The sequence below is a fragment of the uncultured Brachyspira sp. genome (assembly GCF_944390845.1).
Lineage (GTDB): Bacteria > Spirochaetota > Brachyspiria > Brachyspirales > Brachyspiraceae > Brachyspira > Brachyspira pulli.
Genome location: NZ_CALXRM010000010.1, coordinates 1 through 57,671, shown reverse-complemented (window position 1 = coordinate 57,671; position 57,671 = coordinate 1). Strand labels below are relative to the sequence as shown.

The 57,671-nt window shown below is 28.1% G+C and carries 44 protein-coding genes (1 of these 44 running past the window's edge); 21 read left to right on the top strand and 23 right to left on the bottom strand.

The features are described from left to right. The 4 genes from Q0K52_RS03530 to Q0K52_RS03515 all read right to left on the bottom strand — a co-directional run. On the bottom strand, positions 1–636 hold the 5' end (the start) of the coding sequence (locus Q0K52_RS03530; RefSeq protein ID WP_297296519.1) for an FtsX-like permease family protein. The gene continues 1,686 nt to the left of window position 1, outside the view; only the first 636 of its 2,322 coding nucleotides appear in the window; it begins with the start codon at positions 634–636; its stop codon lies off the left edge, out of view. 31 nt (positions 637–667) lie between these two features. Then, positions 668–1,375, bottom strand: coding sequence for an ABC transporter ATP-binding protein (locus Q0K52_RS03525; RefSeq protein WP_297296517.1), 708 nt, complete (start codon positions 1,373–1,375; stop codon positions 668–670). A gap of 34 nt (positions 1,376–1,409) precedes the next feature. Beyond that, a complete protein-coding gene (gene coaBC, locus Q0K52_RS03520) occupies positions 1,410–2,603 on the bottom strand; it encodes a bifunctional phosphopantothenoylcysteine decarboxylase/phosphopantothenate--cysteine ligase CoaBC (protein WP_297296515.1) in 1,194 nt (397 codons plus the stop codon). 340 nt (positions 2,604–2,943) lie between these two features. Beyond that, complete coding sequence (locus Q0K52_RS03515) at positions 2,944–4,548, bottom strand: peptide ABC transporter substrate-binding protein (RefSeq protein ID WP_297296513.1); 1,605 nt, start codon at positions 4,546–4,548, stop codon at positions 2,944–2,946. A 460-nt stretch (positions 4,549–5,008) separates the two neighbouring features. Between Q0K52_RS03515 and Q0K52_RS03510 the strand changes: the two genes are divergently transcribed. From Q0K52_RS03510 to tlyC, 4 genes are read left to right on the top strand one after another with little or no spacing between them, the layout of a single operon-like run. Continuing rightward, positions 5,009–5,776, top strand: a complete 768-nt coding sequence (locus Q0K52_RS03510) for a PhoH family protein (RefSeq protein ID WP_297296511.1) — start codon at positions 5,009–5,011, stop codon at positions 5,774–5,776. A 9-nt stretch (positions 5,777–5,785) separates the two neighbouring features. After that, positions 5,786–8,437, top strand: a complete 2,652-nt coding sequence (locus Q0K52_RS03505) for an HDIG domain-containing metalloprotein (RefSeq protein WP_297296509.1) — start codon at positions 5,786–5,788, stop codon at positions 8,435–8,437. A gap of 9 nt (positions 8,438–8,446) precedes the next feature. Continuing rightward, complete coding sequence (gene ybeY, locus Q0K52_RS03500) at positions 8,447–8,887, top strand: rRNA maturation RNase YbeY (RefSeq protein ID WP_297296507.1); 441 nt, start codon at positions 8,447–8,449, stop codon at positions 8,885–8,887. Further along, entirely contained in the window at positions 8,878–9,693 is an 816-nt protein-coding gene (tlyC, locus tag Q0K52_RS03495) for a hemolysin C (RefSeq protein ID WP_297296505.1), read from the top strand. The genes ybeY and tlyC overlap by 10 nt, the downstream gene beginning before the upstream one ends. 722 nt (positions 9,694–10,415) lie before the next feature. On the opposite strand, the gene Q0K52_RS03490 is transcribed toward tlyC, so the two are convergent. Beyond that, positions 10,416–12,017: a peptide ABC transporter substrate-binding protein gene (locus Q0K52_RS03490; RefSeq protein WP_297296503.1), complete on the bottom strand. Its 1,602-nt coding sequence runs from the start codon at positions 12,015–12,017 to the stop codon at positions 10,416–10,418. A gap of 151 nt (positions 12,018–12,168) precedes the next feature. Here Q0K52_RS03490 and Q0K52_RS03485 point away from each other — a divergent pair, with 151 nt between their 5' ends. Beyond that, positions 12,169–12,858: an ankyrin repeat domain-containing protein gene (locus Q0K52_RS03485; RefSeq protein ID WP_297296501.1), complete on the top strand. Its 690-nt coding sequence runs from the start codon at positions 12,169–12,171 to the stop codon at positions 12,856–12,858. Between the two features lie 83 nt (positions 12,859–12,941). Here Q0K52_RS03485 and Q0K52_RS03480 read toward each other — a convergent pair whose 3' ends face one another. From Q0K52_RS03480 to Q0K52_RS03460, 5 genes are all read right to left on the bottom strand, one after another. After that, complete coding sequence (locus tag Q0K52_RS03480) at positions 12,942–14,903, bottom strand: methyl-accepting chemotaxis protein (protein WP_297296499.1); 1,962 nt, start codon at positions 14,901–14,903, stop codon at positions 12,942–12,944. A 370-nt stretch (positions 14,904–15,273) separates the two neighbouring features. Continuing rightward, a complete protein-coding gene (gene lpxD / locus Q0K52_RS03475; protein ID WP_297296497.1) occupies positions 15,274–16,314 on the bottom strand; it encodes a UDP-3-O-(3-hydroxymyristoyl)glucosamine N-acyltransferase in 1,041 nt (346 codons plus the stop codon). 93 nt (positions 16,315–16,407) lie between these two features. Then, positions 16,408–16,836, bottom strand: coding sequence for an OmpH family outer membrane protein (locus Q0K52_RS03470; protein WP_297296495.1), 429 nt, complete (start codon positions 16,834–16,836; stop codon positions 16,408–16,410). Between the two features lie 54 nt (positions 16,837–16,890). Then, the gene (bamA, locus tag Q0K52_RS03465; RefSeq protein ID WP_297296493.1) at positions 16,891–19,524 is read right to left on the bottom strand and encodes an outer membrane protein assembly factor BamA; all 2,634 of its coding nucleotides are present in this window, start codon (positions 19,522–19,524) and stop codon (positions 16,891–16,893) included. After that, positions 19,524–23,909, bottom strand: a complete 4,386-nt coding sequence (locus tag Q0K52_RS03460) for a hypothetical protein (protein WP_297296537.1) — start codon at positions 23,907–23,909, stop codon at positions 19,524–19,526. Before Q0K52_RS03460 ends, bamA begins: the two co-directional genes overlap by 1 nt. A gap of 304 nt (positions 23,910–24,213) precedes the next feature. On the opposite strand from Q0K52_RS03460, the gene Q0K52_RS03455 reads away from it, so the two are divergent. From Q0K52_RS03455 to Q0K52_RS03445, 3 genes are all read left to right on the top strand, one after another. Beyond that, positions 24,214–24,642, top strand: coding sequence for a PTS sugar transporter subunit IIA (locus Q0K52_RS03455; protein ID WP_297296491.1), 429 nt, complete (start codon positions 24,214–24,216; stop codon positions 24,640–24,642). Positions 24,643–24,737: 95 nt separating this feature from the next. Next, the gene (locus tag Q0K52_RS03450; protein ID WP_297296489.1) at positions 24,738–25,541 is read left to right on the top strand and encodes a Cof-type HAD-IIB family hydrolase; all 804 of its coding nucleotides are present in this window, start codon (positions 24,738–24,740) and stop codon (positions 25,539–25,541) included. 16 nt (positions 25,542–25,557) lie between these two features. Then, the gene (locus tag Q0K52_RS03445; RefSeq protein ID WP_297296487.1) at positions 25,558–27,144 is read left to right on the top strand and encodes an FGGY-family carbohydrate kinase; all 1,587 of its coding nucleotides are present in this window, start codon (positions 25,558–25,560) and stop codon (positions 27,142–27,144) included. A 1-nt stretch (position 27,145) separates the two neighbouring features. Here the strand turns inward: Q0K52_RS03445 and Q0K52_RS03440 are convergent, their stop codons facing one another. The 9 genes from Q0K52_RS03440 to Q0K52_RS03400 form a co-directional block, all read right to left on the bottom strand. Continuing rightward, positions 27,146–28,054, bottom strand: a complete 909-nt coding sequence (locus Q0K52_RS03440) for a DUF1848 domain-containing protein (protein ID WP_297296485.1) — start codon at positions 28,052–28,054, stop codon at positions 27,146–27,148. A 13-nt stretch (positions 28,055–28,067) separates the two neighbouring features. Next, the gene (locus Q0K52_RS03435) at positions 28,068–28,694 is read right to left on the bottom strand and encodes an MBL fold metallo-hydrolase (protein ID WP_297296483.1); all 627 of its coding nucleotides are present in this window, start codon (positions 28,692–28,694) and stop codon (positions 28,068–28,070) included. 24 nt (positions 28,695–28,718) lie between these two features. Next, positions 28,719–29,477, bottom strand: coding sequence for a hypothetical protein (locus tag Q0K52_RS03430; RefSeq protein WP_297296481.1), 759 nt, complete (start codon positions 29,475–29,477; stop codon positions 28,719–28,721). 53 nt (positions 29,478–29,530) lie between these two features. Next, positions 29,531–29,914 carry a PepSY-like domain-containing protein gene (locus tag Q0K52_RS03425; protein WP_297296479.1) on the bottom strand — a complete coding sequence of 128 codons (384 nt, stop codon included), beginning with the start codon at positions 29,912–29,914 and terminating at the stop codon, positions 29,531–29,533. A 32-nt stretch (positions 29,915–29,946) separates the two neighbouring features. Next, positions 29,947–30,090, bottom strand: a complete 144-nt coding sequence (locus Q0K52_RS03420; protein WP_167336130.1) for a hypothetical protein — start codon at positions 30,088–30,090, stop codon at positions 29,947–29,949. A 245-nt stretch (positions 30,091–30,335) separates the two neighbouring features. Next, positions 30,336–30,791: a PepSY-like domain-containing protein gene (locus tag Q0K52_RS03415; protein ID WP_297296476.1), complete on the bottom strand. Its 456-nt coding sequence runs from the start codon at positions 30,789–30,791 to the stop codon at positions 30,336–30,338. 574 nt (positions 30,792–31,365) lie between these two features. Next, a complete protein-coding gene (locus Q0K52_RS03410) occupies positions 31,366–31,959 on the bottom strand; it encodes a hypothetical protein (RefSeq protein WP_297296474.1) in 594 nt (197 codons plus the stop codon). A 354-nt stretch (positions 31,960–32,313) separates the two neighbouring features. Beyond that, positions 32,314–32,625, bottom strand: coding sequence for a DDE-type integrase/transposase/recombinase (locus Q0K52_RS03405; RefSeq protein WP_297296535.1), 312 nt, complete (start codon positions 32,623–32,625; stop codon positions 32,314–32,316). 315 nt (positions 32,626–32,940) lie between these two features. Continuing rightward, complete coding sequence (locus Q0K52_RS03400) at positions 32,941–33,072, bottom strand: hypothetical protein (RefSeq protein ID WP_275041619.1); 132 nt, start codon at positions 33,070–33,072, stop codon at positions 32,941–32,943. Between the two features lie 190 nt (positions 33,073–33,262). On the opposite strand from Q0K52_RS03400, the gene Q0K52_RS03395 reads away from it, so the two are divergent. Further along, positions 33,263–34,618 carry an MATE family efflux transporter gene (locus Q0K52_RS03395; RefSeq protein WP_297296470.1) on the top strand — a complete coding sequence of 452 codons (1,356 nt, stop codon included), beginning with the start codon at positions 33,263–33,265 and terminating at the stop codon, positions 34,616–34,618. A gap of 98 nt (positions 34,619–34,716) precedes the next feature. On the opposite strand, the gene Q0K52_RS03390 is transcribed toward Q0K52_RS03395, so the two are convergent. Continuing rightward, positions 34,717–35,694, bottom strand: coding sequence for a cobalamin biosynthesis protein (locus Q0K52_RS03390; protein ID WP_297296467.1), 978 nt, complete (start codon positions 35,692–35,694; stop codon positions 34,717–34,719). Positions 35,695–35,736: 42 nt separating this feature from the next. Continuing rightward, positions 35,737–36,327: a histidine phosphatase family protein gene (locus Q0K52_RS03385; RefSeq protein WP_297296465.1), complete on the bottom strand. Its 591-nt coding sequence runs from the start codon at positions 36,325–36,327 to the stop codon at positions 35,737–35,739. A gap of 255 nt (positions 36,328–36,582) precedes the next feature. Here Q0K52_RS03385 and Q0K52_RS03380 point away from each other — a divergent pair, with 255 nt between their 5' ends. The 6 genes from Q0K52_RS03380 (at position 36,583) to Q0K52_RS03355 (ending at position 45,233) form a co-directional block, all read left to right on the top strand. After that, the gene (locus Q0K52_RS03380) at positions 36,583–38,979 is read left to right on the top strand and encodes a sodium-translocating pyrophosphatase (RefSeq protein WP_297296463.1); all 2,397 of its coding nucleotides are present in this window, start codon (positions 36,583–36,585) and stop codon (positions 38,977–38,979) included. Positions 38,980–39,139: 160 nt separating this feature from the next. Beyond that, the gene (locus tag Q0K52_RS03375) at positions 39,140–39,901 is read left to right on the top strand and encodes a hypothetical protein (RefSeq protein WP_297296461.1); all 762 of its coding nucleotides are present in this window, start codon (positions 39,140–39,142) and stop codon (positions 39,899–39,901) included. Between the two features lie 115 nt (positions 39,902–40,016). Beyond that, positions 40,017–41,846: a methyl-accepting chemotaxis protein gene (locus Q0K52_RS03370; protein ID WP_297296459.1), complete on the top strand. Its 1,830-nt coding sequence runs from the start codon at positions 40,017–40,019 to the stop codon at positions 41,844–41,846. Between the two features lie 672 nt (positions 41,847–42,518). Next, on the top strand, positions 42,519–43,211 hold the full coding sequence (gene thiE / locus Q0K52_RS03365) for a thiamine phosphate synthase (RefSeq protein ID WP_297296457.1): 693 nt from the start codon (positions 42,519–42,521) through the stop codon (positions 43,209–43,211). Next, on the top strand, positions 43,175–44,110 hold the full coding sequence (locus tag Q0K52_RS03360; protein WP_297296455.1) for a thermonuclease family protein: 936 nt from the start codon (positions 43,175–43,177) through the stop codon (positions 44,108–44,110). Before thiE ends, Q0K52_RS03360 begins: the two co-directional genes overlap by 37 nt. 106 nt (positions 44,111–44,216) lie before the next feature. Further along, positions 44,217–45,233, top strand: coding sequence for a PIN domain-containing protein (locus Q0K52_RS03355; RefSeq protein ID WP_297296452.1), 1,017 nt, complete (start codon positions 44,217–44,219; stop codon positions 45,231–45,233). An 82-nt stretch (positions 45,234–45,315) separates the two neighbouring features. Here the strand turns inward: Q0K52_RS03355 and trxB are convergent, their stop codons facing one another. Together trxB and Q0K52_RS03345 are read right to left on the bottom strand one after the other, a co-directional pair. Next, positions 45,316–46,248, bottom strand: coding sequence for a thioredoxin-disulfide reductase (gene trxB, locus Q0K52_RS03350; protein ID WP_297296450.1), 933 nt, complete (start codon positions 46,246–46,248; stop codon positions 45,316–45,318). A gap of 84 nt (positions 46,249–46,332) precedes the next feature. After that, the gene (locus Q0K52_RS03345) at positions 46,333–47,802 is read right to left on the bottom strand and encodes a helix-turn-helix domain-containing protein (RefSeq protein WP_297296448.1); all 1,470 of its coding nucleotides are present in this window, start codon (positions 47,800–47,802) and stop codon (positions 46,333–46,335) included. Between the two features lie 290 nt (positions 47,803–48,092). Between Q0K52_RS03345 and aroC the strand changes: the two genes are divergently transcribed. The 6 genes from aroC to Q0K52_RS03315 all read left to right on the top strand — a co-directional run bounded on the left by aroC (position 48,093) and on the right by Q0K52_RS03315 (position 57,244). Continuing rightward, the gene (aroC, locus tag Q0K52_RS03340) at positions 48,093–49,202 is read left to right on the top strand and encodes a chorismate synthase (protein ID WP_297296446.1); all 1,110 of its coding nucleotides are present in this window, start codon (positions 48,093–48,095) and stop codon (positions 49,200–49,202) included. A 55-nt stretch (positions 49,203–49,257) separates the two neighbouring features. Continuing rightward, positions 49,258–50,277: a zinc-dependent alcohol dehydrogenase family protein gene (locus Q0K52_RS03335; RefSeq protein ID WP_297296444.1), complete on the top strand. Its 1,020-nt coding sequence runs from the start codon at positions 49,258–49,260 to the stop codon at positions 50,275–50,277. 559 nt (positions 50,278–50,836) lie between these two features. Beyond that, entirely contained in the window at positions 50,837–51,769 is a 933-nt protein-coding gene (locus Q0K52_RS03330; protein WP_297296442.1) for a sugar-binding transcriptional regulator, read from the top strand. A gap of 469 nt (positions 51,770–52,238) precedes the next feature. Then, positions 52,239–53,633 carry an arylsulfatase gene (locus tag Q0K52_RS03325; protein WP_297296440.1) on the top strand — a complete coding sequence of 465 codons (1,395 nt, stop codon included), beginning with the start codon at positions 52,239–52,241 and terminating at the stop codon, positions 53,631–53,633. A gap of 13 nt (positions 53,634–53,646) precedes the next feature. Further along, positions 53,647–54,522 (top strand): hypothetical protein, encoded by an 876-nt coding sequence (locus Q0K52_RS03320; RefSeq protein WP_297296438.1) that lies wholly within the window; start codon positions 53,647–53,649, stop codon positions 54,520–54,522. Between the two features lie 340 nt (positions 54,523–54,862). After that, on the top strand, positions 54,863–57,244 hold the full coding sequence (locus tag Q0K52_RS03315) for an arylsulfatase (protein ID WP_297296436.1): 2,382 nt from the start codon (positions 54,863–54,865) through the stop codon (positions 57,242–57,244). The last annotated feature ends 427 nt before the right edge of the window (positions 57,245–57,671 follow it).

The following is a 57,671-nucleotide window of genomic DNA, read 5'->3' as shown; positions in this document are numbered from 1 at the left end:
TTTATTAGCATCTTCTTCATATTTTACATATATAGAATTGTAAGGCACATATTTAAAATGTTCCTCATTTACTTCTATAACAGCAAAATCTTTAGCTTCAGAAGCAGTACTAGCACCATCTTTAAACAAAAATACATAATTAGGATATGAAACTAAAGCTACTATAGTAAATGAATTAGTTTTATCATTAAAGCTTAATTCTACAGTATCGCCTAATTTTAAAGAATTAGCATCTGCAAAATTTTTATTAATAGCTATTTCATTAGTTTCTAAATCGTATTTTCCTTCATATAGATACGGTTTGTTAATTCTATTTTCTGAATTATCAGTTCCGTATATGATAGCATCAATATTATCTATTTTACCTTGAAATCTATGTCTGGCTTCAACTTTATTAATACCGTTCATATCTTCTAATACTTTAATATCATTTGTATCAAACATTCCAAATAATACTAAATCATCTAATACATTTTCTTCAAAATAGTTTTCAGCAGCTAATTTGAAATCTCTATACACTGTTTTTACAGCAACAAAGAAAAGTACAGCCAAAGTTACTATAAATACCGCTGACATAAATATTGCAAGTTGTTTATTTATTTTTCTAAATAAAAGTTTAGTTTTTATGTTTATCATGATAGATTATTTATCCATTTTAATTAATATTTTACCACTCTATATCTTCAGGATTTAGAGGGTTCTCTACGTCATATCTGTCTAATACTTCACCGCTAAGTATTTTTACTACAGTATCAGCCATTTTAGCTATTTCTTTACTATGAGTTATTAATACTATGCTTGTACCAAAATTTCTATTTAAATCTCTTAATATTTTCAAAGCCATAACACCAGTTTTATTATCCAATGCTCCAGTAGGCTCATCGCATAATACAACTTTAGGTTTTTTAGCTATAGCACGTGCAATACTTACACGCTGCTGCTCTCCTCCTGATAATTCAGTAGGATAGTGTTTAATTCTATTTTCAAGTCCTAATAATTTTAGAGCTTCCTCTGCATTGCTGCGTGAAAGTCCTGTTATCTCTGTTGAAAACTCTACATTTTCAATAGCAGTCAAATTTGGAAGTAGGTTATAGCTTTGGAAAACGAAACCTATATTTTCTCTTCTGAATTTCGCTAATTTTTTGTTGCTGTAATGAGAAATATCTTCTCCTAAAAATAATACCTGTCCGCTTGTAGGTTTATCCAAAGCACCCAAAATATTGAGCAATGTACTTTTACCGGAACCGCTAGGTCCTAATATTGCAGTAAGTTTTCCTTCTTCTATTGTAAGATTAACTGATTTTAATGCCTGAGTGGCACCGCCCCCATGTCCATATACTTTGCTTATTTCTTTTATTTCATAAAGATAACTCATTATATAAAATCCCGTAAAATATTATTTATTAACCTTATAACTGTTGTTTGTTTTTCCATTCTTCAACAGCTATGCTTACAATCTCTTTTGCACATTCTTTTTTACTTAAGATAGGATATGATTTATATCTGCCGTCTCTAAAGAAAATAGTTATTTTATTGGTATCTTTTCCAATAGCATCTTTTATTTTATTTGCTACTATCATATCCGCATTTTTCCTATTCATCTTATCAACAGCATAATTTTTTAATTCATCATCAGTTTCTGCAGTTTCCGCTGCAAATGATACTATTAATGTACCTTTTTTCTTTTTATCTTTTGTTGATGCTAGTATATCATCATTTTCAATTAATTCTATAGTATTTAAGTTCTGTTTTTTTATCTTTTTATCATAAGATACTGCCGGTCTGAAATCCAAAGGAGCTGCTGCCATTATAAGTATATCTGTGTTGTCTAATTCATTTAATACAGCTTTCTGTAATTGTTTTGTAGTATCTACTTTTATTTTCTTATCATTTGAATGTATATTTAAGTTAGTATTTACTTCGCCTTCTATATATGTAGATATTCCGCCGTTTGAAGCTATTTCTTCATATATAGAAGCCCCCATTTTTCCGCTGGAATTATTAGTGATATATCTTATAGGGTCTATCCATTCTTTAGTAGCCCCTGAGGTTATTGTAAATTTGATATTTTGATATTTATTATCATTATTTGTAATTTTTTTGATTATTGTTTCAAGTTCTGCTAATCTGCCCACACCTTTATCATTGCATGCCATATTTCCGCTTTCTGGTTCTATTAATTCATACTCAAGTTCTTCTATCATATATTTTACATTTTTTTGAGTAGCTTTATTGAGCCACATATGAGTATTCATAGCTGGAGCGAAATACTTCTTTTTAGTATAAGCACAAGCTATTGTACTTATGGCATCGTCACATATACCATTAGCTATTTTACCTATAATATTAGCATCAGCGGGAGCTATTAATAATATATCAGTTTCTTTATTTATGTTTATATGTCTTAGAACATCATCTTCCTGCCATATATCAGTTATAACATGATTGCTGCTCATTGTTTCCAATGCTTTTACGCCAACCATATTTTGTGCATTTTTGGTGACAGCACAAATAATTTCATGTCCTTGTTTTTTTAACATACTCACTAACATTGGGGTTTTGTATGCTGATATTGAGCTTGTAACAGCAAGCAAAATTCTCATAGTCTGTTATAACTTTAATTGTTCCCTTTACAAAATTTAATATTCTATAATTATATACTACTATAAATAAAAAAATAGTCTATATATTTTTGTATTTTTTATATATCTTTTTACACAAAAAAATTAAAAAAAGTATTTTTTATAAAAAGTAAAGGCTTATATGTGTATTTTACTGAAAATTTACTTAATTTTTTCAATTTGTATTTTGTGAAAAATGTATATAATTATGATATTTTGTAATTTATAGAAATTAAATAAATTTTATTGAATTGTATAAAAAGTATAAAAAAACGGACTCAAAAATAAATGAATCCGTTTTATATTTGGAGTATGCTATTATTTATTCTTTATAAGCATAAGTGAATTTATGCATAGATAATGCATCATAATAAACATCTTTTAATTTTGGAGAAACTAATAAAGGCTCTGTATAAAAATACATAGGTATTATAGCGAAACTATTAACTAATAATTCCTCAGCTTTATGCATAGCTTCCATTCTTACTTTTTGATCTCCTGTAGTAAGTGCTGTTTGTATGTACTGATCATATTGAGCATTACTGTATGAACTATAGTTATTAGGAGAATAGCTTGTATATAAAGATAAGAAGTTTATAGGGTCATTAAAATCTCCGAACCAACCGCCGCGGCACATAGTTAAGTTCTTATCATATCTAGTTTGTAAGAATACTGCCCATTCTTCCTGCACTATTTTTGTATCTATTCCTAAATGTTCTTTCCACATTTGCTGAACTGCTTCAAATATTGCTATATGGAAACCAGGATCAGCTTTGAATTCAAATACTGGGAATCCTTTTCCATCTGGATATCCTGCTTCAGCCATTAATTTTTTAGCTTCTTCTATATTTTTTTGATAATTTTCGCTGCTTATATCAAAGAATCCGCCTCCGTTTTCTCTGAAGCTTCCTTCAGCATCATTTATACCATAAGGAACAAAAGCATTAGCAGGTGTTTCTCCGCCTTTAGTAACTTGTTCTACTATGTAATTTCTGTCTATAGCAAGAGCTAATGCCTTACGAACTCTAACATCTTTTAATACATCGTTTGTTATATTCAAACAATAAAAATATGATGCAAGCATTGGTTTAATTTGAAGAAGACCTTCATCTCTTAATGTTTGTATATCTTGTGTAGGAAGTATTCTTGAAAAGTCTATAGAACCTTCTTTTATACCGGCAACAGAAGCTGTTTCATTTTGCATAAGTATAAATTTTAATTGTTCTGGTTTAACTTCTTGTACATTCCAGTAATTAGTATTTTTTACCATTATGATACTTTCATCTTGATTTATTTCAGTAGTTACAAAAGGACCATTTCCTATGTAAGTTGCAGCATTCAAACTCCAAGTATCTCCATATTGTTCTATTATATCTTTTCTTACTGGGTAGAAAGTTGTGAATGCTACCAAATCCAAGAAATATGCTGTAGGTGCTTCTAATGTAACTTCCAAAGTATAATCATCTATAGCTTTTACGCCCAAACTATCAACAGGCATTTGTCCTGCTGTTATTGCTTTTGCATTTTTTACAGGTTCATGCTGGAAACTGTATTGACTTCCTACTGCCGGATCTACTACTCTTTGCCAGCTGTATACGAAGTCAGATGCTACAACAGGTTTTCCGTCAGACCATTTAGCATTAGTTCTTAAATGGAATATATATTTAGTTCCGTCATCAAGTATTTCCCAATTTTCAGCAACTCCTCCTACTATCTTTCCGTCTTTGGATTTTGTAGTTAAGCCTTCAAATGCATGTATTACATAATAGCATGCATCTAATGCTGTATTTAGAGTTGGGTCTATTGTTTTTGGCTGAGGGCCTGCATTTATAGTAATAACATTCTTGCTTTCCTTATTTCCGCCGGAACAGGATATAACAATAAATGACATTATTATAAATAATGCTGAAAGTATTTTCTTATTCATTATGAACTCCTATTGTATATAGTAATTTTGTTTGTAGTATTATATAATAGAAATAAATACTGTCAACAGTATTAGGTTTTGACTTGTATTTTTATAGAAATGATATTTTAATATATGTGTATATTAAAAAAGAATATAATAAAAAATGTTCATAATTTTGTTTTGCATTATTGACAATAGATATAATTTTATATACTATTATACTATAATTTTTATTATATTTTTAAAATATAGGAATTTAGTTTAAAAGGATTTTAATATAGTTAAAACATTAAGTAATAAAATAACATTTAAAAATAATGAATCTTTTATTTCAATATGCGGAATTGATGATAAGAATCTAAAAATACTTGAAGACAAATTTAATGTTTCCATATATCCAAAGGGAAATGAACTGACTGTAAAAGGTGATTTAAATAAAGTAGAAGATACTATTAAAGTTTTATATACATTAAAGGATTTGTATAATTCATCTGCGGAAATAACATATCAAAAAGTTATAAGCATAGCTGATAATGTTTCTAATGATAAAGAAAATAAACTTATATCTATGCGTATAAAATTACCTTATCTAGGCAGAAGCATACAGATGAAAACGATATCACAAGGAGAATATCTCTATAAAATGCAAAACAGTGATATTATATTTTCTACAGGGGCAGCTGGTACAGGAAAAACTTTTCTTTCGGTAGCTTATGCAATTAATTTACTTTCTGAAGGCAGAGTGGAGCGTATAATTATAACAAGACCGGTTGTTGAGGCAGGGGAGAGTTTAGGTTATTTGCCTGGAGATTTTAAGGAAAAAATTTCTCCTTATATGCGTCCTGTTTATGATGCTTTATATAGTCTTTTATCAAGTGATATGATATTGAGATATACAGAGGAAGGAAAAATAGAAGTAGCTCCTTTAGCATATATGAGAGGAAGAACTTTAAGCAGATCTTTTATAATACTTGATGAGGCTCAGAATACAACAGTTTCTCAAATGAAAATGTTTTTAAGCAGAATAGGTGAAAAATCTAAAGCGGTTATTACTGGTGATGTTTCTCAAAGCGATTTGCCAAAAAATACAAAATCCGGACTAGAGCATGCTTTGAAAATTTTAAAAGGCATAAATGGAATTAGCTTCCATCATTTTGAAAAGAAAGATGTTATAAGACACCATTTAGTTTCAGAAATTTTAGAGGCTTATGAAAATGCTGATAAAGAAAATACTTTTGAAGGGTAATTATTAATTATGAATACAAATAAAAAAATAATGAAATCGGTTATCAATAAAACCCCGAATATAGAAAGAATATTCCAATTGATAATAGCTATCTTATTATATATTTTTACTTTATTTTTGGTATTTCCTACCTATATGCAAAAAGCAGATATACCTTCTGTAGGCGATATTGTAAAAGAACCTTTAATAGTTAAACGTAATGTAAGATATGAAAATAAAGAAGAAACTGAAAAGCTTGTATATTATGCCCAGTCAGCTATAGCACCTATATTTGATATGCCTAAAGATATAGAGTATGAAACTATATCTAAAATAAGCAATATGTTTTCTTTTATGAGAATATCTTATGATAATAAAGTGCCTATAGAAGAAATGTATAGTCAGTTTTTACTTTTATATAATGAACCTATAAACAAATCAGTATTTTCTAATGCCGTAGTTAATGAGCTTAATATTGGATATGAAGCAAAGATAATAGATATTATTAGAGATTTATTTAATATAGGCGTTATATCCAGAAGTAATTTAAGTTCTGAAACTTTAAACCTAATACTTGATAATGGAATATTTATATATATATTCGATGATTATGTGGTTGAAGAAAAAGTACTTCCTAGAAACAGAGTATTCTTTTTGGAAGATTTAAGAATGGAGCTTCCTTCTATTGTAGGTGCTAAATACAGAAATCTTAATATAAATCATATTAATACTATAGCATCTATAATTAATTCTTTCTTAAGAGATAATTTAATATATAATTCTGTAAAGACTAGGGAGAAAATAAATGATGTTACTTATTCTATACCTCCTGTTTATAATATGATTAAAAAGGGGTTTCCTATATTGAATGTAGGGGAGAGAGTAACAGAAGAAAAAGCTGAATTAATAAGAAATTTATTTGGAAATAATTTTGCCACTTATAATATTTCTATTTTTATAGGTCAGTCTTTATTTATATTGCTGTTATTTTTCTTTATTGGTTTTGTTATTTTAAGATATAAAATTCCTTTTTATTTGAATTTTAAAAACTATCTCTTATTTACAATTGAATATTTTGTTATAGTTACTTTGACATATATATTTTATAATCATATATCATATAAAATATCAGATACATATATACCTTTTTATATATACACATTCATTCCGATGTTTAGTATGATGAATTCTTTATTAGGAGCAAAAAGAGGAATATCAGCTATTGTAACATTATGTATTACTTTATTAGCTGCAAATATAGCACAGGCAAATATATTTGAGATATCAGCATTATTTGTCATATCCATATTTTCATCTATACTTTCAAGAAAAATCAACAGCAGATATGCCGTTTTATGGATAGGTCTTTTAATAGGAGCATATTTAAGTTTGATGTCATTAGTCGGCATGCTTCTTAATAATACTATGAATGTAACATATTTAACTTTTATATTGTCATTTGTAAGCGGATTTACTCAGGCAATATTAGTTATGATATTTTTACCTATTTGTGAGTATATGCTTGAAACAGCTACTATATTCAGACTTCAGGAATTATCAGACTTGAATAATCCTTTGCTTAGAAAATTGCAGATGAATGCTCCTGGTACTTATCACCATTCTATAAGTATGGCTAATTTAGTAGAAACTATAGCAGAAGAAATAGGAGAAGATGCAAGACTTGCCTGCGTATCAGCATATTATCATGATATAGGTAAAATGGAAAATCCTCTATATTATATTGAGAATTCCAATAGAGATGAAAACAGACATAATAAATTAAAACCTACTCTTTCGGCATCTATAGTTAAAGCTCATGTACGTTTGGGTGTTGAGATAGCAAAAAAATACAGACTTCCTAAAGAGGTTATTGCAGCAATAAAAGAGCATCATGGAACAAGCTTAATAAAATATTTCTATGTAGAGGCAGCAAAAGAAAATCCTGATGTTGATATTAATTTATTTACTTATCCGGGTCCTCGTCCTCAATCAAAAATTACAGCAATTATAATGATATTGGATTCTATAGAGGCGGCAAGCAGAACTTTAGATTCTCCTAGAAGGGAAGATTTGGAAATGTTTATAGAGAATATGGTAGATGAAAAAATGGCTCAAGGAGAATTGAATGACAGCGGTCTTACTTTAAAAGATATAGAAATAATAAAAAGAATAACATTCCAGAAAATTATAGTTTCTTTGCATGAAAGAATTAAATATCCAGAGCTTCCAGAAGATAAAGCTGAAAATAATAATGCAGATGCAGAAAAAGCAGCTAAAGAGAAAGCTCATAAGGAGAAGGCAGAAAAAGATAAGGCACATAAAGAGAAAATAGCTAAGGAGAAATCAGAGAAAGAGAAAGCACATAAAGAAAAAATAGCTAAGGAGAAATCAGAGAAAGAGAAAGCACATAAAGAAAAAATAGCTAAAGAAAAAGCAGCCAAAGAGAAAGCAGAGAAGGAAAAGGCAGAAAAAGAAAAAGCACACAAAGAGAAAATAGCTAAAGAGAAGGCTGAGAAAGAGAAAGTACAAAAGGAAAAAGCAGCTAAAATGATAAAAGAGAAAGAAAAAATAAAAGAGAAGATAGCTAAAAAAATTCCTATTAAACATAAAAATGAAAAAGATGAAATAAAATATAATAATACAGAAAAAAAAGAGAGTAAAGAAAATACTGTAAAAAAATAATGAGGTATTATGAAAGTTAATGTTTTTAATGAAACAGATTATGATATAAATTTAAAATATTATAAATATTTCTTGTATTGTACTGTAAAGGTTACCGGTATAAAAGGAGATGTTAATTTATTATTTTGTAATGATGAATATATAAAAAAGCTCAATCATGATTTTAGGAATAAAGATAAAGCAACAGATGTATTAACATTTCCAATGGGAGATGCCAAAGAGGGCGGAGATATAGTCATTTCTTATGAATGGGTAACAACAAGATATAGTGAAGAAAAGATAAAAAAAACAGTATTAAAATTAATAATTCATTCAGTACTTCATTTAATGGGTATACATCATAATTACAGTAAAAAATCCTTAATAGAAAACAATGAAAGAATGAAAGAGCTTTACTATAAAGTAATGGAATATATAAAAAATAATAAGGATAAAAATAAATGCCAATAAAAAAATTAATATCAAAAATAACAAAGAAAAAGGATAATGAATCAGAAAAGAATAACTATGTAAATTTATCTACATTAACAGAGGCAGAAAGGGAAATTATAATAAATACTATAGAGTTAAAATCAAAGAGTGTAAGAGAAATTATGGTGCCGCGTGTAGATGTTGTTATGATACCTATTGACTTTTCTTATGATAAGGTGATAAAGGCTTTCAATAAAGAGAGAAATTCAAGGATTCCAGTATATAAAGATGGTATAGATGATATAGTAGGTGTTTTGTATGTGAAAGATTTGATAGATGCAGATGAGAAAAATTTTTCATTAAAGAAAATGCTTCATAAACCTTTATTTGTTCCAATATCAATATCTTTAATGGAGCTTTTGAAAAACTTTAGAGAGAAGCAAATACATATTGCTATGGTAGTTGATGAATACGGCGGTTTTTCAGGAATTGTTTCTATGGAAGATGTACTTGAGCAGATTATTGGTGATATACGCGATGAATACGATGAAGAAGATGAAGAAGTAAAAAGTAATGATGACGGTACATATTTAGTGGATGCAAGAGCCAGAATAGAAGATTTTAATAAATATGGAATACTTCCTCCTATACCAGATGATGAGGCAGATACAGTAGGCGGATTTTTATTTTCTTATTTGGGCAGACTTCCTAAAAGAAATGAGGCTATAGAATATAAAAATTATTCTTTCACAGTTGTAGGAAAAAGCGGAAATATTGTTACAAAAATTAGAATAGAGAAACTTAAAAAAGAAAAAGAAACAGTCCAAAAAGAAAGCGATGATTAATATTTTGATTTGATAAAAACTTATTATATACTAAAAATTTTTAAGTTTGTCATTTTTTTATTCAACTTTTTCCCGCCGCAAAAAGTTGCAAAAAGTGCAATTACATAATTAGTACTAAATCATACTAAAATTGTTTTACATGTAAGATAGGTTATTAATTTAAGCTAAATTATAGTCCTTTTGCTTCTTTGGGTCACCAAAAGAAGTGGGGTGCGGGGCAAAGCCCTGCAGATATTTAAAATTTAAAAAAATTATTTTTGACAAAATATAGTTGTTTAGGTATATACTGAAACGATTTCATTTTGCCGACTACTGCACATTATGTAATATTATCAACTTTTTTGCCGCACACACTCTGCGGACTTCATCAAAGTTTTTATCCTTCGGATACGCTATGCGAAAAACTCAATTGCTAGAACTTTATATTAAAAACTTTCCTATTAAATATAGGATATACCCTAAAAATGCAGTCTTTCGCGAAGCGTATCCGAGCCTGTCGAGGATATAGGTTCTCGCCGAAGGCAGGCTATGCCTTATCCCAATACCGAAAGGTACCTTGCCTACGGCACGCAGAGCGGTGGGCAAAGCCACCACAAACAATAAAATTGAAAAAACTAAAATTGACAAAATATAGTTGTTTAGGTAGATATAAAAATACCCCTTCTAAAAAATTTAGCAGGGGCATTTTTTTGATAGGTATAAACAAAAATGTATAAAAATCGTTATTCTAAATATGCATAATGAAATTGATACTCTTGAAGCGGAGTTAATACATAATCTTTTAATCTCTTACTTACTAGAGTAGGATTTGAAGGATTATATATAGGTATTAAGATATTATCTTCAGCTATCATTATTTTTTCAGCTTCATGCATAGCTTCCATTCTAGTTTTTTGATCAGCAGTATTTCTTGCTATTTCAATATATTTGTCAAATTGAGCATTACTGTAGCCTGCTGTATTCTGACTTCTATAGCTTAAATAATTTTCTAAGAAAGTCATTGGATCGCTGTAGTCTCCTATCCATAATGTTCTTATTAACTCATAATTCTTTTCGCTTCTCATTTGCTGATAAGCAGCCCATTCCATAGATGATATCATCAAATCAATTCCTAAATTTTCTTTCCACATTTGCTGTACAGCTTCAGCAACTTGTAAATAAATTAAATCAGAAGTAGTTTTATATTCTAATACAGGGAAACCTTCTCCATTAGGATATCCAGCTTCAGCCATTAATTTTTTTGCTGTTTCTACATTGTTGGAATAAGCTTCTTTTGATAAATCTATATATTCACCGCCGTTTTTTCTGAAATCGCCTTCTACATCATAAGCTCCAACAGGTACCCAAGCACTTGTAGGAGATTTAGCTGTAGGAACAACATTTTCAACTATATAATTTCTATCTATAGCCAAAGCTAATGCTTTTCTTATTCTAGTGTCTTTTAATACTTCATTTGTAGCATTGATTCCAAATGCAACTGTTGAGAAGTATGGAGCGATATCTATTATTCCTTCTGCTCTTAATTTGTCTAAATCCTGCTCTACTATATTAACAGAAAAATCTAAATTTCCATCTTTTACTCCAGCTAGTGCTAAAGTAGCATCTTTCATCATTACAAATGTTATTTTTTCTGGCTTTATACTGCTTCTATTCCAATAGTTAGGATTTTTTACCATAACTATTTTTTCATCTGGATTTCTTTCTGTCATAACAAAAGCACCATTTCCAATATAGCTTTCTGGATTTAATGACCATTCATCGCCGTATTGTTCTATTATGTCTTTTCTTATAGGCGAAAATATAGGATAAGTTAAAATATCTAAAAAATAACCAGTAGGCGATTCTAATGTAATTTCTAAAGTATAATCATCAATAGCTTTTACACCAAGCTCAGTTACTTCAAGTTCGCTTGATAATATTTTTACAGCATTTTTTATATATTCTATAAAAGAAGTGTATTCAGCACCGCTTACTGGATTTGCAGCTCTTTGTAAAGCGTATACGAAATCATTAGCAGTTACATTCTTTCCATCTGACCATTTAGCATTTGTTCTTAAATGGAATGTATAAGTTAATCCGTCTTTTGATATATCCCAACTCTCGCAAGCTCCAGCCTGAAGGTTTCCAGATTTATCTTTTGTAATTAATGTTTCAAATGCATGTCTTGGATATACAAAATCATTTCCAGAAAGGGTAGGGTCTATTGTTTTAGGTTCTTCTCCGGCATTAATAAAAAGTTCTCTGCTGCTGCGTTCTTTAGCTGCAGGGGTACATGAAAATATAAATATTATACTTGACAGTACCAATAAAATTTTTCTAAACATTTAAGATATCCTTAATATAATATTATTAGTTATCATAATACAATAATAATAAATATAATGCAATTGTTTTTACCTTTGTAATATAAATTTTACTTAAAATATATTATTAAAGTTTTAAAACGAAAATACTAATTTAAAAAAGGGGAAATATATGAAAAAAATAATACCTGTATTTTTTATTTTAATGCTGTCAGCTTCTCTTTATTCTCAAACTTCAAGATTTACAAGATTAAGTCCTCAGGAATTAACAAATCTTGCAAATCCAAGAAGACTTTCTCACAGAATATTTTATACTAAGCCATCACAAGGCCCTAATGCTAAATGGTTTGATGCTGTAAAAGAGGGAAATCTTGCTGAAATAAAAAGAATGGTTGAAGCAGGTCAGGATATAGAAGTTCAAGATACATACAGTTTGAAACAAACTGCTTTAGGCTGGGCTGCTTTTATAGGATACTTAGATGTAGTAGAGTATTTAGTATCAAAAGGTGCTAATTTATATGCAGGAGATACTGCTGATGTTACAAGTGCTTTTAAATCAGCAATACTTGGCGGAAATATTAAAGTTATAGAATATTTATATCCTTTGTATGGCGGAAAATTAAATCTTAATGAACAAGATAAAAGAGACGGCGAAACAATGCTTATGGTTGCTGCTGGAAATAACAGAGAAGATGCAGTTAAATTCTTATTAGACAAAAAAGTTGATGTAAATATTGTAAGCAAACAGTTAAATAAATCTGCTTATACTTATGCATGCGAATCTAAAAATCAAAATATTATAAAGATGATAAAAGATGCAGGCGGTATAAATGTACGCACTGGAAAAGCTTCTTGTCAATAATATAATTAAAAAATAATAAAAAAGGGCTTTTATTAATTTTAATAAAGGCCCTAATTTTTTGTATTAAATTATTGATAAAAATATTATTTGAAGCTAAAGAATTTCATCAAATCCGCGAGTTTTTGAGTTTCTTTTTCCATATCAACAACTATATCTGCATTTGTTCTTACTAAATCAGTATTCTGTTCGGCACTTATATCCACACTGTTTACAGCACTTTGAACTTCTCTTGCTGAAGCGTCCTGTTCTGTAGAAGATTCTACCATCTGACTTACTATATAACTGCTTTCTTTAGCTTTATTAGTAATATCTTCCAAAGCGTCCATAGTTTCTTTTATTTTATTGTTTCCTTCGTTTATCTTTTCTAAACTGTTATTTACTATAGTTGTAATGCTTTTTACTGATGCTTGAGAAGTTTGAGCTAGATTTCTAACTTCAGCAGCTACTACAGCAAATCCTTTTCCTTGATCTCCGGCACGTGCGGCCTCTACTGAAGCATTAAGAGCAAGTATATTTGTCTGCATTGCTATATCATCTATTATTTTTGTTATGCTGGCTATTTCTGAAGCAGCCTTTGTTATATCTTCCATAAGAACCATAGATTCTTTTGATAAATTATAACAATGTTCGCTTGAATCTGTAAGTATTTGTATTTTATCATTTGTAACTGCTATATCATTTGTTGTTTTATCTATTACTTCTAAAGTGTTTGCCATAGTTTCAGTTATCATTTTTAGATCATCTCTCTGTTTTTCTGTTCTATTAGATAAATCCGCACTTCCGGCACTTACATTTTTACTGGCATTTTCCATAGCATTTGTAGAGTTTAATATTTGCTTTATTATATTTGATAATATATTTTGAGTATTTAATATAGAATTAAATATCATTCCTATTTCATCTTTTCTTGTACTCAATGATTTATTTTCATAGGAACTTAAATCCCCATTGCTCAATTTTTCTGATACATGCAAAACTTTAAGTATTGGGTCTATTAAGCTTTTCTTGATTAATATATTTATAAGTACTAAAAATACTATAAGAACAATAATAGCCAATATAGAAGTTACAACAGCATTTTTTATATTTTCTCTTACTATAACAATTTCTGGTATATTTACTAATAAGCCTATAGCATTATTATCATCTTTCAATGAAGTTAATGGCACTACAATATTGAAAACTTTATGATTATTTATTTTGTTTCTAAATGATAATTTAGTATTATTTTTTATACTGCTTATTATATCATTTGCATTGTTATATATAGTTGAAATTTCTTCTCCTATAATTTGAGTATTTGTAGCAGCCAATATTACACCGTATTGATTAATTAAATAACCGCTCATACCATTATTAGTTGAGATTGCTGATACTATTTTTACCAAATTATCAGCAGAAAAATCCACTCCAACCATACCTAAAAACTTTCCGGAATCATCTAGTATAGGCTCAACAATGCTTACAGTAAGTACAGTATCAGCTCCTGTATAAGTATCATCTTTTTCAACATCGCTTATATATAATTGTTTTGAATTTTTAGGTATAGTATAGTAATTAGGATTGGCGTCAAATTCTTCTTGATAAACTTTATCATAAGTAACTTCATTTTCATCATAAAAGAAAGAAGGACCGTATCTTCCATCAACTTCAGAACCATAATCAGTATCTATAAATTCATCATCTCTGCCGTCAAATGCATTTTTTTCCCACATCTCATATATACTAAATAAATTATCATTATTGTTAAGCATTTCCCCTAGAATACGAGTATGTGATTCTCTTGTGATAGTTCCGCTTACTATATCGTTTTTTAATGATAATGCTATAGTATCAAGCATAGATATATATGAAAGCATTTCTTTTTCTATATCTTTAGCATAAGTTGTGACCATATATTCTGTTGAAGCAAAACCTTCTTTTTTAGAGTTTTCGATATTATGTGTAACCATATAAGAAATAACAGTTACAAACATTATTATTACTGATACTGCTAACAATACGAAGATTTTAAATTGAAGACCTAAAGATTTTCTGTTTTCCATAACCCCGCCCACTTTTTATTATAATAGGTATAATACACTTATTATAAAAAAATAACAATAAATTGTGATAAAATTAATTTTATATATAAATAATAACCAAAATAATAATAGATTTGTATTATAAAAAATTATTTTTATGTGCAATTATATTAGATATAAGTAATTATAATGATGTATTTGTTTTATAATTATTGATTTTTTTATATTGTTGTAAAATAAATAGGGTAGGTATTTTTATTATTTTGTTAGTAGCTATATTATTTTATATAAAGATAATTGTTTATTAGATTTTCTAATATATTTCAGTATAATATAAAACTTTATTAAACTAAAAAGATTAGTTTAATAAAGTTTAAAAAATTAAATTATATTATTTTACTCTTTTTATTTTTACACCGAAACGTTCCTCAACTAAACTAATAAGTTCAGGCAATTTTTGTTCAGCAATCATTTTTAATTTTTCTCTTTCTATATTTTGAGCAGGAGCACCTAACATAATTGAATTAGATTCAACTTTTACATTTGACATAACAGCAGCTCTTCCTCCGAATATAACTCTGTCGCCTAGAGTAACATGGTCAGCTAATGCAGCTTGTCCTCCTAATATACAATGATGACCTATTTTAGAACTTCCGGCAATACCTACTTGAGATACTATTATAGAATGTTCTCCTATTTGGCAGTTATGTGCTATTTGAACTAGATTGTCTATTTTTACTCCTTCTTTTATAAGAGTAGAACCTAAAGTAGCTCTGTCAACACAAACATTAGCCCCAATTTCAACATCATTTTCTATAACAACATTTCCTCTTTGAGGTATTTTCATTTGTCTGCCATTAACTTCAAAGAATCCAAATCCGTCATTTCCTATAACGGTTGATGAACCTATTATAACTCTGTCTTTTACAATACATCTGTCATGAATTGAAACATTGGCATATATTGTGCAGTTCTCTCCTATAACAACATCATCTCCCAAAAATACATTAGCTTCTATAACTGTTCCATTTCCTATAACTGTATTTTTACCTATATGAACATTATCTCCTATATAAGCATTTGAAGATACTTTGGCATTTTCCTTTATAATAGCTGATGGTTCAATAGTACCTAAAGGATATTTTTTATCTTCAAATAGGAAATATAATAATTTTATGAATGCTTCTTTAGGATTATTATATATAATTGCTGTTTTGTCTTTAAAATCGTTTATTTTATTTGCTGTATCTTCTCTTAAAATTAAGGCATTGGCATTACTATTTAATGCAGCTTCTAAATATTTGTCATTATCTATACAAACTATTGAATTATCTATTATTTCATTAATAGGGGAAAGAGTTGTTATTTCTTTTTCTTCATCTCCTATTATTTTTTGTGCCTGAAGGAAATTATAAATATCTTTTATTTTCATAATATTATCTCCTTTTATTTAAAATATATAAAAAACTAAAATGCATTTTGAATACATCTTAGTTTTTTATAGTTAATAATTAATGACTAATAATTATCTCTGTAATGATGCTTTTACATTTGCAATAACTGATTCTGTAATATCAAAATTTCTGTCAGCATATAGTATAGCATGTTCTGTTCTTTCTAATATTAAAGTGTATCCTTCTTTTTTAACTATAGTCATAAGTGAATTAGCAACTTGTCTTTTTACTTCGCCTCTTAAAGAATAATCTCTATTGTTTTGAGCTATTGAAGTATCTTCCATATTTGTTTGCTGAGCTTCCTGAAGTTTATATTCTTCTAATTTTGCTTTTAATTTTTCAACAAACACTTCATCGCTTGTAAGTTCTTTGATAACTCTTTCAAGATCAATATATCCAACTTTTGTAAGTCTATATGATTGTGTAAATACTCTTGGGCTGACAATTGATACTACAAGTGTAGCTATAAATAATAAACTCATAATATAATACTTTTTCATTTTTATCTCCTTTTTATTTATAAATTATAAAATTATTATCAAAATAATATATTCTTAATAGAATGGGTGGTTCATAGTAAATGCAATTCCCCAACCTCTGCCGAACCAAGCTCCAAGCGGAGTAAAACTATCTCCTTCAAAGTCTTGGAATCCTTTACCGAAACCAACATCATTTTTATTGTATACAAATCTTTTTGCAACATAGAATCTTACATTGAATATCGGTATAGTAAGTCTTAAACCAAAACCAACAGAATATATGTATTGAGACGGATCAAATATATCCTTAATATCCATAAATTGAGAAGGATAAGTTTTAGCATCTCCGTCTTCATTCCAGCCAGTACTTCCAGGCATCCATAATTGACCTGCATCAAGGAAAGTAACAAATCCTAATGTTTTTGGTACTATTGGTATACGAAGTTCAGCGAAGAATCTTACTTTTGCTCTACCATAACTCCAAGAATCTGTAGTAGCTGTTCCATCTTCATTAGGAGTTCCAGCCATATCATAAGTTGATAAACCTCTATTTTTCTTAAATATAGTATATTTAGAAGTATCCCAACCGCGTACATCTTCAAATGGGTTAAGATAGTATAAAACATCAGCGTCATTTTGTAAAGGAAGTCCAGGAGTAGCTATTATTTGACCTAATTCTCCATAGAAGGCAAATGAAAGCCAATCTGTTGCAGGTATAGCTAAGAATCCTGTTAAGTTCATTCTTGTTAATTGAGTATGTCCGAAGTATAAATCTACTATACCTCTTAAGAAGCTTCCTCTTGTAGGGTTAAGATAATCGTTTCTGCTGTCACGAAGAAGTGAGTAAGATATAATAAATGTTGTAAACCAATCACTTTGCCATCTTAAGAAAGAACCGTCCTTCTTATTGATTCTATGTACTAAATATTTTTTAATATCATTAAGTACATAATTAGGTCCATCGGCATTGGCACCCTGATCTTTTCCCTGCTGATACTGCTGAACTATTGTATCGAATGTTATGAAAGTAGAATAATAATCAGCAAAATAATAACCGAGTCTTACTATACCTTCAAAACCATGTCTTGTATAATATGAATATTTAGGTATTCCAAATGAGTCTGCTCCTATTTCATAACCAGTATTTATACCCTCATTAAAGTATGATAAATCAACACCTAAATATATTGGAAGATTAAGTAAATAAGGCTCAGCAAAATTTACAGCTATACGTTTCTGTGTTTCTCCTAATTCACCGCTTAATCCTAATTGTAAGCCTCTTCCTAAGAAGTTATTTTCCCTTATAGAAGCAAATACTTTAAATCCTGAACCAGTAGAGAAACCGCCTCCGCCTGATACCATTGCAGTTTTACCTTCTGTTACATTTAAAGTCAATTCCATCAATCCTTCAGCAGAACCAGGTTTAACTCCTATATTAATATTATCAAAGAATTGTGTATTATATAATCTTTCTTGAAGTCTTTGTATTTTAGTTGTATTAAATACTTCACCAGCTTTTATATCAACATATCTTTGTATAACAAAATCTTTAGTTTTTGTATTTCCAGCTATAGTGATATTTTCTATATGTGCTTTATCGTTTTCTACAATATCGTACATTATATTTACTATTTTATTTTCTTCATTAACAGTAATTACCGGTATAACTTGTCTGAATATATAACCTCTTTCAGAATACTTATTTTGTATGCCTTGATAATCTGTCATATGATAAGTATAATTATATAAAGCACCTTTTTTTGATTTAATATCTTTTTGTATATTTTCAGAAGATATAATGAAATTACCTTTAAATCCTATATCGCCGAAATAATATTTATCACCTTCAGTAACATATATATCTATTATTAAGTCCTGTTCATTTTTTATCTGCGGATCTCTCCATTGATATGTGAACTTTACATTATCTACTTTGGCTCTGTAATAACCTCGGTCTGCATAATACTTTACGATTTTGGTTTTATCCTCTTCAAATTTAAACTCATTAAATTTACCGAGTGCCATAAATCCGTTTTCTTTTGTTGACATTTGTCTTTTTAATTCATTAGCAGAAAAATGGGTATTGCCATGGAATCTTATATTAGCTACTTTTACTTCATTTCCTTCCACTATGTTCATTTGTATAACAACATCAGAAGTATCATTATTTTCTATTACTTTAGGTTCAACATAAGCTTTTAAATAGCCTTTATCCTGATAGTTGGTAATAATAGCATTAACTGCCTCATTAAGTTTTTGAGGTATATATGGATTTCCGGGCTTCATTATTGGTTTTATGGCATCATTAAGTGCAGTTCTGCTTAAACGCTTATTTCCAATATACTCTATATCTTTTATTATGTATCTTTCAGCTACTACAATATTTAATACAACTCCGTCATCTTCTCTATTAGCATCAATAGCAACTCTGTCAAATGATTGAGTATCAAATAGTTTTTTTATAGCTTCATTTATTTCAGCCCTTTTAAATTTACTTCCAGCCTTTATTGGAAAGCTGTTAATTATTTGATCTTTTGTAAGCCTAGATTCTCCTGTAACATCTATACGCTTTATTTCAAGACCTTCATATACAGCTATATTTTTTGCTGTTTGTAAATTTTCAAAGTCACTTTCTGCAGCTATCAAAAAAGCTACAGTTAATGCCAGAAATGAAAATAAGATAATACAATTTTTCTTAATAAAATTCACTAAAATCTCCACCGAGTAACTATGTTAAAATCTTGTCCTTTTCCTTGTATATCGAAAGGATTTATTTTATACTCAAAAACAAAATTTGCAAGTTTATAATTTTTTAGTAAAGATACTTCAAAACCAAATTGATGGTCAAAATAATAAGGATCCACGTTTTTACCATTAACACTAGGTCTTGATGTATCATTAACTCTATAGGTAACATCGTATTTTAAATACAAATATTTAGAAACATATTTTCCAATACCAACACTTGTATTATCCCATATAGAAGTAGGACTTATACTATTATTATTTGTAACAAATAGCAAGTTATTTACTACTGTAGGGCTTAAGTTAATATAGTCTATTCCTAAGAACTGTCTGAACCATCTTTCTACAGGTCTTAATACGGTACTTCTTAAAAGTAAGTCGCTGTAATTCATAGTAAGCTGCTGTAATTGGTCGTTATTCATAGTATTTCTATTAGCAGCACTTTCTGCAAACATTTGATTTTCTCTGTCTCCAAAAGTACCTTGAGGTATTCCGGCTAATTGATTAACTTGATATTGTCCTAATGCAGGTATAGTGTAGAATTTTACAGGTGATATTCCTCCGTCTTGAGATGATACCAACTGAGATAATCTAGAATTCATTTCCATATATAAAGTTACATTTTCACCGGATAATTCACTTTCAAATGATTGAGAAGATAAATTAGCTGTGGTAGGATAATACTTTTTATATGTGTATGCTGTAGCTGTTATTATAGGATCTAAACTGTTATTAGGCGGGAATGTAACAGAACCGCTTTCTAACTGATATATATTTTGTAGATAATAAATACTTCCTCTGTCTACATTTACAGTACCAGCAAGCTCTATACCGTCCATAATAGTATTGTAAACTCTCATTTTAGAGCCTTCTTCCAAGTATACATCACCTACTAAGTTATGAGCAACTCTAACCTGTTTCCAAGCTTCTATAGTGAAATCCCAATAAATTTTACTTAATATTCCATATACACGTTCTTTATATGTATTTTGAGATGATATTGATAATTGAACATCACTTTTCATTAAAGTAAGAACTCCTCCTATTCTAGGAGCAGCCATATTTCCGCCTACTGTTATATCAACATGTACAGGGCCTTTAACTTTAGCAATACCTAAATTTAAATTTCCGTCTAAAAGTCCTAGCTGTTCATCTGATGACAATAAATCGAATGCCATATAGTTTATATTGTTTTTGAATATTTCTGCTTCGCCTGTTATACTCAAGTTTTTCTTTTTCTTAGATGTGAATGTCAAATTATTTACATCAAACATGTGTCCGTTAAAGCCGAAATCTACTATTGTGTCGTCAAATACATCATTAAAATATGCTATTTTTACTCTTTTACCATGACCTAAGAATCTTCCGTCTATAGCGACATTATCAGCATCACCATGTATATGGGCATATAATGTATATGGATTTCCGTCTACCATAAAGTTAGTAGGGGAGGAGTTAATTTCTGTGAATAATACATTAAATATTTCAAATACTTCTACATTTATTATGTCTGAAGTAATTAATAAATCCACTTGATCTCTTTTAGTATTTTTTATAACTCCATCTATATTGAGCATATCATCATTATCATATACATAAACTAAATCTGTTTTGGTATTGCCTAATTCTTTTGTTATGGAACCTGAGATACCATGTTTCTTTGTATTTGTGAATATTATGTCTTCACCATTATAAGTCATTATTGTACCGAATTCCGGTAATTTTCTTTTGTTTATTGTTATAGGTGTTGTTTGTATTCTAAATTCCTGTCTGTCATCTGGCAATCTTCTCATATTATAATCTATAGTACCAGAAAATGAACTTAAGAAAGTCATATTATTAACTTCTACTTTCATATTCTGCAAATCTCTTGAGAAGTATGCATAAGGTATTTTTATTTGCTGTTTTTTGGCAAATGGTTTTGCTGAAACTGTACCAAAATCTCCTGTTTTTGTTACTAATATATCTTTTAATTCTAATTCATCAGTTTTATAATAACCGGATAATGAAATATCAAATCTCATACCAGGTATTTGAAAATCTTTAACATCAAATTTTTCAAGATAAACAACAGGGCTGCTCATTAAACCTATTAATGTAGCATTAGCTGTTAATACTCCATAAGCCTGACCGCTGATATCAAATGGTAATTGGCTGATAGTAACTTTTCCATATACATTATTTTTATTGATTGAAGCATCTAATGCTAATATTCCGTCATTTTCTATATCTTTTAATAATACTGTAAATTTATTTATTCCGTCAGAAGATGCCAATATTCCGTTTCCGGATACTCTGTTTTCACCATAATCTAATATGATGTTTGTAAACATTATACTTTGATTTGACAATTCAAATTGAGTATTTAGAGCAAATATAGGTGCTAAATTTTTATTAGCCTTTATATTTCCATATAAATATATAGGCTGCTGAGTATAGTTATTAACATTCACATCTACATTTAAATCGATATCTTTTATACTTAAAGTTTTTGGAGTTTTTATATTTAAATCCAATAATCCGTTTGTTGATATTATACCGCTTGCAATTATTTCTGATTTATCTGTAGAGGCATATATTACCTTGCTTCCGTTAGTAGATGTTGTTGAAAATCCGCTTAAACCATAATTTCCAGCAGGGGTATTTAGATTACCTTCTATTTTTACATTTAAATTCTTATCATATTCTATTTTAGCATTTGCATTTATTCCGCCGTTTTCTGAAAGTCTATAGTAAATATCATTAATTTCTATTACATTTTTATATGCTGAAGCTCCTATTCTTATTAAATATTCTTCTGTGTATATCTTTTTAGATGATGCCTTTAATACATGTACATTTCCTTTATCTTGAGTATATAATGCATTACTCATAGTATATTCAACATTTAGTGATGAAAGGTTATCTATTACATTTTGGCCTAATGCCACCATGAAAATTTCTTGAGGTATTACACCTTTTGCACTGATTAGAACAGGTTTTGTTTTATCCAAAGAAAATTTAGCACTTAAAGGCTGATCATATTTACTTGCTACTAAATCAAGTCCTATTTCTTTTTCATCTCTATTATATAGAAAATCAAATGCTAAAGGTTTGGTTAATGTATTTGCATAAGTAAATTCAGATATTGTAAATCTTGATTTAATTTCCTTATCATCTATTTTTAGAGGTCTTAAATATAATTTTGTAGATAAAGGTTTATCTCCGGCTTTTATATTATTTACATTTAATGATAGTAAGCTTGATACAGGATCTCCTAATGGTACTATTCCGCTTGCTACTATATTACCTTCTAATGCATTTACGTATGCATTAGATAGTATTATACTGTTATTGGTAAGTTCAGCATTAACTGCTACATTAAATAATTTATCTCTTACTCTTAAATCAAAATCTATATATGAATTTGTCATATTAGTTAATGAATAATTACCATAAGCATTAATATCAAGATCTCTGAATGTATCTATAGAGTTGCTTATTGTAGATATTGTTTTTTCATCTAATTTAACGAATCTATAAATGATAGGAGTATCTAAAGCAATATTCATGAATTTATATATAGTATCTTTTGTTACTTTTATATTTGTAGCAGAGAAGCTTATATCTTGTTCATTATAATCATATTGTACATTTAAGAAATTATTATTATTTTTTTTATTTTGTAAACTGCCTTTTACTCCATCACTGCTGTTTGTTAATAACAGATTATATACAAATAAATCCCCATGTTCATCTTTGGCATGTATTAATGAAGTTATTTCTGATAAATTAGTTTTACTTTCTAAAGAAAAATGTACAGTAGTTTTATCAGGCAAATCTATATTATATGAAAGAAAATAACCATAAGATCTAAAATTACCATCTAAAGAGTTTAAAGATGCTTCTGTGACATTATTACTATTATCTACTATTTTTGTAGAGAAGTTCTTTATACTAATATTTTTATCCATAAATATTGGAGTTATACTATTTATAAGTTTTCTGATATCCTCATAAGAGTTTTTACTACCTCCTCCGCTGCCGAATATAGAGGTATCTAATAATACAGGATAAAAATCAGCATTATCTATAGCAATGTCGCTTAAAAGATATAAAGGATCTCTTTTGATAAATATTCTAAATAAATTAAAACGCAAAGAGGCTCTATCCATATCAAAGAAAGCATCAGGGTTATTTTTAGAATATAGCTTAACATTATCAAGTACTAATTCTAATTTATAGGATATACTTATATCGGATACAGAAATATCTATAGGACTTACTTTGTTTATATATTCTATAACATTATCAAGATACTTTTGTTTATTTGATAATACTAATGAAACGCTAAACAAAGCAGGTATCATAAAAGCTAACAAGGTTGTAGCTATATACATTCTAAACCTAGAGTACCTATTTCTTTGACGCACTCAGCAGTCCTTTTTTAAATATTGTTTACAATTATTTTCATTATATAATATAACCTATTTATAGAAAAATTGTTATATCTATAGTTACTTACTATCGGAATTTCTGATTTTATCAGTTAAAAACTATGAATAGTTATTTTTTAATACTTAAATACACATAAATAATATAATTTGACAAATAAATAAAATAAAACTATACTATATTATACATAATAGTAGTTTATTATTTGGGGGTGTGAATATGCTAAAACAGCTAATAAGAAACAAAATAGATATAATTGATAATGTAAGTAATTGGGAAGAAGCTATAAGAAAGGGAGCTGAGCTTTTAGTAGAAAATAAATGCGTAGAACCTAGATATGTTGATTGTATTGTAAATAATATCAAAGAATCAGGACCTTATATTGTACTTGGTGACGGAATGGCTATGTCTCATGCCAGACCGGAAGACGGTGTTATAAAAAATGGAATTACTCTTTTAAAAATTAGAGATGGTGTTGATTTTGATGAAAAAAACAGAGTATTTTTACTATTTACATTAGCTGCTGAAAATAATGAACATCATCAGGAATTATTAGAAGAAATAGCTGATTTATTAAATGAAAGCGAAAAAATAAAAAGAATAATGTATGATGATTTAAGTGATTTAGAAATATATGATTTAATATAATACAAATCATAATTTTTTTCATATTTTTTATTTCCATATAAAATATAAACTAATTATTATTTTGTTCAAATTATTTAAATAATTATGAGGATATTTTGAATAGCATTAAATTAATAGCCTTAGATTTAGACGGAACTCTTTTAAATAATAATCATCAAATAAGTGATTATAATAAAAATGTTTTAAAAAGAGCTTATAATAATGGAATAAAAATAATACTTTCTACTGGAAGACCTACATCATCAGCTTTGAAATTTTTATATGATTTGAATATAGACAGCGAGTTAATATCATTTAATGGTGCTATGATAACGGATAAGGATTCTAATATCATATATGAGAAAAGTTTAGATTCTGATACTGGAAAGAAACTTATAAGCATGGCAAAGAAATATAATGTATATTATCAATCATTTTTAGGCAATAGATGGAATATAGGCTTCTTTGATGAGAAATGGCTTAATTATTATATAGCAATAGCACAGATACATAATTATATTATTGGTTTTGAAGGTATAGAAGATTTTTCTTTTACTAAATTTATGTTTATAGGTGAAAATGCTGTATTAAAAAATATAGAGTTTGAATTACAAAATATATTTGGAAATGATTTGTATTTTACATTTTCAAGAGAAGTATATTTAGAGGTTATGAATAAAGAAGTTTCAAAGGCTAATGCTTTGGAATTTTTACTAAATAAATATAATCTTAATAGAGAAAATGTCATGGCTTTTGGAGACAATAATAATGATTTAGAAATGCTTGAATTTTCCGGCATATCGGTTGCTGTTGATAATGCTGAAAAATCAGTAAAAGAAAAATGCCAATATATAACCAAAAGCAATGAAGAAAATGGAGTAGGTGAGTTTATAAATAATTATCTTAATTTTGACTTTTAATTATAGGAGTTTTTTTATGCAATATGTTATAGGTATAGATGTAGGAAGCGGAAGCGTAAGAGCTGGTATATTTTCTGTGAAAGGTGAAAGTGTAATATTTAAAAGCAAAGATATAAAGATGAGAAAGATGTCTGGAAATTTTGTAGAGCAGTCATCTGAAGATATATGGGATAGTCTTTGTTATGTAGTAAAAGAAAGTATAAAGGAATCAAAGATTAATCCTTCAGACATTATTGCCATAGGTTTTGATGCTACTTGTTCGCTTGTTGTGTTAGATAAAGATGATAAGCCTGTAAGTGTTAATCCTGATAATGATAATTATTGGAATATAATAATGTGGATGGATCATAGGGCTGAAAAAGAAACTGAATTTATAAATTCTAATAATTATAAAGTTTTAAATTATGTAGGCGGAAAGATAAGCATAGAAATGGAAATGCCAAAGATTTTATGGTTAAAAAACAATTTAAATAGCTCCTATAAAAGAATTGCAAAATTTTTTGATTTAGCAGATTTTCTTCAGTATAAGGCATGCGGTTCTGAGATAAGAAGTTCATGTACATTAGCTTGTAAATGGACATATTTAGCACATGAAAATAGTTGGGATAAAAGCTTCTTTCAATCTATAGGACTAGAGGATTTATTGGAAGATAATAAAATAGGAAATACAGTTAAAGAACCAGGAAGTTTTGCTGGAAATCTTACAAAACAAAGTGCTTTAGAATTAGGTTTGAGTGAAAATGTAAAAGTTGCTGTTGGAATGATAGATGCTCATGCTGGCGGATTAGGTTCTTTGAGAGATGAGGCAGATGATGTGCTTGTTATAGTGGCAGGAACATCTGCTTGTCATATGATGAATAGAAAAGAATCTACTTTTATACCGGGAATATGGGGACCTTATTATAATGCTATGGTTTCTAATATGTGGCTTAATGAAGGCGGACAAAGTGCTTATGGAAGTTTGCTTGATTATACATTAAGAAATCATTCTTATTATAATACTTTACTTAAAGAGGTAAATGGAAATCATAATAAGATATATGATATATTAAATGATGAAATAAAAAGATTAAGAGAAAAAGATCCGTATATAATAAAAGATTTGCATGTATTAGATTATCATTACGGCAATAGATCTCCTAGAGCAGATAATAAACCTAGAGGAATGATTATTGGTTTAGATATGGCTGAAAATTTAGAATCTATGGCTAAAATATATTTGGCAGTACTTGACAGTATATGCTTTGGTACAAGACATATTATTGAAGTGGCAAGAAATAATGGATATAAAATCAATTCTATAATAGTATGCGGCGGAGCTGTGAAGAATTCTTTATATATGCAGGAATTGGCTGATATTTGCTGTCAGGATATTTATTTTGCAGGTCATGATGAGGCAGTTGTTTTGGGAAGTGCTATTAATGCTTCTATAGCTTCAGGAATATATCCTACATATAAAGAGGCTTTGAGAAATATGGGAAAACTTGGTGATATTGTAAAGCCTAATAAAGAATTAAGTAATTATTATAATAAAAAATATGAAATATATTTGGATATGTTCAATGATAAATTAAAATATGAAAATATAATGAAGGATTTTTAATTTATTCTAATAGAGAAAGTTTATCTTCTTTATTGTTATAAATGATTTTTCTTTCTTTTATATCAGCTGTACTGTAATCTATTTTTTTATTGGATAGAATATCATTATTTATATCATATTCCTTTAATATGTTTTTTGAATTGGCATAACAGTATATGCAGCCGTTTGTACAGGTATTGTATGTTCCTATATCAATGCTTTCTATACAATTGCATAATTTTCTTTGGGATTTATCTTTATTTTCTTTTATAGTATAGCCTAATATTTTTTGTATTCTGTTTTTATCTATACAAGATGATTTCTCTGTTATATCAAAGTCTTGAGAACAAGATTTTAATTTTATATTATTTTTTTCTGATATTTCTTTTAATTTATTTATTAATATAATTTTGTCTTCATTATTATCATTTATATTGCTTATATTATTTTTTATTTTTGAATATATTTGAATAAAGCTGAATATACATTCATCAGTATATCCATTTAAGCTTCCGGCAAAATTTTCAAAGTTTTCTTTATGATAATTTATATCAAAATTATTATTTAGTATAATAGGATCATATCTCCATACAATACTATCTTTACCGAATAATTTACTTATAGTTTTGAAATTTTCTATTAATATATTTTTATCTGGTATATTCTTTTCTATATCTTTATTATAAGGCGTGATAGTAAAATGCAAGTAGAAATTATATCCTAAATTTTTTACCTCTTTCAAAAAATCTATATTAGGATTCTTTGACCAAAATACTATAATATCTACAATATTTTTATTTAATGGTATTTTATAGAATTTATTTTTACTTATAGGATTTTGAGTAATAACATATCCTTCTTTTAATCTATTTAAAAACCATTTGTAATGAGATGAAGGTATATCGGTTCTTCTGCTTGCACTAATTATCATTTATATAAATGTATTAAAACACACCCATTTTCTTTCTTTGTGATAATTTAAATCCGTAAGCATCATGTCCCGGATATAATAAAGTATCATCATCTAAAGTAAATACTTTTTCTTTTATGCTTTTTTCTAATGTATCATAATCACCAGTAGGTAAGTCAGTTCTTCCTATTCCATAAGCAAATACAGTATCTCCGCAGAATAAATGTCCTTCTGTATAGAAACATACTCCGCCTCCAGTATGACCCGGTGTATGTATTACTTTAAACTCTCTGTCTTTTAATTTGAAAGTATCTCCGTCATCAAATTGTATTTCTGGGCTTTGACATTTTAATATGCTTCCTAAATATGCACTTACATTTAAATTAGGATCTTGAAAGAAATTATAATCCAAGTTATGAACGCAATGAGGAACATCTGGAAATTCTTTTCTTATATCATCAGCTCCGGATATATGATCAAAATGTCCATGTGTATATATTACTCTTACTAATTTTTTACCTTCTAATAATTTTTTATAATCATCATATCCGAATGATAATTTTGCTATATCTATAATCATAGCTTCATCATCAACGGATACTACATAAGAATTCATTCCGTACATGTTTATACTTATACAATCAACTTTTAATTCACTCATTATTATTTTCTCCTAATTAATTTACTATTTTTTTACTGTGTCAGTAAGAAAAATATCTGTAGTATCAAGCATACCAGACATAGTATTGTATTTGATTATTTTTCTTGTTTTATCATCTTTTTCAATATATGCAGCTATTTTTGGAAGGAATATTGAAAATGGAATACCTTCTCCTTTTATTTCCATTTCATAACATTCCTTTTCTTCATCTTTTATTTTTATTTTTTTTATTCCATTATTTACTATTGATACTTTTACCTTATTATCTTTTGAAGCCATAGGCATTATAATATTCATTTCATTTGTTATATCAAGAGGGAAGGTTCTTGCCATTTGATATATTCCGTACATAGAAAATATTGCAAATGAACCAGCATTGTTTGTATAATTTACTTTGCCCCTTATATCAAATGTATGTTCCATTGTTCCAAAATCATAATAGTCTATTGTTTTATTATAAACTGTTCTCATATTTTCCAAGTCTATAATAGAATACATTTCTGACTTTCTAATATTAGTCATCATACTTTCTTCTAATTGGAATGGATCTTTTAATTTTTTATTTGTTACAAAACCTTTAATATAAGTTTCTTTAATATTCCAATATCCATTGTTATCAACAGAAGTTTCTGTATATACTATTACAGCATTATTTTTTTTGCCTGATATTCCTTTATGAACAAAATATTCACTTTTTTGAAAATCTGGAATATTAGTATATGAATAATACTGTGCCAATAAAAAAGAATTTAATATAAAAAAAATTATCAATATGTTTTTCATAATTATATAATAACCTTAAAATTACAAATTTCAACTATGCATTTATTAATATTTTATTCACTTTTTATTTTTAAAATATTACCTTCAATATCTATTATGATAATATTGTTGTTTATAAGTATTTCATACTTGTTTTTTTTCTTTATTATTCTGTATATATTAGGACTTTCGTACTTTTCTTTTATAGTATTCAATACTTCTTTTTCTATAATATTATCTTCTGCAAATTTTTCTACTATATTTAATGGTATTTCATTTCCATTTCCTATTATAGAAGTCCATTCTCCTCTTGATGTGAAGTTTACAGAGCTTCCTCCTTTAAATACTACACTATATGAGGCATTGAATGTTACTTTAAAAATATAATAATCAGAAAAATATGTCTCTATAAAATTTCTTGCTTTTTCAGGCAATTTGTTATATGAAATAATATCCATAATTATCCTTATTGCTTCTAATAGAAATTAATTTATTGATTTTCTTCGTTCTTTTCTTTTTCTATCATATCTTCCAAATACGCCTTTAAGAAAATATAATTATGAACATCTGCAAGATTTTGATTATTGTTGATTTTTTTATTTAGGAATTCCACTAATTCTTCTTTTGTTTTCATATAAAATCCTTTAATAATTTAATTAATAATTTTTTGGGTTAAACAATATAATATTATTTGCAGTATGTCAATCTATAATTAGTAGATAGAATTGCTTAAAATACAGTATTAAAAATGTATTTGAATCTAAATGATTTTAACTTTTTTTATAAATACTTATGATTTATTAATTTTGCAGATATATAAATATACATATTTATTTTTTAAGAATGTAATATTTTTATAAAAAAATTATATTATTATTTTTAGGCTTTTTTTATTTTTAAAATATTTCCGTTATAGTCTATATAAATATAGTATGCATCATCTACTTTAAACTCATAGCCTTTGCTTCTTTTGTATATATTATTTATGCTTGTATATTTGTTTTTTATGATATTCATGATTTTACTGTCAATAAATTTTTCAGCTGTACTTATCTGTATTATTTTTCTGTTTCCTATTATAGAAGTCCATTCGCCTTTTCTGTTAAAGTTTATAGATGAACCGCCTTTAAAAATAACCATATAATGAGTGGATACTGCAGCACTATACACTTCATATTCGTTAAAGTATGTATTTACGAATTCCTGAATATTATTAGGAAGAGAGGTATATGGTACAAACTGAATATTTCTTTCATCATCAAAAAATATAAATGAGGAAGACACTATATATAATATTGATATTAAAAAATAAAATTTTATATTATATTTAGTCATAATTCTTTCCTACTTATATTAATAATTTTAAATATATACTGAAACAAATATATTTTGTCAAAAATTATTTTATTATTTTTATTATTTGTGGGGACTAGCCCCCACACCCCCAGTTCTTTTGCGACTGAAGGAAGTACTGTAAGTATTGCCACAAAGAAGCTATATCCTCGACAAGCTCAGATACGCTTCGCGAAAGGCTATATTTAAACTTAAATGTAATAAATTATTTTACATGTAATACAATTTTAGTATGATTTAGCACTAATTTTATATTTGCACTTTTTGCAACTTTGACGAAGTCCGCAGAGCGTATGCGGCGGGAAAAAGTTGAATAAAAGAATTGACAAACTTAAACATTTTCAGTATATAACAATTTTTGGAACTATAAACGCATACATTCTGATGCAAAATTATGATACAACGTTTTTTTACTTCAAAAAATTAAGGAATACTTAAATTCAATATCTATGCCATCTGTGCATATATTGGTATATGTAAAAAATATATAAAAAAATAGGCTGTATAATTAAAATATAAAGCCTATTTTAAATTACTCAGTTAATAATTAATATAATTAATTTTTTTGAAGTTTATACAATCTATCAGTTTCATAATAATATTTTATATTTTCACTTTTATCAAAGATTATAAACTGAAACTCTGTTATAGAATCATTTTCAACTTTCATAGTTAATGTATATTCACCTCTATAATCACTTGAATAATATGTATGTTTAGAATTATCCAACTTAATATTATTAAAATAAAAAGGAGTTGGTATATTCACTACAGCACTTTTATCTTTTTCATTAATATCAACATACACATTTTCAGGGTCAAATTCTGTAAGTTCTGTTCCATCCAATTTTTTAGCAATTGATTTTGCTTTTCCTCTAAATTCTACATAACCATCATCTTCAAAATTTGGTTCTGAAGTTTTATTTTCACTGCTGCTTATATCATTCTTAGAAGAAGTATTATCTGAATCAGTGCTATTTCCTGTTACATTTTCACTGATGTTACCATCATTCTTAGAAGAAGTATTATCTGAATCAGCATTATTTTTTGTTACATTATCAGTATTTTGAAGAGGATTAGCAGGGTTATTTTTGGTACATGATGCCGCAAATAGAATTATCATTATAATTAAAAATATTTTTATTTTCATTTTTTATTTCCTTTATTTTTTATATGTCTTAAATATAATATTTTTATATTAGAAGTCAAATTTATTTTCATAAAAATGAATTTTTATGAAACGGATAATATTAGTAAATTTAAAAGTTTTATTGAAAATAGTAATATATCTTTACTAAAAAATAAAAATTATTGCACAGGTGCTATAGATATTGCATTTAGGAATTCCTTAATTTCTTAAAGTATATCATAGGCGTATCATAATTTTGCATTAGAATGTATTCTTTTATGATTCCAAAAATTATTATATTTCCTTAGTTTTAGATTAGCTTTCTCTAAAGTTAATTCTTTTGTACAAAAGTCATAAAATTCTTTTTGGTCTCGGTTATGTGTACTTTCTACTACTCCATCGCTCTGCGTGCCTGCGGCAATACCAAGGACTAGCAACTGGGCTATAAACTCTTTTGATGTGTTTATTTTTACAAAAATTATCTAGCGGATGCTCTGTTTCAAAAAAATGCTTACGATAGGTGAATTCTGTGCCATTGTCTGTTTGAATACAATGAACACGAAAAGAAAAATATTTCAGCATACGTTTGGTAAAATCAATAGTACTTTCTGGTGTTTTTTCAGCATATAAATATCTAAAGCTCATTCTTGTTGCTATATCTACAGCAGTAAATTGATAATAACGTATTTCCCCAAAGAAAGCATATTTTACATCTGTTTGTACCTTTTCCCCCGCTTCTTTTATATAAATAGCATGCTTTCCTTTATGTTTTTTTCTTATTTTCTTCTTTCTATTTTGATAGAGATTATAATCTTTGAAGATTGTTTCAATAGCTGTAGTGCCTATTGTAATATTTTCTTTTTCTAAGAGTTTTTTAATTTTTAGCTTACCATATTTGTATTTCTTACGAACTTCTATTACTTTATTAATAATCTTTTTCTTTTTAAGCTTATTAGGACTATTTTTGGGTTTCCTACTCTTATTTTCTACAGTTCCTGTTTCTTATAATTTCTTCTTCCAATAGTAATAAGTTCTTATGCTAATATTAAATTTGAGAGCCTGAACTTTTTTATTTTTAGCTTTATTAATAGTTAATACTATCTTTTTTTTCTGATTTGTATTATATTGTTTCATAGGTATTCCTTTTTATTTTTTTGCTAATTTAATTATAAGGAATACCTGCTTTTTTTAAACTAAAAAGTGTGCAATATCTATTACTCCTAAACAATAAAAAGTAAAAAATCGTACTTTCTCTATTGACAAAGAAGCAAACATGTATATAATAGTCCACCGTCGTACTAAATTTTTATTAAAGGAGTTTTATATGACAGTAGTCAGCAGCGTAGAAAGTATGGAAAAATCTTTTTTCAAATATATTATTCCTGCTATAGTTTCAACAATGCTTGGAGGATTTTATATAGTTGTAGACGGTTTCTTCGTTGGTAATTCTATGGGAGATATTGGGCTTACTGCAATTAATTTAGTTTATCCTATAGGTACTCTGCTCATGGCTACTGCAGTAATGCTTGGTATGGGGGGCTCTGTTATAATGTCTACATATCTTGGGCAAAATGATATTGAAGGATTTAATAAAGCTAAAGTGAATACTTTTATTTCTTTAATATTAGCCAGTATAATATTAACTATTGTTTTATTATTACTAAAAAATCCTCTTATATATTTACTTGGAGCAAGGGATAAAATATTTGATTATGCTGATGAATATATTACAACTATTATTTTGGGAGGCTCGCTTCAAATAATATCATTTGGAAGCATGCCTATAATAAGAAATTGCGGTAAAACTGTTCATGCTATGAGTTTTATGGGAGTAGGGCTTATTACAAATATTATATTAGATTATTTATTTTTGATGGTTTTTAGATTAGGAATGTTCGGTGCCGCCCTTGCCACAATAATAGCTCAGGGATTGGTTGCTTTAATAGCAGTTTATTATCTATTTATAAGAAAGAAAAACAGAACTAGAATAAAACTATCAGATTTTAATTTATCAATGACAAAAAGGGCTATACAGATAGGTTTATCTCCTTTTGGTTTAGTGATGGCACCTTCTTTGATAGTAATTTTTAATAATTTGCAATGTATAAAGTATGGAGGATATATTGGGGCATCAGCATATTCTGTTATAAATTATATAGCTGGTTCTATTTTGCATTTATTTGAAGGAGTGGCAGAAGGCTGTCAGCCTATGATAAGTTATTTTAAAGGTGCCGGTAAAAATAATCTTATGAGAAAGGTTTTGAAAAAAGGTATTTTATTTGCATTTTCATTAGGCTTAATAATTATTACTGTAATATTTATTTTTAAAAATAATTTAGGCTTATTATTTGGGGCATCAGAAGAAACAAATAATATTGTAAAATCAGGCTTACTTATAATATCAATAACTTTTTTACTTCAGCCTATAGTAAGACTTGGAACAGCATATTTTTATTCATCTGGCGAAAGTAAGTATTCAGCATTTTTAACTTATATAGATCCGCTTTTTGTAAGCCCTCTATGTATAGTTGTGCTTCCTATATTTTTGAAGCTTGATGGAATATGGTTTGCTATACCGACAGCACAATTTATATTAATAATTTTGTTTTTCTTCATATATTATAATACTAATATAAAGAAAAATGATATATTTGATAAAGCTGTGTATGAGAATGATTAATTAGAATATTGATTATATTTTGTGTATGATTTATAAATAAAAAATAATGGCTTTAAATAATAAAATATTTAAAGCCGTTTTTTTATAAAAAAATACCATTAAAAAATAATAGAAGAAAAAAGCATAAATATAAGTTTTAACAATATTAAAATAAATAAAGCAAATATAGCAGAAATCAATATAAGTTTATTTGCTTTTTCTATATGGAATATTTCTAAATCTTCTAAATATTCACCCACTAAAGGTCTGTCATATATTTCTCCGTCTTTTACATATTCTCCGCCAAGTTCTATATTTAAAGCTCCGGCTACAGTTGATTCTAATCTTGCTTTATTATTTCTTCCATCTCTTTTTAAAGTTTCAAAAGCATTTTTGAATTCATATTTATAGAATTTAGCAGCAATTATATGAGTAAGAGATGTAAATATAGAAGGTATAATATTTAATATATAGCAAAGTTTTATATTGAATATTCCAAAACTATCTTTAGTTTTATTTTCATCAATATAAACAGTATCAGAAGAACTTTCAGACAATGTATAAAGAACCTTATATGCTATACATAAAGGAGCACCTCCCAACAATAAAAATATTGCAGGATATATATAATCTTCTGCAATGCTTATAGTTGTATATTCAATAGTGCTTTTTATAATCTGTTCCTGTTCTATATCATCTGTTTCTATCTCAGTATTTTCTTTTAATAGAGATTTAGCCTTTTTTACATCATTTGTTTTTAAACTTCTTACTATATGAGAACTTATTTCTAGAGGTTTTCTAATACCAAGTGTAAGGTAGCATAATCCTAATTCTATTATTAAACCCAAAATAAAGTGAATTTTATAAAGAAGCATTAAAAGAAAGAATGGTATTACAAAACTGATAGCTACCATTATCAAAGATGATAAAGTTCCTACAGCAAAGGCTAATTTATCATTTTCTGTTTTACTTTTCTTTTTAAATAAATCTTCCACTATAAAATGAAGTCTTGATATAAAAATGAAAGGATCAAACTTTACATTTTTTATAAATATATTCAAAAGGAATGATATAGGTAATATTAATAGTATTTTCATTATATAGTCCAGTAAAAGTTATTACTAATAATCATCGTAAAATTATAACTTTTCTATAATACTTATATTATTTTTGTCATCTATTTCAGCATAATATCCGCCGCCGTTTTGTAATAGATAATCATAGAAGTTTAAATTTTGTTTATCATATTTGCTGAATATTGACATTATAACACCGCCATGAGTAACTATAGCAGTATAATCTAAATTATTTTTCTCCATATCTTCTATTATATATAGATATGCATTTTCAGTTCTTGAAAAGAAATCCTCTGAAGTTTCACCATTAGGGACATTACTTTTCCAATTAGTTCTAAAAAATTCTTTATAATAAGGGTTATTTTTTAATTCTTCATGATTTTTACCTTCAAAATCACCGAAGCATCTTTCTTTTAAATTATTAATAATTTCTTTAGTATCATTCATTTCCTCAAAATATATTTGAGCTGTTTCTAAGCATCTTTTCATAGGGCTGCAATATAGTTTTTGAACAGGTTTATATTTTTCTATAATGTTTTTTTTATCTCTTAAAACTTCCTTTCCTGCTTCAGATAATGGAGCATCTGTAGAACCAAGCCATCTTCCTTCAGCATTTAATTGTGTTTGACCATGACGTATAAATAGTATTTTCATAATGATTACTCCAACTAAAAAATAAATTGTTTAACTATATATTGTCTACATTATAATAGCAGTTTATTTTTTTTCAATAAATTAATTAATATTTTTAGATAATGTGTTTATATATAATATTTATTTATCCTGTGAAATAAAATATAGTTTAATATGTATTAAAAATACTTTGGAATATAATTGACAATATCTGAATTTTTGTTATAATAAATAACTGTACAAAATCTAACAAAAATCAAAAAATAGGGTATGTGTATGAATTATGAAATATTAGCTGAAAATGCCCGCTTTTTTACAATATCAGCGGCAATCTTAACATTAGCGTTTGCCTTCTATTTCTATAAATGGATGCGTAAACAAGATGAAGGTAATGAAACTATGAAAGAAATAGCTTCGCATGTTCGTTCCGGTGCTATAGCTTATCTTAAGCAACAATATAAAGTTATAGCTTTCTTCTTTGCTGGAGCTTTCATTATTTTTGCTATTCTTTCTTATGCATTAAAAGTGCAGAACCCTTTCATTCCTATCGGTTTCTTAACAGGCGGTTTCTTCTCAACTTTGTCTGGTTTCTTAGGTATGAAAACTGCTACTTATGCATCAGCTAGAACTGCAAATGCTGCTAGTAAGTCTTTAAATGAGGGTTTAACTATCGCTTTCCGTTCTGGTGCTGTTATGGGACTTACTGTTGTAGGTCTTGCTTTGTTTGACATTTCTTTATGGTTTATAGTGTTAAATTTATGGCTTGATAATAGTCTTTTCGGTACAGACTTCCTTAATTTGTCTATTACTGGAATAACTAAAGGTACTGCTGAATACACCGCTGCCAAAATGCACTTTGTAACTACTACAATGCTTAGCTTTGGTGTAGGTGCTTCTTTCCAAGCATTATTTGCACGCGTCGGAGGCGGTATATTTACTAAAGCTGCTGATGTTGGTGCTGACTTAGTAGGTAAAGTTGAAGCTGGAATACCTGAAGATGACCCTAGAAACCCTGCAGTTATAGCTGACAACGTAGGAGATAACGTTGGAGACGTTGCTGGTATGGGTGCGGATCTTTACGAATCTTATGCAGGTTCTATACTTGCTGCTATGAGTTTGGGTTCTGCTGCTTTCGGATATATTAACCCTGATATAAGCCCAATATATGCTGTATCTCTTCCTATGATACTTGCTGCTATTGGTACTCTTTCTTCTATTGTAGGTGTATTCTTCGTTAAAACTAAAGAAGGTGCTACTATGGGAGAATTATTAAAGTCTTTAAGAGTTGGAGTTTATGTAAGCAGTGCTATAATCATCGTAGTATCTTTCTTACTTGTAAAAATGCTTCTTCCAAACAATTTGGGATTATTCGTTTCTATAATTGTTGGACTTATAGCTGGTAACGTAGTTGGTTTCTTCACTGAATACTATACTGCTGCTGAATACAGACCTACTCAATGGGTAGCTGAACAGTCTAAAACTGGTCCTGCTACAGTTATAATCGGCGGACTTGCCGTAGGTATGCAATCTACTTTAATACCTGTTGTTACAGTAGTTATATCAATAATGCTTTCATTTGGTTTTGCAGGCGGTTTCGGTACTGAAGTTTCTTCTTTCTCTCAAGGTTTATACGGTATTGCCTTAGCTTCTGTTGGTATGTTATCTACTTTAGGTATCACATTGGCTACTGATGCTTACGGACCTATAGCTGACAATGCTGGCGGTAATGCTGAAATGTCAGGACTTCCTGAAAGTGTTAGAGAGAGAACAGACGCTTTAGACTCTTTAGGTAACACTACTGCTGCTACTGGTAAAGGTTTTGCTATTTGTTCTGCTGCTTTAACTGCTATGGCTTTAATTGCTGCTTATATTGAGGAAATTAAAACTTCTTTAGGAAGAATGATTAATACTGGTAATCTTACTTCTATAGATATAGGTACTGTTCAATACACTGCTAATAGTGCTAAAGAATTATATGACAAAGTTGTTTATAGTTTAGGTATGAATGAGTTTATGAATGCTTTCAATATTCACTTAATGAACCCTAAAGTATTAATAGGTATATTTATTGGTGCTATGTTAGTATTCTTCTTCTGTGCTTTAACTATGAAAGCTGTTGGACGTGCTGCTGCAGGTGTTGTAGAAGAAGTTAGAAGACAGTTTAGAGAAATTAAAGGCTTACTTGCTGGTGAAAAAGGTGTAAAAGCTGATTATGAAAAAGCTGTTCAAATCTGTACTAAATCAGCTCAGAAAGAGATGATTGTTCCTTCTGTACTTGCTATAATAGTACCTGTTATAGTTGGTTTCTTATTCGGAGTACCTGCTGTTATAGGTGTGTTAGTAGGAGGATTAACAGCAGGATTTGCTATGGCTGTTATGATGTCTAATGCAGGCGGTGCTTGGGATAATGCTAAAAAATACATTGAAGCTGGTAATTTTGGCGGTAAAAAAATCATAGATCCAAAAACTGGAGAAAAAATTACTAACCCTAACCATGCTGCTGCTGTTATAGGCGATACAGTTGGTGACCCATTCAAAGATACTTCTGGACCTTCTATCAACATTCTTATCAAATTAATGAGTTTGATAAGTGTTGTATTTGCAGGTGCTGTAGTTTCATTCTCACCAAAAATTCAGGCTCTGCTAGGTATAGCTGATCAAATTGTTAAGTAATTAATTTATTTAATATATATAGGCTGTCTGACTTTAATAAAAGTTGGGCAGCTTTTTTATGATAATATCTCTAATAAATCTTTAATTACAAATCCTAACATATTTAATTTACAATATTATTATCATTAGGTTATTATAATATTAATACTTTGGATTTATTATGAAATTATTAAAATATTTTTTATTTGTAAACATTTTAATTATAGCTATTACATGCAATGCTTTTGCTAGTTTAGAGATAAATTTCAATGGGCATTATGGTATTGCTTTTCCTTTTAATTCTATAAAAGTAAATGATAATTATAAAAATACTATTTATGACAGTGTTGATGGTAATTTAGGTTTTGAAGGAACTTTGTTGTTTCAAATTGGAAATTATTTTAAATTATTTGAGAATGATTATACAAGTCTTATTAAAGGTGTGAGTTTATTTGGTGATATAGGTTTTAGTGTTAATGCTTTGATGTCAGATTATAAAGAAAACAATAAAAAGTATACAGAGATGCTTGGATTTTATTCTATGATGGTTGGAGCCACTGTTAAATTAAATTTCAGTAAAATGTCTGTAGGATTAGGTACGGGAATAATAGCACCTTTATATGCTATGGTTGCCTCAAGTAAATATGGCGGTGTTATGGCAGCACCTAATTTAGATAATTGGAATGTTAATGATATGAGAAATCTATTTAAAGCTCCAATAATGCCTTATATAAAACTTACCGTTGAAGGTTTTATATATTTAGTTCCTAATTTGGCAATTACTGTGGGCGGATATATGATGTATAATTTTGGTATGCAATATAAAACTGGCATCATTAATAATAATATAGGTAATAATATATATAATAAATATAATTTCTCGGATCTTTCTATTGGATTGGTATTAGGTGTATCTTTGGGAAGAAGCGACGGATATAATTAATATATTTATTCGTGAAAATTTTCATATAATAATTAATGTTTTATTGACATTGATCTAAATTTAATTTATAATGAGCCAAAATTTTGCAATAATTTTTAGATAAAAGAGAGAGCGTATGAGAAAAATACATTCAATAAGAGTAAAAATGCCTATAGCGATAAGCATTTTAAGTACAATTTTTTTGGTCCTGATTGTGGCTTTATTATCCTACAGATCATTCAGAATCACTAAAAATACCACATTATCAGGTTTTGAAAATACAATTAGCGGTTATAAAGATATGTTAGATGTTTGGCTTGATGACAGCAGAAATTTAATAAAAACTTATGCCGTTACCCCAATAATAAGAGAATATTTTTTAAATAGAAATATAGATGTACATACTACACTTTCAGAATTTGAGGCTATAAATAATTATGTACTTGATATAGGTTTAACAGATACAAATGGTATTATTTTAGATAATGTTAATAAAGTAAAACTCGGAGAAAATATTACTACTGTAAGAACTAATATTTTAAACATATTAAGAGAAAACAATAATGAAGCTTCTTTTGATGATAGTGTACAAAAGTCAAGTGCAGATAAAAAATGGTCATTGGCTATGATTGCAGGAGTTAAATATAATGGTCAGCATGTTGGAAATATATACATGATTATGGATTGGGAAGAATTGTCAATGAAGCTTCAGGAATTAAAACTGCCTGAAAGAACTAGAATATTTGCTGTTGATGATAATAATATTATTGTCTTAGATACAAAAAACGAAATTAACACAGAGGCTAATGAAGCATATACTTCAATAATAGATAAAGGATTGAAAGCTGGTGTTATGAATTATATATCTTCTGTAAGTCATGATCCTAGAACTGCAGTTTACAGCAGAATAGATAATTTACCTTGGTATTTAATTATGGCTATGGACGATAAAATAATTTATAGGGATAATAATAACTCTATTATAATATCTATTATTATATGTATTTTATCTATTATATTCATTAATATATTTGCTTTCCTTTACATTAAAAAAGTTACTCATCCTCTTAAAGATTTAATGATGCATGCAGCAAGTATAGCAGAAGGAAATATTAATATAACCAATAAGCTTAATTATGGAAAAGATGAATTTGGTCAATTAGAAAAAGTTTTTGACACTATGAGCAATAGATTGGCAGAAGTAGTTTCTAATGTAAATGATGCTTCTAGAGAAATAATGACAGCTGCACAAAGTATGATGGAAAGCAGCGGGGAATTATCTATGAGAACAGATTCTCAATCATCTAGTTTGGAAGAAACTGCAGCAAGTATTGAGGAGATGGTTTCAAATATTAAAATTTCAGCTGAACATTCCATACAAGGTAAAGATATGATGTCTGAATCTATGAAGTATATTGAAAGTGCTGCAAATATAATATCTCAAACAGCTTCAAACATAGAAGAAGTTTATCAAGCTAGTGAGAAGATAAAAGACATTACAAAAATAATAGAAGACATTGCTTTCCAAACAAATATACTTGCTCTTAATGCATCAGTAGAGGCTGCACGTGCTGGAGATCAAGGCAGAGGTTTTGCTGTAGTAGCTTCTGAGGTAAGAAATCTTGCTCAAACTACTCAGGCTTCTGTTCAGGACATAACAACATTAGTAGATAATACTTCTCAAAAAATAGATACAGCAACTCAAACTGCTAAGCAATCTCAGGAAATATTTGTTGATCTTCAAAGCAAAGTATTAGAAACTTCAAGATTGATGGAAACTATTACATCAAATGCTTTGGAACAAGAATCGGGTACAAATCAAATAAGTGTAGAAGTTAATAATATGGAAAATGCTACTACACAGAATGCAGCATTAGCTGAAAATTCAAATGAGATATCAAAGAGTTTAGTTGATAAGGCTAGGTCATTAGAAGAAAGTATAAAGTTCTTTAATATTATAAAATAATCATTCATACATTAGATAAAGCTGCTTGACTTAATTTAAGTTTAGCAGCTTTTTTTAACGCACGGTGAACAGTATTTCCTTTATAATAAAAATGTATTTATCATCTTATCTATATTTATAACTTTGTTCAGCGTGCGTAATATGCATAATAAATTTAAAAAAAACTTGGGTGGGTGTTAATTATTCTTAATAATGCTATAAAGAATAATTAAACAATAGTTTATAATAAAATAATAAAGATATAGGGCGGGTATGTAACACAAGTTTAAAAATTTAATTACATTTGCCCACCCTCTATCTTTTAAATTTATTATGATATTTCTGTATTATTTTTCTTTAATAAATAAAAATTGTTATTTTAGCTGCCCGCCCAAGATTTTTTTAATTTGCTGTATTATTCACCGCACGCAGAATAAGCTGAAAATATAAGTTTATTTACAATTCAAATTTAATTATATTTATAATTTAGTTCACCGTGCGTTAAATAAATTTTAAACTTTGTAAAAACTTGGGTGGGTGTTATAAATTCTAATTAAGTTATAGGTATAATTAATATTAAAATTCAAAATATAGCTATAAAGGATAAAGGGTGGGGTGTTAGAATAAAATTTTTTATTTGAAAATATTGTGAAATTATAATAAAATATATAAAAAAATATTTGGGATTATTTTATGCATGATATAATTAAATCAAAAGATATAAAAGAAAGAAGAAAAATTTTAAAAGATAAATATTTTCAAGATTCAATATACTGTGTTACAGCTGAAGACTTTTCTAATGGAAGAAATAATATAGAAGTTGTAAAATCAATGTTGGAAGCTGGAATAAAAATCATTCAATACAGAGAAAAAGACAATCCTAATAAATATATGCGTGAAAAATATAATGAGTGCTTAATAATAAGAGAACTTACAAAAGAACATAATGCTTTATTTATAATAGATGATTATGCTGATTTAGCTATGGCCGTTGAAGCTGATGGGGTTCATATAGGACAAAAAGACATGCCTATTGAAGTAGTAAGAAAAATTGTTGGTTATGATAAAATAGTTGGGCTTTCTACTACAAATACAAAACAGGCAGAAGAAGCAGTTCACACAAGTGCAGACTATATTGGAATAGGGCCTATATTTTCAACTAATACCAAACCCGATGCTGATGATGCTACTGGTATTGATTATATTGATTATGTAGTTAAGAATTTAGATATTCCTTTTGTTTGTATAGGCGGAATAAAATTAAATAATATGGATTTGCTTATAGAACATAAAGCTATGAGTTTATGTATGCTTACAGAGATAGTATCTTCTGAGGATATAAAAGCTAAATGCGAACTTCTAATAAAAAAAATAAAAAGATTATAAAGATTATCATTTTTTCTTTTGCTTTGATATTATCTTATTTCCTTGTTATACGAAGTATTCATATAAAAGAAGGTAAGGATTTATTTATTGATGCTTTATCTATATTAAGTATGATACATAATAATAGAACAGAAATTATTTATGATTATATAAAAAATAGAGATAAAGTTTATGTTTATGATGATTCATTAAGCGATAAAACTAAAAGATATATCAAAAATTATTTTCCAAGTGTCAAATATGTTGGAGATATTAGATTTGTTATTTATTCCCATTTCTTTAAAGATAGGATTATATTTTATTCTTGTGACAACAGCACCATTGATAAATTAAAATCCCTAAATGTTCAATTATGCCGAGTGGTTTTAAGTATATACGATATAACAGAAGATGAATATTTAACTTTAAAAGAAAGCGATGATACAAAACTTTTTCTTTCATTCACAAATAGAGAAATATACCATATAGACTCTAATTACAGCGAATCCTTATCAAAGTATGTAATAGGAATTGATAAAAATGCTATAAGAGTTGTAGACGGTGATACAATAAGATACAATAAAAATTATTACAGATTTATAGGACTAGATGCTCCGGAATTAAAACAGGAGTATGGTACCAATGTAATGGCTTATGTAAGAGAGAAAATATCTAATGCTGCTAATGTAAATATTTTAATAGGTTCTTATGATGCTTTCGGCCGAATATTATGTCATTTATTTGTAGATAAAATTCCATTAGCATATCCAATGATGCAGGATAAGCAAGCCAAAGAAACCATAACAAAATACGGAGATAACGGCTTTGTAACTATAGCAAGCAATATAGTTTATTTATCGAAATTTCAAGGCAGACGCCCATTCAAAGATCCAGCCCAATTTAGAAGGGAAAACAGATAGTATATCTTTGATTAAAAAATACTATGTTTTATGAACTATATATTGTTTATTTTTTATACTTGATGAATATAATATTAACTTTAATTATTTGTGAATGGAGTTAATAATGCCTAATAATAAAAAAGATTATATATTTATAGATACTAATATTTATTTTAATGAAAAAAAATCTACTTTATTAAATAAATTAGAAAAAATATCAAAAAAACATAATATTGTAATTCCTAGTGTACAATTGCATGAATTACAATCGCATATTGCTGATAATTATAACAGAACAAATGATTTTGAAAAGGCATTATCAGAATTATCTAGATTATATAGAGAAGAAAATTCATATCCAGATAATTTAAAAAATATGGCAAAAGAGTTAAAAGAAGGTGCTAATAAATTATACAATGAACTAATAAATAATAGAAAGAATATAGTAAAAGAAATATTTGATTTTTTAGGAAAACAGGAAATAATACCATTTTCTGCTGAGAATTTTGTTGGTGCAGAAAATAGAGTTAATTCTGAACGTGCTCCATATAGAAAAAAAGAAGGAAACAAAAAACATTCTCATTATGATTCTTTAATGTGGGAGTCTCTTTTGTATTATAAGAAATTAGAAAATGCAACTTTATATATTTACGATAAAGATGGTGACTTTTTAAATGATAATAAAGATGATGTTAATGAATTATTAAGAACTGAATGGGAATTTATACAAAAAGGAAAATTAATATTATATAAATGCAATAATAAAGATGAAAATAATGAAGATAATGAAGAAGAAACTAATAACCAAGAATATCCAAAATATATATACGCTGAAAATATGTTAATAGAAAGAAATAGATATGATAATGATATCTATGAAATTAATAACTTAATAAATGAGGCTGAAGATATTATTAATTCTATAAAATTTCAACTTAGAAAGGGAATGAAGATCAGAATATATTATATTGAAAAATTTGAAGAATTGGATAATATTTTGTATAAAATTGATAGTTTATATGATACAGCAGATTATAGTATTGTGCTACAATTTAGAGATAGAATACAAAATATAAAAGCTAAAAGGCAATTGTGGTATAGAAGAATTTTTATAGATTCTAATTATTTTTTAGATGATTAAATAAATATTTATAATTTAAAATAAAAGAGCTTAACTTAATTAAAAGCTAAGCTCCTTTTTTATTAAAATTATCAAATTAAAATCAAGCTTTGTTCAAATAATGAGTTACGCTCATAGCACCAACTGCACCTTCTCCAACAGCATTAGCAACCTGACGAACTGGTTTTAATATAGAATCACCGCAAGCAAATACACCAGGAATATTAGTTTCCATTGTAGACATATTTGTAACTATGTGTCCAGTTTCTTTTAATTCTAATCCAGTGTCTTTTAAGAAATGTGTTGAAGGCTCCTGACCTACGAATACAAATACACCGTCTACAGGCTGATCATGCATAGAACCGTCTAATACATTTTTTATTTTTATGCTATTAACTTTACCGTCTCCGCAAATCTCATCTATTACAGAATCAAGTACATATTCTACCTTTCCAGTATCTGTTAAATGTTTTACGTTTATAGGTTCAGCTCTGAATTCTTTTCTTCTGTGAACTAAATATATTTTATTAACGAATCTTGTAAGGAAATAAGCCTCATCAAAAGCACTGTTTCCGCCGCCAACTACAGCAACACTTTTATTTCTGTAGAAAGCACCGTCACAAGTAGCACAGTAAGAAACGCCTCTGCCTGCAAATGTATCTTCGCCTTTAGTTCCTAATTTTTTAGATGAACCGCCCATAGCAAGTATTATTGTTTTTGTTTCATAAGTTTTGCCGTCAGCAGTAATAACTTTTTTTACTTCGTCTTTAATGTTTTCTACTTTTATAACTTCATCATAAACTATTTCATTTTTAGAGAATTTTTCAGCATGCTGCTGCATTTTAGCAACAAGTTCAAAAGAACTTATTTCTTCAGGGAAACCTAAGTAATTTTCAACAGTATCAGTACTCATCATCTGACCGCCGATTCCCTTCTTTTCTATCAAAATGGAATTAGTTAAAGCTCTTCCTAAATATAACATAGCAGAAAGACCAGCAGGGCCTCCTCCTATTATAATACTATCATATACAGACATATCTAAACACTCCTTTTTTTGTTATTAGTAATAATTATTATATAATATATATTTTAATAGTCAAGTTAGTATTGTCGAACAAATTTAATATTTGAAATGTTTTTTCACATAAGCTATTATTTCACTAGCATTGGCAATTTCTCTTGATGAGTTTCCTACACGTATATAGAATTTTTCTTCTTTAGCACCTTGTTTATTTGTAATCTTAGTATATACAGGCTCTTTTCCTTTAGTTACATAAACAACACATATATCTTTTCCATCTTCAACAATGAAATCAATTCTTATACCTTCAGCAGAAAAAGCATTTCCATAATAAGTTTCTATTAATGTTCTTAAATGAAGTTCAAAGAAATCTCTATTAGGCTGTTTCAAAGTACTGTAATCATGTTCAAGCCCTATAATTTCTCCGTCATTGGTAATACCTATAAATAAACGTCCGCCTTCAGTATTACTAAATGCAGCAATAGATTTCATAATTACTTCTTCTAATGCTTTATTCATTTTTTGAGTATTATTGTCATATCTCAAAGTAGATTTGAACTCTACATTAGTGCTTTCGCCTTCTTCTATAATTTTCTTTACGTTCATGTGATTTCTTTTCAAATCTTCAATGATTCTAATATAATGTATAGCAAGTATTACAATCAAAGTTATAGTAATAACAACAAAGAATATTATAAATAGAACTATAGGTACTTGTATTTTATTTATAAGAGCTTTTTCAGGTATTATAATTCCTATTTCTATATTGTTATTAGCAACGGAGAATGTTCCTTTATATCCCCAATAAACATTATCTTTATATAGTATTTTTACCATATCTTCATTAGTACCATTGAATTCCCTTGTCATAATATCAGCTATAATATTATAATCTACACTATTGCTAGCAGTACTGTTTGTATCTGAGTATGATATAGGGAAAGTAATTTTACTATTACCAGTTACTAAATATGCATATATATTCTCAATATTTTTTAATTCAACATCATTAAAATTAACATTGAATTGAGATATATATTCAAAAGCTATATTTTCATTCGCTATATATATCAAATGTATATAAGGGTGTCCATTTTTTATATAGAAAGAATCTATGCTAAGCTGTTCAAAAGGCACAGATGAATATTGATGTGTATTACTATTGGTAACAATATGCCCGACAACTTTATATCCATTTCCTTCTTTGGTTATGGACATATAATTATTTCCCACTTGCATTGCTGCTTTTTCTATAAAAGTATGCTTAGGGAAGAAATTTGTTATCAAAATCTTGTAAGCTTCAGGAGCCTGATTCACTATATCGAATATAGGAGTCATTTGCATAGAAAAATAATAAGTAGGGTAGAATATTTTAGAATATTCTTCTACTATTGAAGTTTTTACATCTTGGAAAAGAGATTTAAAAATAAATTTAATTGGTATAGGACTTCTCATTTGAACATAAACCAGAAATACTATAGAAAAGAACATTATTGTTATAATAACATCTCTAACTATTCTGTTTCTTAATTCAGATTTAGAGAAAAATCTGCCAGATACAATTTTCATACTATATCCACACTAATATCCTATTATATATACATAATAACATATATTCAATATATATCAACCTTAATATAATAAAAATGGTTAAATTTACATATATATGTAACTAATTGAATTTTTGTAAAGTTGTCTATATTGTATTAAATGATGTTTATTTGATTATTAATAGCAAAATATGGTATATAATCAAACTATTTGGGATAATGCTTTGAATTATTTATATGGAAAGTTTGAAAGAAATGATATATACTAATGCAAATTATTTTTTAATAAAAGTTAATTAGGAACAAATTATGGGAAGCGTATTTGGAAATAATATAAAATTAAGTTTATTCGGAGAATCTCATGGAGAGGCTATAGGCTGTGTTATAGACGGATTTCCTTATGGCATTAATATAGATAATGACTTTATAGAAAATGAAATGGATAGAAGAAGGGCTAAAAATGCCAAATTAACAACAGCTAGAAATGAAGCTGATAAAGTTGAAATATTATCAGGTACTCTTGATAATAAAAGTACAGGCATGCCTATTGCTGCCATAATAAGAAATGAGAATAAAAGAAGCGGTGATTATTCAAATTTGAAAGTGTTGCCAAGACCTTCGCATAGTGATTATACCGCAATGCTTAGATATGACGGCTTTAATGATATAAGGGGAGGAGGTCATTTTTCAGGAAGACTTACAGCTCCTTTAGTATTTGCCGGTGCTTTAGCTAAATTGGCATTGAAAGAAAAATTTGATATTAATATAGCCGCACATATTAAACAAATATACAATATCAAAGATAAATATCCGAATGATACATTTCCAACTTATGAAGAGTTTGTAAATAATTATGATAAGGAATTGAGTGTATTTAATAATGAATCTATGAATAAAATGATTAGCACAATAGAAGAAGCAAAAATGAATATGGATTCTGTTGGCGGAATTATAACTGCTGCTGCATTTAATGTACCAGCTGGTTTTGGAGATCCTTTTTATTCATCTATAGAAAGCAGAATAGCACAATCAATGTTTGCTGTACCTGCCGTTAAAGGTATTGATTTCGGACTTGGATTCGATTTTGTTAATTATAAGTCAAGTGAGTGCAATGATGCTTATACAATAAAAGACAATAATAATATAAAGGTAGTAGAAACAAAAACTAATAATAATGGCGGTATATTAGGCGGTATATCAAATGGCATGCCTATAATAGTTAATGTTGTAATAAAGCCCACACCTTCAATTTCTAAAGAACAATTAACTTTAAATATAGAAACTAAAGAAGAAGAAACTTTAATTATTAAAGGACGTCATGACCCTTGTATAGCAGTGAGAGCAGTTCCTGTAATAGAGGCTGCACTTGCTATTGCCATACTTGATTTATGTATAGATATGAAAGGCAAATTATTATAAAAATATTTCATAAATTATTTTCATTAAGAAAAATACAAAAATAGGAGATTAAAAAATGAAAGCTGCAATATTTTATGAAAAGCACAAAATACTAATAGAAGATGTAAATATAAAAGAACCTAAAGAAGATGAGGTTTTAGTTAAAGTTAAATACTGCGGAGTTTGCGGTACAGATGTTCATATATATGAGGGGGCAAAAGGTTCCACTGATGTTAATCCTCCAAGAATATTAGGACATGAATTTTCCGGCTGTGTTGAAAAAATAGGAAGCAAAGTTACTAAAGTAAAAGTAGGAGATAAAGTTGCAATTGATCCTAATGATTATTGTAATAACTGTTATCATTGTAATAATGCCAAAAAACATTTATGTGATAGTATGACTGCTGTAGGTGTTTCTTTAGACGGAGGATTTGCTGAGTATGCTACAGTTAAAGAAAATTTAGTTTTTAAAGTACCTGATAATGTTTCTTATGAAAGTGCCGCTATGACAGAACCTATATCATGCTGTTTGCATGGTATTGATTTGATGGATATAAAACAAGGCGATACTGTTATGGTAGTTGGAACAGGAAATATTGGTCTTATTATGATTCAGCTTTTAAAATATAGCGGAGCTGTTAATATAATAGCAGTTGAACCTGTTGAGAAAAGAAGAGAAAGAGCAAAAAAATATGGTGCTAATATTGTAATAGATCCAATCAATGATAATACAGAAAATATATTAAAAGAAAATAATATATTTAATATCGATAAAGTTATAGATTGTGCAGGTAAAATACAAACAGCAGAATATTCTATTAAGTATGCAGGAAAAGGTGCCACAGTAATGTTATTTGGATTAACTGGTCCAGATGATGAATTAAAAATAAAACCTTTTGAATTATTCCAAAAAGAAATTACTATAAAAACTTCTTTTGTTAATCCTTATGCTTTTGAAAGAGCAGTTAATTTACTAGCTAGAAATATAGTAGATGTATCAGAGATTATCACTGACATTGTAGAACTTGAAAATATTAATGATGTATTTACAAAGAAATTATATCTTAATGACGGTAAAGTTTTGATAAAATCATGATTTATTAATATATTTTAATTTTGTTACTCTTTAAATACCATACTAAGATTTATAAAATTTTAGTATGGTAGCAATAAATTAATTTTATAAATCTATACTTATTTGTAATGTAATAATATATCCCTAAACAATTATATTTTGTCAATTTTAGTTTTTTCAATTTTATTGTTTGTGGTGGCTTTGCCCCCACACCCCCAGTTCTTTTGTTGGCACAAAGAACCTATATCCTCGATAAACTTAGATACGCTTCGCGAAAGACTGCATTTTTAGGGTATATCCTATATTTAATAGGAATGTTTTTAATATAAAGTTCTAACAGTTGCATTTTCGCGAAGCGTATCCGAGCCTGTCGAGGATATAGCTACTTTTTTGTATGTCAAAAAAGTAGATAAAATTTACATAAAGTGCATCAGCTGACAAAATTAAAAATTTTTAGTACATATAAAAATATAAAACAAATTTCTTTATAATTTTATTCTGCATTGCCAACCGCTACTTATTTTGACAAATTAATTTTTTTTTGTATAATAAAATCAAAATCTAATTTGGATGCAATTTAATGAATATCTTTGATGATGCAAGCTTGCTTTATACAGTTGCTAAATATTATTATATAGATGATTATTCTCAAAGCGAAATAGCTAAAATTCTAAATATATCAAGACCTCAAATATCAAGATTATTAAAAAGAGCGAGAGAATTAGAAATAGTAAAAATAGAAATATCCATGCCTAATAATATCAAAGATGAAAGCAAGGCAGAAAAGATAAAAAAATATTTGAATCTTAAAGATGTTTTGATAGTAGAAGATTCAAATGATAATAAACTTTTATATGTAAAAGCATCAGAGTATTTATCAGCTTTAATAGAAAAGAGTAAAAAAATAGGAGTAGGGTGGAATGAAACCCTATACAATATTTCTATAGAATTAAAATACAATGATTCAGATAAACAAAAAGTATTTTATCCGCTTATAGGAAATTTAGGAAATAATAATAATCCTTATTTGCAAATTACTACTATAGTTGATAGATTTGCTGAAAAATTCAATTCAAAAGCATATTTCAATAATTATCCTGCATTGATAGAAAAAAAATCTCTTAATAATAATGACCTTGAAAAATTAGAGGAGTTTAAAAAATTTTGGTCTGATTTAGATGTTGCTATAGTAGGTTTAAGCAGCAGGAGAGAATCTTATCAATCATATATATCAGATATACCAAAAGTATATAAATTAAATATTGATGAGATAGAAGGAATAATATTAGGAAGTTTTTTCATGAACAATGGAGAAACTTTTCATTATTCTGATAAATATTATATAAATTCTATAATGCTTTCAGAATTAAAAAAAATTAAAGATATAGTTTGTATAGTTTCAGGAGTTAAAAAAATAGATATTATTAAATTTGCTGCTATGAAGAAATATTTTAATATTTTAATTACCGATGAAGCTACAGCAGACTCTATAATATCAAACTTCAATCTATGATATACTGAAAATTTTTAAATTTTCCAAAAAGTATTTTTTAAGTTTTTTGTTTGTGGTGGCTTTGCCCCCACACCCCTACTTCTTTTATTGGTATAAAAGAAGCAAAAGAACTGCATTTTTAACCAAAACTGGGGGATTATACAATATTTAATACATATTCTTAAAATATAAAGTTTAACAATTGCGTTTTTCGCGTAGCGTATCCGAATGATAAAAACTTTAAAGTTGATAATACATTTACAAAATATAAAAAATTAAAAATTTTCAGTATATCTTCAATAATTTTATTTTATAAATTATTATTCATTTAATCAATTTAATAAATATTAATAAATTTATATTTAAATTTTAGAAATTTATTTCAGAACAATTGACAAAATACAGCTATATTGTATAATTATAGAAAAATTGTTCAGAACATTTGTTCTAATACCGTAAATAAGATTAATTTTGGAGTTTATTAATATTTATGAATAAAGATAATATTTTTTCTAAATCATTATTATTCGCAGGTGCATTAAGTTCATCAATGATAAGTGTAAGCTGTAATAATAATAATGCGGCGGCTGATAATAGTGTAGTTTTAGCTAATAATAATATAGAAAAGCCCAACATTGTTTATATAGTTATAGATGATATGGGCTTTTCAGATTTAGGCTGTTACGGTTCAGAGATAAGCACGCCTAATATAGATAAGCTTGCAGAAAACGGACTTCGCTATAATAATTTTTGTGTTACTCCTTTAAGTTCTCCTACAAGAGCAGCACTTTTAAGCGGCAGAAATTCACATTCTGTAGGTATGGGAAGACTTGCTAATTATACTTTAGATGCTCCTCATTCTACAGCTCAAATAACAAATACGGCAGCTTTAACACCAAGAGTACTTAAAGACAATAATTATAATACTTATGCGGTAGGCAAATGGCATGTGGCGCCTCTATGGGAAACCAGCAGCATAGGGCCTTATAATAATTGGCCTTTAGGAAGAGGATTCGATAAGTTCTACGGATTTATGGACGGGGAAACTGATCAATTCAATCCTGAACTTGTTGACGGAAATACTCATGTTGATACTGTATATGATGATAATTATCATTTGACAGAAGATATTACAGACAGAGCTATTTATTATATTAAAAGCCATAAATCAATATCAAAAGAAAAACCTTTCATGCTTTACTATGCAACAGGTGCAGCACATTCACCTCATCAGGTACCGGAAGAATATGTGAAGAAGTATGAGAATGTTTATAATGTTGGCTGGGATAAAATAAGAGAGGAAAGATTAAAGAAGCAAAAAGAATTAGGCATAGTACCAATGGATGCGGAACTTTCTCCATTAAATGAAAACGTTAAGCCTTGGAATGAACTTGATGAAGATACAAAAAGATTATTTATAGAGTACGAAAAACATTATGCAGCTTTCATAGAACATACTGATGCACAAATAGGAAGATTAATAAAAGCATTGGAAGATATGGGAGAGCTTGATAATACTGTAATATTATTAATAGCTGATAATGGCCCTTCTCCTTCTGGAAAGGCTACAGGTACTTTGAATACTGTTAATATAAAAAATGGTATTATGTCAGATATAGAAAAAGATGTTAAGAGAATAAATGAATTTTCTAAATTAGCACCTAATTATCCTCAAGGCTGGGCACAGGTTTCTGCTACTCCTTTTAGATATTATAAAGAAAGTGCAAATTATTTAGGCGGAATAAGAGTTCCTTTAATAATACATTATCCTAAAGGCATTGATAAATCACAAAATGGAAGCATAAGAACACAATTTAGTTTTGTTACAGATATAGCAAAAACTGTATTAGATATTACAGGCATAAAAGAACCTAAAAACAGTTGATGGTATAGAACAAATGCCTTTACATGGATATAGTTTAGTGCCTACTTTCAATGATGCAAATGCTGATACTAAAAGAACCACTCAATATTTTGAGCTTTACGGAAATAGAGGCTTATATGATAATGGATATTTATTGTCAATTTCTCATAAAAAGGGTGATAGTTTTGATAATGATAATTTTGCTCTTTATGATTTGAATACTGATTTTTCTCAGCTTAAAGATATTTCAAAAGAAAATGAAAGCAAATTAAAAGAGATGAAAAACTTATGGGATAAAGAGGCAGAAAAATACGGAGTTAATCCTCTTGATGACAGAGTGCATGTTGAACTAATAGCTAAGCAATTAAGTGCGAATATAGAAAAGAAAAACTCTTTAACATTATACCCAAATACATCAAGTATAAATGTTAATATATCGGCTATACCTACAGCATTGAACCGTTCTTATGATATAACAGCATATTTAAATAGAAAATCATCTGCAGAGGAAGGTGTATTGTTGGCATTCGGCAATCATTACGGCGGATATTCATTATATATAATAAATAATAAATTGAATTATGAGTATATATACGATAACGTAAAATATCATATAGAAGTAAATGAGCCTTTGCCTTTAGGGGAGTTGATTATAAAAGTTAAATACACTAAAACAGGTAATGATTCAGGAGAAGCCTCATTATTAGTAAATAATAAAGAAGTCGGAAAACTTGCATTACCTAAAGTATATCCTATGACAGCAAATACAACAGATGGAATGTCGGCAGGAAGAGATTTACAAGGCAATGTAAGCGAAAGATATGAAGGCAGAGGACATTTTGAATACAGCGGAGATTTAGAGAAAGTAACAGTTGAAGGATATAATGATTATAACAAAATAGCTATATAATTAGTATTTGTAAATTATTTTGTTGTTCTTTTTCCCCGCTGCACAACATACCTAAAAGGCACTTCCTTCGGTTGCAGGCGGACTTCGTCAAAGAACCTTATATCCTCGAAAGTGCAAATGTAAAATTAGTACTAAATCATACTAAAATTATTTTACATGTAATATAATTTATCAATTTAAGCTAAAATATAGCCTTTTTGCTTCTTTGTGGCAACAAAAGAAGTGGGGTGCGGGGCAAAGCCCTGCAGACATTTAAAATTAAAAAAAATTATTTTTGATAAAATATAGTTGTTTAGATATATATAAAAAATACGGAATTGTAAGGAGAAGAAAATAGTATATGAGGAAAAACAATAATAATTTAAAAAAAGGTTTCTGTATAGGTTCATCTGTACTCATAGCGGCATCTGCAGTATCCTGTTCAACTGAAAATAAAAATCAATCAGAGAAACCTAATATAGTTTATATAGTATTAGATGATATGGGATTCGGTGATTTGGGCTGTTATGGTTCAAGCATATCTACACCAAATATTGATGCTTTAGCTAATAATGGTATAAGGTATGTTAATTATTTTACTTCTCCTTTGAGTTCCCCAAGCAGAGCATCGCTTCTTACAGGGTGCGAAGCCAATAAGGTTGGAATGGGAGTTGTAAGCGATGTTGATTTCGGAGAATTAGCTCCAAATATCACAGGAAGAATAAAAAAAGAACATGCACCTTTCACTCATACTTTAAAAGCAAACGGATATAATACTTATGCTATAGGTAAATGGCATTTAGGCCCTTATGATGAGTTTACACCGGACGGCGATAAATATCATTGGCCTTCAGGAAAAGGTTTTGATAAGAATTACAACTTTGTAGCTAGTCAGGCTAATCAGAATCAGCCGGGCGGTATGATAGAAGGAGATAATTATATAATAGCAGATACATCAGATCCTAATTATCATTTAAGCCAAGATATAGTTGATAAAACTTTAGAATATATTGATGAATCTAAGAATGAGCCTTTCTTTGCTTATGTGGCATTCGGTGCTATGCATAGCCCTTTCAATGTTGCTAAAAAATATATAGATAAATATAAAGGTAAATTTGATCATGGCTGGGACATTGAAAGAGAAAAGATGTTTGAAAGACAAAAAGAGTTGGGAATAATGCCAGCTGATGCAGTGTTGTCAGAAAGAAATGATGAAGTACCTGCTTGGGATAGTTTAACAGATAAAGAAAAAGCAGTTGCGGCAAGACATATGGAAACTTATGCTGGATTCTTAGAGCATACTGATGAACAAATAGGACGCTTAATTTCAGAAATGAAAAAAAGAGGCGTATACGATAATACTATATTTATAGTAGTTTCAGATAATGGGGCTAATTATAATGGAGGAAGAACCGGAAGTTTAATGGCTCATGCTAATGAAAACTTATATGTTCATGATATAGATACTCAATACAATTTGATAGATGAGTTTGGAAGTGCTGTATACGGAACAGAATATAATAAAGGCTGGGCTAATGTTTCAAATACTCCGTTAAGATATTTCAAAACTAAAGCACATTACGGCGGAGTTAAAACTTTCTGTATAGCTTCTTGGGCTAATGGCATAGCAGATAAAGGCAGAATATCTAAAGAGATGATAGCTGTATTTGATATTTCACCTACTATGCTTGATGTATTAGGTTTTGAGCCTCTCACAGAAGTTAATGGAGTGAAGCAGGAAAAGATGCAGGGTATATCTTTTAAAGAAAGTTTTGAAAGTTCTAATCCTATGAGTAATCCTAGAAAAGAAATAGCTTTACTTATGATGCTTGACAGAACCTATGCAGATGGAAGCGGATACATTATTGTAACTAATCCTAAAACTCAGGAATGGGAATTATATGATATAAATAATGATCCTACTCAAATGAAAAATCTAGCTTCTTCTATGCCTGATAAAGTAAAAGAAATGGCTTCAAAATATGAAGAAACTGTAAAAAGAGATTTTAACGGAGCACAAAATTTATTAATTGATTTTGCCCATAGAGTAGACAGTAAAATATTAATAGAGCGTTACGGACAATTAGCAAAAGATGTACTTACTTCTATGCAGACAGGAAAAGCAGTTTCAAAAGATGCAGAAGAATATATGAGATTATATAGATTCTTTAGTTTTGTTCCTAAAGGTATAGGATATGCTGGTGTAGGTTCGGTTTGGTACAGACCTCCTTCATCAAAACTTAGAGCTACAAACTATACATACAAAAAAGAAGACGGATATTTCTTCTCATTATCAGCAGCACATACAGGATCCGTTTCTCATAAAATAAATGTTGATGTAGAAGTTCCTAATAAAGCTTCTGGTGTTATATATGCAAACGGCGGTTTAGACGGAGGATATACTCTTTATATAAATGATAATGGAAAACTTGTATACGAATATAATTATTTAGGAGAAAGACAGAAAGTTATATCACCTGAAGTAATGAAAGAAGGTAAATACAATATAGTTATGGATTATAAGAAAGATAAAGTAAATAGCGGAGTCATTGATATGATTATAGACGGAAATGCAGTTGCAAGTTCTCCTGTGAAAATGCTTCCTATAATGATTTCTTATGATTATTTCAGTATAGGGGAAGATGTAGGCTCTAAAGTAAGTTTAGACTATAAAGATAATTATGCATTTAATGGAAAAGTAGATGAAGTAAATATCCGTTTAGGTGATGATTTATTAGAATAGCCCTTTTTTATTATTGTTTTAGTAGGAGGGATTAATTTTATCCCTCCTAATTATAATACTAGAAACGAATGCTTAATAATTTTTCTTATTGTTTTTTTATTTTTAAACCGCATGTTTTTCAATTATGAGGCATGCGGATTTAATTTTATTGTTATAGTAAAAAATATTAAATGGAGGTTATATGAATAAAGGTTATCATTTAATGGCTAAGCCTTTCGGCCCTATATGTAATATAAAATGTGAATATTGTTTTTATTTATAGAAAAAATCATTATTTCAAAATACTGAAAAATATAAAATGTCTTATGAAGTGCTAGAAAATTATATAAAAAAATACATAGAAACGCAGGATATACTGAAAATTTTTAAGTTTGTCAATTTTTTTAATATATTGTATAATAATAATATGGATTTTAATTTAACAGAC

Coding starts and splice junctions, on each gene's coding strand:
- Q0K52_RS03390 (WP_297296467.1), bottom strand. CDS start 35,694: ATGAAAATACTATTAATATTACCTATATCATTCCTTTTGAATATATTT.
- Q0K52_RS03370 (WP_297296459.1), top strand. CDS start 40,017: ATGAGAAAAATACATTCAATAAGAGTAAAAATGCCTATAGCGATAAGC.
- Q0K52_RS03375 (WP_297296461.1), top strand. CDS start 39,140: ATGAAATTATTAAAATATTTTTTATTTGTAAACATTTTAATTATAGCT.
- Q0K52_RS03440 (WP_297296485.1), bottom strand. CDS start 28,054: ATGATAATTAGTGCAAGCAGAAGAACCGATATACCTTCATCTCATTAC.
- Q0K52_RS03355 (WP_297296452.1), top strand. CDS start 44,217: ATGCCTAATAATAAAAAAGATTATATATTTATAGATACTAATATTTAT.
- Q0K52_RS03315 (WP_297296436.1), top strand. CDS start 54,863: ATGAGGAAAAACAATAATAATTTAAAAAAAGGTTTCTGTATAGGTTCA.
- Q0K52_RS03335 (WP_297296444.1), top strand. CDS start 49,258: ATGAAAGCTGCAATATTTTATGAAAAGCACAAAATACTAATAGAAGAT.
- Q0K52_RS03325 (WP_297296440.1), top strand. CDS start 52,239: ATGAATAAAGATAATATTTTTTCTAAATCATTATTATTCGCAGGTGCA.
- Q0K52_RS03460 (WP_297296537.1), bottom strand. CDS start 23,909: ATGATACCTGCTTTGTTTAGCGTTTCATTAGTATTATCAAATAAACAA.
- ybeY (WP_297296507.1), top strand. CDS start 8,447: ATGAAAGTTAATGTTTTTAATGAAACAGATTATGATATAAATTTAAAA.
- Q0K52_RS03425 (WP_297296479.1), bottom strand. CDS start 29,914: ATGGATATTATTTCATATAACAAATTGCCTGAAAAAGCAAGAAATTTT.
- Q0K52_RS03395 (WP_297296470.1), top strand. CDS start 33,263: ATGACAGTAGTCAGCAGCGTAGAAAGTATGGAAAAATCTTTTTTCAAA.
- Q0K52_RS03485 (WP_297296501.1), top strand. CDS start 12,169: ATGAAAAAAATAATACCTGTATTTTTTATTTTAATGCTGTCAGCTTCT.
- Q0K52_RS03445 (WP_297296487.1), top strand. CDS start 25,558: ATGCAATATGTTATAGGTATAGATGTAGGAAGCGGAAGCGTAAGAGCT.
- Q0K52_RS03415 (WP_297296476.1), bottom strand. CDS start 30,791: ATGACTAAATATAATATAAAATTTTATTTTTTAATATCAATATTATAT.
- Q0K52_RS03330 (WP_297296442.1), top strand. CDS start 50,837: ATGAATATCTTTGATGATGCAAGCTTGCTTTATACAGTTGCTAAATAT.
- Q0K52_RS03345 (WP_297296448.1), bottom strand. CDS start 47,802: ATGAAAATTGTATCTGGCAGATTTTTCTCTAAATCTGAATTAAGAAAC.
- Q0K52_RS03490 (WP_297296503.1), bottom strand. CDS start 12,017: ATGTTTAGAAAAATTTTATTGGTACTGTCAAGTATAATATTTATATTT.
- Q0K52_RS03320 (WP_297296438.1), top strand. CDS start 53,647: ATGCCTTTACATGGATATAGTTTAGTGCCTACTTTCAATGATGCAAAT.
- Q0K52_RS03430 (WP_297296481.1), bottom strand. CDS start 29,477: ATGAAAAACATATTGATAATTTTTTTTATATTAAATTCTTTTTTATTG.
- Q0K52_RS03515 (WP_297296513.1), bottom strand. CDS start 4,548: ATGAATAAGAAAATACTTTCAGCATTATTTATAATAATGTCATTTATT.
- lpxD (WP_297296497.1), bottom strand. CDS start 16,314: ATGAAAATAAAAGATATTTATAATTTCCTTCAGGCACAAAAAATAATA.
- Q0K52_RS03480 (WP_297296499.1), bottom strand. CDS start 14,903: ATGGAAAACAGAAAATCTTTAGGTCTTCAATTTAAAATCTTCGTATTG.
- tlyC (WP_297296505.1), top strand. CDS start 8,878: ATGCCAATAAAAAAATTAATATCAAAAATAACAAAGAAAAAGGATAAT.
- Q0K52_RS03470 (WP_297296495.1), bottom strand. CDS start 16,836: ATGAAAAAGTATTATATTATGAGTTTATTATTTATAGCTACACTTGTA.
- aroC (WP_297296446.1), top strand. CDS start 48,093: ATGGGAAGCGTATTTGGAAATAATATAAAATTAAGTTTATTCGGAGAA.
- Q0K52_RS03455 (WP_297296491.1), top strand. CDS start 24,214: ATGCTAAAACAGCTAATAAGAAACAAAATAGATATAATTGATAATGTA.
- coaBC (WP_297296515.1), bottom strand. CDS start 2,603: ATGAGAATTTTGCTTGCTGTTACAAGCTCAATATCAGCATACAAAACC.
- Q0K52_RS03400 (WP_275041619.1), bottom strand. CDS start 33,072: ATGAAACAATATAATACAAATCAGAAAAAAAAGATAGTATTAACTATT.
- Q0K52_RS03505 (WP_297296509.1), top strand. CDS start 5,786: ATGAATACAAATAAAAAAATAATGAAATCGGTTATCAATAAAACCCCG.
- Q0K52_RS03420 (WP_167336130.1), bottom strand. CDS start 30,090: ATGAAAACAAAAGAAGAATTAGTGGAATTCCTAAATAAAAAAATCAAC.
- thiE (WP_297296457.1), top strand. CDS start 42,519: ATGCATGATATAATTAAATCAAAAGATATAAAAGAAAGAAGAAAAATT.
- Q0K52_RS03380 (WP_297296463.1), top strand. CDS start 36,583: ATGAATTATGAAATATTAGCTGAAAATGCCCGCTTTTTTACAATATCA.
- Q0K52_RS03385 (WP_297296465.1), bottom strand. CDS start 36,327: ATGAAAATACTATTTATACGTCATGGTCAAACACAATTAAATGCTGAA.
- trxB (WP_297296450.1), bottom strand. CDS start 46,248: ATGTCTGTATATGATAGTATTATAATAGGAGGAGGCCCTGCTGGTCTT.
- Q0K52_RS03435 (WP_297296483.1), bottom strand. CDS start 28,694: ATGAGTGAATTAAAAGTTGATTGTATAAGTATAAACATGTACGGAATG.
- Q0K52_RS03525 (WP_297296517.1), bottom strand. CDS start 1,375: ATGAGTTATCTTTATGAAATAAAAGAAATAAGCAAAGTATATGGACAT.
- Q0K52_RS03360 (WP_297296455.1), top strand. CDS start 43,175: ATGCGAACTTCTAATAAAAAAAATAAAAAGATTATAAAGATTATCATT.
- Q0K52_RS03410 (WP_297296474.1), bottom strand. CDS start 31,959: ATGAAAATAAAAATATTTTTAATTATAATGATAATTCTATTTGCGGCA.